The organism is Halobacillus sp. B23F22_5 (assembly GCF_043497085.1).
GTDB lineage: Bacteria > Bacillota > Bacilli > Bacillales > Halobacillaceae > Thalassobacillus.
This window is the reverse complement of sequence record NZ_JBIEKI010000004.1, coordinates 230,687-288,357: the sequence shown is the minus strand read 5'-3', so window position 1 is coordinate 288,357 and position 57,671 is coordinate 230,687. Positions and strand designations below refer to the sequence as shown.

Below are 57,671 nucleotides of genomic sequence, written 5' to 3'. Positions count from 1 at the left end.
GCTAAAATTTGCGAACCATTTTTAGAGCCGTTCCGACGTATCATTCCCCCGCTTGGAATGATTGATATTTCCCCAATTGTAGCTATTTTAGTGTTGAACTTTGCAAACATGGGGCTTCGTGAACTATACATCATGCTTATGTAACAGATATCATAATAATTTAAGAAGTAAAGCTGCCACTGGCGGCTTTATTTTTGCTTTTTATTGGCTCTGTTAAACAGCGGTATTGATTTTTCCTAAAAGACTTATTCAACAATAGGGCCGGATTATGGAAGACTCAGTTTCAAGGTAATTTTGGTCCGTTACCGAGACAGGGTAAAGAGTGGCGGGGAAACGGTTCGCTTTCCTGTGGGGGAGCTGGCAAGCCTCCTCAGACTTCGTCTTCCGGGGTCTTGCCTAGATCCTTCTCCCACGGGAGTCTCACCGTTTCCCCGCCACCCTACCCGTATTTTGGTGAACGAATCCTATGTTATAAGAAGATATCTTCCACATTTACTGCTTGAAAAGCCCAATGATACAGGAAATAAGCCCTCATTGTAGCTCTTACTATGTCTGAATGATTCTGTATACCGATGTTTCCGTTTCTCTCATAAGTGCAAGGAGGGCCGGGAAATTGCGAGACTCCTGTGGGATGAACATGATCGGTGAGATCCCGCAAGGCGAAGCCTGAGGAAGCTCACCACATGCCACGGAAAGCGAGTGATTTCCCGGACCTCTAAACGCTCACAACCGTAACGGAAACAGTTTCTCTCGAAACTGAGTCTTAAGCAAATGGGAGCTTAACTTGATAATCAACAATAAGATTTAACAGAGCCTTTTTTTAACGAATGATGATTTTTGTGGGAGGAAGAGATGGATATTTATCAGCATTTTCGAAAAGAAGAACAGCCATTTATCGATCAAGTACTCTCCTGGCAAGAGGAAGTTGGCCGCAGTTTCCAAAGTAAGCTGACTGATTTTCTCGATCCTCGGGAACAATTCATTTTTGAAAGCCTGCTTGGCAATCATCCCGACTTTACCTGGAAACTGTTCGGCGGCAGGGATGATTCTGAACGGAAGCGAGGTCTTTTGGCACCTTATTATGAACAAATCCAACCAGACCAATTCGACCTGACTCTTTTAGAGGCTACTTATCCAGAGAAGTTTGTCACCTTGACTCATCCAGATGTACTCGGTGCATTCATGAGTTTGGGCATCAAACGTAAGAAACTCGGTGATCTGATTGTCAGGGATGGTGTTGTTCAAATCATCGTTGCCAGTGAAATTGCTGATTATGTACGTATGAATCTTGATGGGATAAAAAAAGCCACTGTGCATTTTCAGGAGATACCTTTTGACCGACTGATTGAAGATAATGAACAATGGGAAGAGTTGGATACGACCGTTTCATCATTGCGGCTGGATACCCTCATCAAAGAAATTTACCGCATGTCCCGCCAGAAAGCTTCTTTATTTATTGAAAAAGGACAGGTAAAGGTAAACTTCCGAATCGTCGAAGACACCTCGTTCAAGCTGGAAGCAGGCGACATGATTTCCATCAGGGGGAAAGGACGCAGCAAACTCACAGAGGTTCTTGGCACCACTAAAAAGGACAAGTACAAAGTGATCATCTCCCGATTAAAATAAACCGCTGTGCAAGCAGGAATCGACCAACTTTTGTCGAAATGGAATATAATTCGAAATAATGTCCGATACTTTTGAGGAGGTGGCTGGTGTGCCATTAACACCACTGGATATTCATAATAAAGAATTCACACGCGGTTTTCGAGGTTATGATGAGGACGAGGTCAATGAATTTCTTGAGCAGGTCATCAAAGATTATGAACAGGTGAACCGTGATAAAAAAGCGCTGGAGGAGAAAGTGGAACAGTTGAATGAGCGTCTGGGCCATTTCAATAACATCGAAACAACACTCAATAAATCCATTCTGGTTGCTCAGGAAACGGCAGAAGAAGTAAAAAGCAATGCCAGCAAAGAATCTAAGCTGATTATAAAAGAAGCAGAAAAGAACGCCGATCGCATCATCAATGAAGCATTGCAGAAATCACACCGGATTGCTATCGAAGTGGAAGAACTGAAAAAACAGGCAAAGGTGTTCAGAACGCGTCTGCGTATGCTGGTGGAAGCACAACTGGATATGATTGAAACAGACGACTGGGATCATTTATTTGACACAGAATTAGATGATAAGTCAGAAGTGAAAAAAGAGATGGTGGAAAATAAATCTTGACGAAAAAAGCAATATTACATATAATTCATTAACATGATATAATTCCAGAAGAAAAGAATAGATAGAGTTGAACGATGACAGGGAGAGTACACAAGCCCGCATGCAGCATGAGCGATCCAGGGATGGTGAAAGCCTGGGGCAGCGCCTTGATGGAAAATCACCCTCGAGTTTTCCATTCGAAAAGCGATGAGTAGAAATGGACGCCTTATCCACGATACGGATCAACAGAGCGGAATCGGCATGTTGATGGCCGGTTCTACAAGGGTGGTACCGCGAGATCCTCTCGTCCCTTCCAGGGATGAGAGGGTCTTTTTTATACTTTAAGAAAGTTTAACTGTGTTAAAAGATTAAAGTATAAGAAAAACTAAGGCTTTCGCCATAAGGACTTGGCGACAAGCCAAGTTTTTCTAATATTATTTAGCAATACTTAGAAACTGAAGGAGGAAGCAGCAGTGAATTATAAAGATACATTACGGATGCCTAAGACCGAGTTTCCAATGCGAGGAAACCTTCCGAACCGTGAGCCGAAGATGCAGGAACGGTGGGAGGAATTGAACATTTATGAAAAAGTACAGGAACGGACAGAAGGGCGTCCATTGTTCGTCCTTCACGACGGCCCTCCGTACGCTAATGGTGACTTGCACATGGGGCATGCCCTCAATAAATCCTTGAAAGATTTCATCGTCAGGTATAAATCCATGTCCGGCTACCATGCACCATATGTCCCTGGCTGGGATACACACGGACTGCCGATTGAAACAGCACTGACAAAGAAAAAGAAAGTCGATCGTAAAAAGATGTCCATTGCTGAATTCCGTCAAAAGTGTGCGGATTATGCGATGGGGCAGTTGGATAACCAGCGAAAAGAATTCAAACGCATGGGTATCCGCGGGGATTGGAATAACCCATATGTGACATTGAATAAAGACTATGAAGCTGAACAGATCAAAGTATTTGGTGAAATGGCTAAAAAAGGCTATATCTACAAAGGGTTGAAGCCTGTCTACTGGTCTCCATCATCCGAATCAGCGCTTGCAGAGGCTGAAATCGAATATCAGGATAAGCGGTCACCATCCATCTATGTATCTTTCCAAGTGAAAGATGGAAAAGATCTGTTTGACGGAGATGAAAAGTTCATCATCTGGACGACAACTCCTTGGACGATTCCTTCTAATCTGGCAATCGCTTTGAATCCGGCTTATAACTATGTGGTAGTAAAAGCTGGAGACAATAAATTTGTCATTGCTGAAGATCTGCTTGAAGATGTTGCAGAAAAGCTGGAATGGGAATCTTACGAAATCGTAAAGACTTTTAAAGGAAAAGAAGCAGAACATGTTACGACCCAGCATCCATTCTATGCTCGTGAATCCCTAGTCATTATTGGTGATCATGTTACTGCAGATGGTGGTACCGGCTGTGTCCATACCGCTCCCGGTCACGGGGAAGATGACTTCTGGGTAGGGAAGCAATACGGCCTTGATGTACTTTGCCCGGTTGATGACAAAGGGGTATTTACCGAAGAAGCTCCTGGTTTTGAAGGGATGTTCTACGATAAAGCAAACAAACCGATTACAGAAAAATTGACCGAAGCAGGAGCATTGGAAAAATTAGAATTCATCACGCACTCCTACCCGCATGACTGGAGGACGAAGAAACCGACGATTTTCCGTGCTACAGACCAATGGTTCGCTTCCATCAAAGATTTCCGTGATACATTATTAGAGGAAATCAACAACGTCAAATGGGTTCCGCGATGGGGTGAAACTCGTCTTTACAACATGGTTCGCGACCGTGAAGATTGGTGTATTTCCCGCCAGCGGACCTGGGGCGTACCGATTCCAGTCTTCTATGGCGAAGATGGCACACCAATCATTACGGATGAAACGATCGACCATGTCGCAGGTTTGTTCCGGGAACACGGCTCCAATGTGTGGTTCGAACGCGAGGCGAAAGATTTGCTTCCGGAAGGCTTCACTTCCGAACACAGCCCGAACGGCGAATTCACCAAAGAAGAGGACATCATGGATGTCTGGTTTGATTCCGGTTCGTCACACCAGGCAGTATTGCACCAGCGTCCAGAGCTGCAACGTCCGGCAGACCTGTATTTAGAGGGTTCTGACCAATACCGCGGCTGGTTCAACTCTTCCTTATCTACTTCTGTAGCCGTGACAGGAAAAGCACCATTCAAAGGGATTTTAAGCCACGGGTTTGCTTTGGATGGCCATGGCCGTAAGATGAGTAAATCAATCGGTAACGTCATCCTGCCTGACAAGGTGACGAAACAGCTGGGAGCGGAAATCATCCGTCTATGGGTGGCAAGCTCTGATTACCAGGCAGACGTAAGAGTTTCCGATGATATCCTGAAACAAGTATCTGAGGTTTATCGTAAAATTCGTAACACGTTCCGCTTCCTGCTCGGAAATCTTCATGATTTCGATCCAGCTGCTGACCGTGTACCGGAGGAACAGTTGGAAGAAGTAGATCGTTATATGAAAATGCGATTGAACAGCCTGGTTAAAAACGTCCGTGAAGCTTATGACAACTATGAGTTCAATGTCATCTACCATCAGGTTCATAACTTCTGTACGATTGATTTGAGCTCGTTCTACCTGGATTTCGCCAAAGATATCCTGTATATCGAAGCACCTGATCATCCACGGAGAAGAAGCATCCAGACTGTTTACTATGAAACGCTGACTGCATTAGTTAAGCTGTTAGCACCAATTATTCCTCATACTACAGATGAAGTGTGGGAGTACCTGCCAGGCGTAAGCGAGGAAAGTGTCCAACTGACTGATATGCCGGATGAGGTAGCCGTCATCGACAGCCAGGAGCTTAAGGACAAATGGGATCATTTCATGAAAGTGAGAGATGATGTTCTTAAAGCCTTAGAAGATGCACGGAACGAAAAAGTCATTGGTAAGTCATTGGAAGCAAGAGTGACGATTGTACCGAAGGATGAGCAGACACAAAGTGTGTTGAAAAACATCGAGCATCTGCACCAGCTCCTGATTGTCTCAGAAGCAGAGGTAGCATTATCACATCCTGATGCCAAAGCATATGAGCATGTCGACGTTTATGTCGAGAAGCATGAAGGGGAAAAATGTGAACGCTGCTGGGTTGCTTCCGATGATGTCGGAGAAGATGATGAGCATCCGGAATTGTGTGTACGCTGTGCCACTGTCGTAAAAGAGCACTACCAAGATTAATTGATTCTACTAAGTCGTGTGCAAGACACCAGCTGCACACGGCTTTTTACTTGGTTAAATGGATGATAATAATGTTATGTAAACAAACGCCAGTAATTATCTTTTTCAGTGATAGATATGGTACAATGAAAAAATCGAATAATTATTTTGGAGGAAGACTATGGTTTGGTATTACATATTAGCAAGCTTTATCGTCGTCATTGATCAATGGACAAAATGGCTGGTCGTGAAAAATATGTATCTCGGGGAAAGTATCCCGGTCATTGCAAACTTTTTTTATCTGACTTCTCACCGGAACCGTGGGGCAGCCTGGGGAATATTACAAGGGCAGATGATCTTTTTTTACATTATCACCCTGATCGTCATTGGCGTAATCATTTACTACTTGCATCAATATGGAAAGCAATATAAATTAGGGGGCATCGCCCTTGCATTGTTATTGGCAGGAGCCATCGGGAATTTCATCGACCGGCTGCTAAGGAAGGAAGTCGTGGACTTTTTTGATTTTATTATTTTTACATACGATTATCCGATCTTCAATATCGCCGATTCCTCTCTGGTAATTGGTGTCATTTTAGTGATGATCGCATCCTTTTTGGATGAACGTAAGAAGAAGGAGAGTACCCAATCGTGAGTAATCATTATCAGGTAAGTGAAGAGGATACAGGCAAGCGAATTGATAAATTGGTAACAGAAATAGATCCTACCGCTTCAAGGACACAGGTGCAGAGCTGGATTAAGGACGGCCACCTTCTTGTGGGCGGAGAACAAGTGAAAAGCAATTATAAAGTCCAGGAAAATGATGAGATTACCTGGGAGGTACCAGAGCCGGAACCGTTAAAAATTGAAGCGGAAGATATCCCCCTTGATGTCGTGTATGAGGACAAGGATATTATTGTTGTCAACAAGCCTCGAGGAATGGTTGTACACCCTTCGTCCGGCCATCCCAATGGGACATTGGTCAATGCCCTTCTCCATCATTGTGATGACTTGTCCGGGATCAATGGTGTGACCAGACCAGGGATCGTCCATCGGATAGACAAAGATACCAGCGGTCTGTTGATGGCAGCTAAAAATGATCATGCTCATCAGTCACTGGCGGAACAATTAGCTAACAAAACGACCGACAGAAAATATGAAGCGATTGTCCATGGTGAAATCGCTCATGAATATGGCACGATTGAAGCACCTATCGGACGAGATCATAAAGACCGGCAATCGATGGCTGTGGTAGAAGAAGGCAAGCCGGCTGTCACGCATTTTAAGGTGCTCGAGCTATTCAAGGACTTCACCCATGTGGAATGTGTACTCGAGACAGGACGTACCCATCAAATCCGTGTCCATATGAAATATATCAACCATCCGCTTGCCGGGGATCCTAAGTATGGGCCGCGTAAATCGCTGCCTATTGACGGTCAGGCACTTCATGCCCGAACGCTTGGCTTCAATCATCCTGTAACGAATGAGCGTATGGATTTTCATGTCGAACCTCCAGAGGATTTCAAGAAAATGCTCGAACTTGTGAAAAAACGCAGTTGACAAATAGCACATCATTTGTGATAATCAATTAAAGAATTGAATAAGACCTTTAAAGACAGTCCCGTGAGGCTGAAAAGGAAACGGATGATATTTACGTATGTGTATTATACCCTTTTTCTGCCCTCACGCAGGAAAAGGGTTTTTTAGTTTCCAGAGAACCGGAGGTGGAGGAATGAAACCGAAAACGACCGTATTAGACGAAGCAGCTATCCGACGCGCACTCACTCGCATCTCACACGAAATTATAGAGAAAAACAAGGGAGTCGAAGACGTCATCCTTGTTGGAATAAAAACAAGAGGTGTTCCTTTGGCGGCCAGACTGCAAAAAAGGATCAATGATATCGAGGGAGTCATCCTGCCAAGCGGGGAACTGGATATCACGCTTTACCGCGATGATTTGACTACAAAAACAGATCAGAAAGAACCTGAACTGAAAGAAACGAATATTGAGGCCAACATAGACGGAAAAAAAGTAGTACTCGTTGATGATGTCCTTTATACAGGCCGGACGGTGCGTGCCGCAATGGACGCATTGATCGACCACGGAAGACCTTCACAAATACAATTGGCCGTCCTCGTAGACCGTGGACATCGTGAACTGCCAATCCGGGCTGACTATGTCGGAAAAAATGTTCCGACATCACTCGATGAAATCGTGACGGTGACTGTCTCAGAGACAGATAAACAAGATGAAGTAGTCATCTTCGAAAAAAACGAATAACAAAGCACCTTTAAGTAAGTCCAGTGAGGCTTAAAAGGTCGCAAACCAGTACGTATCAAGCTACACAAAGATACGTCCACCTCTTTGCGGTTTTTTAAGCAAAGAGGTTTTTTTATTGTAAAAAGCGCAAGCAACCTGCATGAAATAAAAGGAGGAAATGATAATGAAATCAAATAACGCCGCACTAGATGTCAGAGAGGTTCCTGCCCTTCATAAATGGCTCACCTTAAGCTTACAGCACTTATTCGCCATGTTCGGAGCAACCATTCTTGTCCCATTCTTAACAGGATTGTCACCATCAGTTGCCTTAGTTTCAAGCGGTACTGGAACACTGGCTTATCTGCTGATCACAAGAGGAAGAATCCCAGCCTATCTCGGTTCCAGTTTTGCTTTCATCGCCCCTGTAATAGCTGCAAGCTCTGTCAGTGGAGTACCCGGGGCCATGGTCGGAAGTTTCCTTGCCGGTCTTGTATACGGATTGGTAGCGCTCCTGATCACGCTGTTCGGGACCAATTGGCTGATCAACTTATTGCCTCCTGTAGTAGTGGGACCAGTCATTATCGTTATCGGGCTTGGACTTGCCACCACTGCCATCGACATGTCAATGTACGTACCAGGCATCGATGAGCAGGTGTATAGCTCTAAACACTTCAGTGTAGCGTTAGTGACTCTGGCAATCACCATCATCGCTTCCATCTTTTTCAAAGGTTTCTTCAGCCTGCTGCCGATCCTTGTCGGAATCGTCGGCGGTTATGTATTCGGACTGTTCCGTGGTATTGTCGACACTTCAGAGATCAAAGCCGAGTGGGAAGCGATCACTTCAGCGGATTCACTTGGTGGAGTTCTGGGAGCAATTTTCCAAAAACCGGATTTCATTGTCCCGTTCGTAGATTACGCACCGTTGGATGTTATCAGTGTAGAGATCATCTTTATCATGGTGCCCATCGCGCTGGTAACAATTGCTGAACATATTGGAGATCAGATGGTACTTTCAAAAGTCGTCGGACGTAACTTCTTAAAAGAACCTGGCTTGAACAGGTCGATCCTTGGAGATGGAACAGCGACCGTCATTGCTTCCTTCCTTGGAGGCCCGCCGAACACTACGTATGGTGAAAATATCGGTGTACTTGCCATCACGCGAGTCTTCAGTGTCTTTGTCATCGGTGGAGCGGCAGTCCTGGCTGTCCTGTTCGGATTCATCGGCATGAGTACCGCTGTAATCGGTTCGATTCCATCCGCGGTCATGGGCGGGGTTTCTATCCTGCTGTTCGGTATCATCGCATCCAGCGGACTTCGCATGCTGATTGACAATCAGGTTGATTTAGGAGAAAAGCGTAACCTGATCATCTCATCTGTCATACTTGTAATCGGAATCGGTGGAGCTTTCATCCAGGTTACCGATAATGTCCAAATCGCCGGTATGGCTCTTTCCGCCCTGATCGGTGTCGTATTGAACGTCATTCTTCCAGGAAAAGAAAAGGCTCATGGAAATGGCAAAATGTTTAAGGACACAACGTCCAATAATAAGAAATCAAATGATGATAATGCAGCATAAGCGAACCATCACACTTTTTAATAAAATCCCGTGAGATTTTAAAGGGTGTAGGGTTTAATTGATTCGTCATGCCTCGAAATGATGATGATTGAGCACCCCCGCACCCCGGGGGTGCTTTTTTATACTTTAGGAAAGTTTAACTTTGTTAAAGGGTTAAAGTATAAGAAAATACTAAGGCTTTCGCCATAAGTACTTGGCGACAAGCCAAGTTTTTCTAATACCCTGCGCTAAAAAAAGCCATCTTAAGGAGGTAATGACATGAAACATTTATTATCGATGGAAGACTTGACGGCCGAAGATATTTATCGTTTGATCCACCAGGCAGAAGCGATTGAACGAGGAGATATTCCGGTATTTTCCAAACAGTTATTTGCAGCAAATATTTTTTTAGAACCAAGCACCAGGACGAAAAATAGCTTTATCGTAGCAGAAAGACGGTTGGGACTTGAGGTTCTCGATGTTTCCGGGGAGAATTCGAGTTTGACAAAAGGGGAGTCTTTATATGATACTGTTAAAACATTATACAGTATTTCTGCAAATTTATGCATTGTACGTCACTCCCGAAATGGTATATTAAGAGAGATAGCAGATCAAGTGGATGTACCGATCATCAATGCTGGAGATGGGACCGGTCAGCACCCTACCCAATGTCTGCTGGACCTCTATACGATTTATCAGGAATTCAACACATTTCAAGGGTTGAAAGTTGCCATTATCGGTGACATCAAACATAGCAGGGTAGCCCGCTCCAATAGTGACGCCTTAAGGAAATTGGGAGCAGAAGTATATTATGTTTCCAGGCCGGAGTGGCAGGACGAGGATATATCGGAAAACTATGTATCTATCGATGAGGCGGTCGAACATGCAGATGTCGTCATGCTGCTTCGGATACAACGGGAAAGACACGAAACGGCAGCTAATGAAAATAACTATCTTCACACCTATGGGTTAACGAAAGACAGAGAAGCAAAAATGAATAAAAATTCAATCATTATGCATCCCGGCCCCTTTAATCGAGGGGTGGAAATCGATAGTGATGTGGTTGATTCGCCAAAATCACGGATTTTTAAACAAATGACAAACGGTGTAACAATGCGTATGGCGATCATCAGTGAATTGCTGAAGGAGGAATTTTAATGAAACTATTAATTAAAAATGTAAAACTCAGAAAAGGTGAGGAATGGTTGACCCAGGATATCCTGGTGGAGGGCAACAACATTAAAAAAATTGATTCATCCATTGATATAGAGGCTGACCAAGTCATTGATGGCCAGGGGAAAATAGCAGCTCCCGGGCTGGTTGATGTACATATTCATCTCCGTGAACCAGGCGGAGAAGCGAAAGAGACGATAGCTACCGGCACGCATGCCGCAGCTAAAGGCGGATTTACAACGGTATGCGCAATGCCGAATACCAGGCCGGTGCCAGATACGAAAGCAACCATGGATAGTTTAAAGGGAAAAATCGAGCAGGATGCTAAGGTTCGTGTCCTTCCGTATGCAGCAATAACAACCCGGCAGCTTGGAAAGGAAATAGTCGACATGCAGTCCTTGTATGAAGCAGGAGCATTCGCTTTTACTGATGATGGTGTCGGGGTGCAGGAAGCAGGAAAAATGTTAGAGGCCATGACCAGAGCTGCAGAGCAAGGGTATAGCATTGTTGCCCATTGTGAAGATAACAGCCTTATTCAGGGAGGAGTCATCCATAAAGGTACGACAAGTGAGAAATTGGATGTGCCTGGTATTCCATCGATATGCGAATCCGTCCACATCGCCAGGGACGTTCTTATCGCTGAAGCAACCGGCTGTCATTACCACGTCTGTCATGTAAGTACGAAAGAATCAGTCCGGGTCATCCGTGATGCGAAGCGAGCAGGAATACGTGTGACAGCAGAAGTGACGCCACATCACCTGTTATTGAATGAAAATGATATCAAAAATGATGACGCCATGTTCAAAATGAATCCTCCGCTACGAAGTGAAGAGGATCAGCAGGCATTGCTGGAAGGACTTTTGGATGGAACGATCGATTGTATTGCCACGGATCATGCGCCCCATACCGAGGAAGAAAAATCGCAAGGGCTGATAGGGTCGCCGTTCGGAATCGTAGGACTGGAAACCGCATTTCCGCTGTTGTACACCCACCTGGTTCAGAAAGGAAAAATCAGTCTGGAAGAGTTGCTTGATCGTCTGACCAGGAAACCTGCCGATATTTTCGGGCTCCCATATGGAAGGCTGGAAGAAGGAGCTGTGGCTGATATTACACTGATTGACCTTGAAAAACGAGCCACCATCGATCGGCATGACTTTGTATCAAAAGGGAAAAACACCCCATTTCATGAATGGGAAGCAACAGGATGGCCGGCATTGACGATAGCAGAAGGAAAAATTGTTTGGGAGGATGAGTGATATGACTTTAAAACAGCTAGTACTTGAAGATGGAAGCTACTTTGTCGGGGAAGGATTCGGCAGTGACAACGAATCAATAGGAGAAATCGTCTTCAATACAGGAATGACAGGATACCAGGAAATCATTTCAGACCCCTCTTATTGTGGGCAGATTGTAACTTTCACTTATCCATTGATAGGGAATTACGGCATCAACCGCGATGATTTTGAATCCGTCGACCCGGCTATTTTAGGGGTTGTAGTGAAAGAGCATTGCGAAACACCTTCAAATTTCCGCAGTGAAGAGACCTTGGATGAATTTCTTGAGGCAAAAAACATACCAGGAATCGCAGGGATCGATACACGGAAGCTGACGAAAATCATCCGTCGTCACGGAACGATGAAAGCGATGATCACTTCGATGGATCGGTCGGTATCAGAAGTGCTGGAAATCCTCGATCACACAACACTTCCTACAGATCAGGTTAGCCAGGTATCTACCATCAAGCCGTATGTAGTACCTGGAAGAGGCTGCCGCATCGTCCTGATGGATTTCGGGATGAAGCATGGGATCTTAAGAGAACTTACGAAGCGGGACTGCCATGTCACCGTAGTACCATACGATACGACAGCCCAGGAGATCGACCGACTTAAGCCTGATGGCATCATGCTGACAAATGGTCCGGGGGATCCGAAGAATGTGCCGGAAGCGATTGAAACTATCAAAGAATTGATCGGCCAGGTACCGGTCTTCGGTATATGTCTTGGTCATCAGCTGATCGCTTTAGCAAGCGGAGCTGATACAGCGAAGATGAAATTCGGTCACCGTGGATCCAACCAGCCTGTCAAAGATTTGAAAAATGGCAAGACCTATATCACTTCTCAGAACCACGGCTACTCCGTGAGCAGGGAGTCGTTGGAGGCGACCGATCTGGAACTTACCCAGATTTCCTTGAATGATGAATCGGTGGAGGGACTGGCGCACCGTTTACATCCGGTATTCTCGGTGCAATATCATCCGGAAAGCTCACCTGGACCAGAAGACACGGAAAACTTATTTGATATATTCCTGGAAAACATACAAGCCGATAAGAAGCAGCAGAAGGAGGAAGCCACATGCCTAAACGCACAGATTTAAACAAAATTCTTGTAATTGGTTCCGGGCCGATCATTATCGGTCAGGCAGCAGAGTTCGACTATTCAGGAACACAAGCATGTCAGGCTTTGAAAGAAGAAGGCTATGAAGTCATCCTGGCTAACTCGAATCCAGCTACCATCATGACGGATTATACCTTTGCGGATGAAGTATATATGGAGCCGCTCACAGTCGAATTCATGACGAAAATCATTCGGAAAGAGCAGCCGGACGCCATCCTTCCTACCCTGGGCGGGCAAACAGGGCTCAACCTGGCAATGGAACTGAGTAAAACGACGATTCTCGAAGACTACGGCGTTGAATTGCTGGGAACCCGGATGGAAGCAATCGAACAGGCAGAAGATCGGGCGATGTTTCGGGATTTAATGCATGAATTGAAGCAGCCGGTTCCGGAAAGCACGATTGTCAGCACGGTGGATGCCGCAGCAACTTTCGCGCAGGAAGTCGGCTACCCTGTCATTGTCCGACCTGCATATACTATGGGAGGCACTGGCGGCGGTATGTGTGACAATGAGAAAGAATTGCGGGAGATTACCCGCAATGGCTTGTCACTATCCCCTGTTGACCAATGTCTGATTGAAAAGAATATCGCTGGTTTCAAAGAAGTTGAGTATGAAGTGATGCGCGATAAAAGCGATCATGCCATTGTCGTTTGTAACATGGAAAACTTCGATCCCGTCGGCATCCATACCGGTGACTCGATCGTAGTCGCTCCTTCCCAGACATTGAGCGACCGGGAATACCAGATGCTGCGAAATGCTTCACTGAAAATCATCCGTGCCCTTGGAATTGAAGGCGGGTGTAATGTTCAACTGGCACTTGATCCAGACAGCTTCCAATATTATGTCATCGAGGTCAACCCAAGGGTCAGCCGCTCTTCTGCGCTGGCTTCGAAAGCGACAGGCTATCCGATTGCCAAGCTGGCGGCAAAAATTGCAGTCGGTCTCACCCTTGATGAAATTAAAAATCCAGTGACAGGCACTACTTATGCCTGCTTTGAACCAGCTCTTGATTATGTGGTTACCAAAATTCCACGCTGGCCATTTGATAAATTCGCCAAAGGAAATCGGACGCTCGGCACCCAGATGAAAGCAACGGGGGAAATCATGGCAATCGGCCGGAACTTCGAAGAGTCGTTGTTAAAAGGTGTACGGTCATTGGAAGGTAAAACAGAAGAGCTTTATCTTGCAACCTTAGCTGAATTGCCTGAGGAGGTGATCGACCAACGTCTAGTCAAAGCGGATGATGAACGTATCTTTGTTCTGGCGGAAGCGTTACGGCGTAACCGGACGCTTGATGAACTCCATGAGCTGACCGGGATCGATCTGTTCTTCCTTAATAAAATGAAGAAGTTGATGGATCTTGAGCAAGTGATCCAGACAGAAGGGCTCACCTATGAACCAATCAAAAAAGCGAAACAGCTCGGATTCTCCGATGCCCAATTGGCCAGGCTGATTGGAACAGATACGGATGAGGTATACAACTACCGTCTGGAGCATCAAATAACACCGGTATATAAAATGGTCGATACGTGTGCTGGGGAATTCGCTTCTGAAACACCTTATTACTACAGCAGTTACGAAGACGAAAACGAGTCAGTCGTTTCAGACCGTAAAAAAGTCCTTGTCATTGGATCGGGGCCGATCCGTATTGGGCAAGGGGTAGAGTTCGACTATGCTACTGTCCATTCTGTGCTTGCATTAAAAGAAATGGGCTACGAAGCGATCATCATGAATAATAACCCGGAAACGGTATCCACAGACTTCAGCGTTTCCGATAAATTGTATTTCGAACCGTTATCGCTGGAAGATGTTATGCATGTCATCGAATTAGAACAACCAGAAGGTGTGATCGTTCAGTTCGGCGGCCAGACAGCTATCAATCTCGTAGATGGTTTAAGCCGCCGCGGCGTAAAAATACTCGGCACCACTATGGAAGCGATCAACGAAACAGAAGACCGGGATTTATTTGAACAGTTGCTGAACCGCCTTGAAATAGCAAAACCTGGCGGGGAAAGCGTCACAAGTGTAGAAGAAGCCGTCCAAACTGCGCGCAATATAGGGTACCCCGTCGTTGTACGTCCATCCTACGTTCTCGGCGGTAGAGCGATGGAAATCGTATATGGAGAAGAAGAACTGCTTTCGTACATGGAAGAAACGGTAAGGGATTACAGCGACCATCCGATTTTGGTTGATAAATACCTAACGGGTATGGAAATCGAAGTCGATGCTATCAGTGACGGCGAGACAGTTGTCATCCCGGGCATTATGGAGCATATCGAGCGAGCTGGTGTCCATTCTGGTGACTCGATGGCGGTGTACCCTTCCCAGCGGATCAGCAGCGAGCTGAAACAGCAATGTGTCGATGCCACCGTAAAAATTGCCAGAGAACTGAATATGCAGGGCTTAATCAATATTCAGTTTGTCGTAAATGACGATACAGCTTATGTGATAGAGGTCAACCCAAGAGCGAGCAGAACCGTACCGTTTTTAAGTAAAATCACTGGAATAACGATGGCTAACCTGGCTACGAAAGCGATACTGGGTGAAAAATTGACGGATCTGGGTTATGACACCGGTGTCGCCGGCTGTCCTGACGGGGTCTATGTCAAAGTGCCGGTATTCTCATTTGAAAAGCTGCGTAGTGTTGACACCACCCTCGGACCAGAAATGAAATCAACCGGAGAAGTCATCGGCTACGATCGAACGCTGGAAAAGGCGTTATACAAAGGAATGACCGCAGCTGGATTGAAGATACCAGTGGAAGGCTCCGTCCTGCTTACGGTTGCCGATAAAGATAAACAGGAGATGCTGGGTATCGCTCGAACCTTCCATGAGCTCGGGTTCCAGCTGTATGCCACAATCGGCACCGCTGATGCCATTCAGTCGGCCGGGATCCCAGTCAAAACCGTCAGCAAGGTGGGAGCAACGGAAATGAATATCATCGATATTATCCAATCGGGCAAAGTCCAGTTTGTGGTCAACACACTTACCAAAGGACAGCAGTCACGCAGTGATGGCTTCCGTATCCGGCGCACCGCGGTCGAACACGGCATCGCCTGCCTTACCAGCCTGGATACTGCCAATGCAATCGTAGATGTCATCGATTCCATGTCATTCACAGCAAGAGCGATAGGTAATCGTGAGGTGACCCTGACATGATGATAAGGGAAGACATGGAAATCCTATCCCATGAGCTCGTAGCGGACCAAACGTATAAGATGACGCTGAAAGGTGACATGCCCTCCCATGTGATACAGCCGGGGCAATTTGTCCATATACTGATTGATTCCAGCGACTCATTGCGACGCCCCATTTCCATTGCTGATGTCGACCTTGCGTTAGGAACTCTGACGATTTTATATAAGGTCCTTGGAAAAGGGACCGCATCCATGGCCGAGAAGTCTGTCGGTGAATACCTCGACGTTCTTGGCCCCGGTGGAAATGGCTATCCGATCGAAGAAGTTTCTGCCAGCAGGGCGTTGCTTGTAGGTGGGGGGATCGGGGTCCCTCCCTTATACTACCTGGCCAGACAGCTGAAGGAAAAAGGGATCGATGTTACGACTGTGCTTGGTTTTCAGCATGCGGATGCCGTTTTTTTCGAGGAGGAGTTCCGCGAGTTAGGAGAAGTGATGGTGGCGACCAATGATGGCTCCCACGGGAGTAAAGGGTTCGTCACCGACATACTGCCGTCGCTGGATGGGCAGTTTGATACTTACTTTTCTTGTGGTCCGGCTGTGATGCTGAAAGCTGTCTCCGAAACACTTTGTGATTATGATGGTTACTTGTCCATTGAAGAACGGTTAGGGTGCGGCGTAGGTGCTTGTTTTGCCTGTGTCGTGCCTGCACCTGAAGGAGATACAAAAGGCTACCGGAAAATTTGCCGGGATGGGCCGGTATTCCGTACGGGAGAGGTGATATTATGACAGCGATGCAAGTCTCTCTTCCTGGTTTGGAATTGAAGAATCCGATCATGCCTGCCTCCGGATGTTTCGGGTTTGGGAAAGAATTCAGTGAATTTTATGATTTATCATTACTTGGGGCAATCATCATCAAGGCAGCGACCGGCAGTACACGCTATGGAAACCAGACCCCGCGTGTGGCTGAAACATCCTCCGGCATGCTCAATGCCATCGGCCTCCAAAATCCGGGCGTCGACCGAATCATTCAGGAAGAACTGCCATTTTTAAGTGAGTTTGATACGGCTGTGATTGCTAATGTGGCAGGCAGCACGGTAGAAGAATATGTAGAAGTGGCAGAAAAAATATCCCAGGTCAGCCACGTGAGAGCTTTGGAATTGAATATTTCATGCCCGAATGTGAAAGAGGGCGGGGTGCAGTTTGGCACAGATCCGGAACTGGCTGCAGAAGTGACCAGGCAGGTAAAACATGTGAGTACCGTACCGGTCTATGTAAAGCTTTCACCGAATATCACGGATATCGTGTCGATGGCAAAAGCGGTGGAGCAAGCAGGTGCTGACGGTTTGTCTATGATCAATACCTTGACCGGAATGCGTCTGGATCTTAACCGCAAACAGCCAATCATCGCCAATCAGACAGGTGGGTTGTCGGGGCCTGCCATCAAACCAATTGCTATCCGGATGATCTATCAAGTCTATCAGGAAGTGGACATTCCGATCATCGGTATGGGCGGTGTGGAAACAACGGACGATGTGGTTGAATACCTGCTGGCAGGTGCCAGTGCAGTAGCAATCGGCAGTGCCAATTTTAAAAATCCATTCATCTGCCAGGAACTCATTGAGGAGCTTCCTGCAGCAATGGACCGGTATGGATTCACAACTATCGAAGAAATGATAGGAGGGGCACACCGTTGAAAAATATCAGTTCCCTCTATTTAGCATTGGATATTGAAAATAAGGAGAAGGCATTACAGTTTTTAAAGCAGCAACAGTTGGAAGGCACAGCTGTCAAGGTGGGGATGGAACTCTTCTATCACGCAGGTCCATCTATCATTACCAGCTTAAAAGAACGCAATCATGATATATTTTTAGATTTGAAGCTGCATGACATCCCAGCGACTGTTAAGAACGCCATGCGTAACCTTGCACGCCTCGATATTGATATGGTCAACGTCCATGCGCAGGGAGGCCGGAGAATGATAGCCGCAGCGAAACAAGGGCTGGAAGAAGGCTGTCAGGGGAAAGAGCGGCCAGTTTTGCTGGCAGTAACGCAACTCACCTCGACCGATCAGACTATGATGACGGAAGAACTTCGTCAACCCGGTACTGTCGAAGAATCGGTCATTCATCTCGCCCAACTGGCAAAAGCAGGAGGGGCGGACGGGGTAGTCTGTTCGGTACATGAAGTAAAAGCTATAAAAGCGGCTTGCGGGTCTTCCTTTTTGACCGTTACTCCCGGTATTCGGCCAAAAGGTGCGCAGCAGAATGACCAAAAGCGATCAGCAACCCCATTGGAAGCTAAACAGCAGGGAACCGATGCGATCGTTGTTGGAAGAGCGATAACAGCAGCCTCAGACCCTTATACTAGTTATCAACAAATTACAGAGGAGTGGAATCATGGCTGAACATACTGCAATAATTAAGGATCTGTTGGATATTGGTGCGGTCCAGATCCGCCCGGAAGACCCCTTTACATGGACTTCAGGTATAAAATCCCCGATTTATTGTGATAATCGCCTGACCATGTCTTACCCGGAAGTCAGAAAGAAAATCAGGGATCTGTTTGTTGAACATATCAAGGAAGTGAAACCAGCTGTAGATGTGATTGCCGGCTGTGCTACCGCAGGCATTCCCCATGCAGCTTTTATTGCTGAAGCTATGGATGTGCCCATGGTTTATGTACGTTCTTCAGCTAAAAAGCACGGGAAAGGTAACCAGATTGAAGGAATGATTCATCCAGGAGATCGGGTTATAGTGATCGAAGATTTGATTTCCACTGGTCAGTCATCCATCCAGGCTGCTGAAGCTCTGCGTGAGGCTGGAGCAGATGTGATTGAGGTAATGGCCATATTCAGCTATGGGCTTCCTAAAGCAGAGGAGGCTTTTCAACAAGCAGGATTCCGCTATCAGACCTTGACTGGTTTTCATGAGCTTATCAGCTATATGAAGGCAAATGGTCAGCTCGATGAAAAAGCGGAAGCAAAACTTGAAAAGTGGCAAAAAGAACCAGCTGCTTACTAAAGAAAGAAGACTTGAATGCATATCCACAGTAAACCAGGACCATGGAGTCACATACTGTCTAGGAAACTATATTTTTAGAAACCGGTAAGTTGTCTCCTTGCTTATAACAAGGTACCATAGGTAGTATAAAGTAACCTGACTCGATAATGGTGGTGCATGATGAAATCACGAAAACATTCTTTTTTTATTCTATCGAATGCCATTCTTGGCTTAATTACTTGTTTTAGCTATCTCTATGTATGGTTTACCTTTGCTTTTATGGAAAGTATGCTTTCCTGGCAGCCTCTGGTAACATTGGGGTTCGCCATGGTCGTATTTTTTCTTTGGAATAAGTGGCTGCTCCGCAGAGAACGCAGGAAGTATTGGCTGCAGGCTGTATTTTCCTACGGAGCCACAATCGTCGTCTTTATTTATTTTTTAACCAAATAAAAGGATCTGTTAAATCTCAGTGTTGATTTCAAAGATAAGCTCCTTTTGTTGAACACTCCGTTTCGAGAGAAACTGTTTCCGTTACGGTGGTGAGCGTTTGGAGGTCCGGGAATATACTCGCTTTCCATGGGCGTACGGTGAGCTTCCTCAGGCTTCGCCTTGCTGGATCTCACCGATCATGTTCATCCCACTGGAGTCTCACCGTTTTCCCAACCACCATACGATTGTAAGAATCTCGAAACTCTTATCAAGAATAGCGTGCTTTTGAAGCAGAAAGTACCATTAAAACGGAATTGTAACTAACCCCCTTCACATATTAAGAAATGTTATATAAAGGCGATTTCGATAGCTTAAAATAGTAAGGGGAGTGGGGGAAGGGTGAGACTCCTCGAAAATGCTACGCATTTCCTTCGTGCGTGGGTAAAGTCAGGATGAAAATTCAAAGTCCTGCGGGAAAGGATAGACTGGCAAGACCCCACAGAGCTTTAGCTCGAGGAGGCTTGCCGGCTTCCCCGCGGAAAGCGAATCCTTCCCCAACGACCCTAAACTCTAACAATATCTCGAAATCAAGCCTTTGACTTTACGGCCCTATAATTGAACAGGTCTCTTATAAAAAATCATCAACGTTTAACAAAGCCAGATAAAAAGGATGGTTCTCCTTATTGGGAGGAACCATCCTTTTTTAGTTTCTTGATATAAGCTGGATCGGGTGTGACGAACAATGTTTGCTGGTTATCATAGATGACATAACCAGGTTTTGCACCGGAAGGCTTTTTCACATGCCGGATTAACGTGTAATCGACAGGCACGGAAGAAGACTGGGAGGATTTACTGAAATTAGCAGCAAGCTGTGCCGCTTCTAACAGTGTATCTTCTGATGGGTCATCCGACCGGATCACTACATGCGAACCGGGAATGTCTTTTGTATGAAGCCAGACATCATTTTTATTCGCCAAACGATTTGTCAAATATTCGTTTTGCTTATTATTTCTGCCTACATAGATGGTCGTTCCATCACTGGAGGAGAAGGTTTCCGGTTCTGGTGTCTTCGGTTTCTTTTTTCGCTTATGTGTCTGCGGCTTTTTCTTCAGATACCCTTCTTCGCGTAGTTCCTCTCTGATTTCTTCAATGTCCTGTTCCCTTGCTTTTTCTACCTGTTGGATCAGTTGATCGAAATATTCGATTTCCGTTTCTGCCTTTTTGATTTCTTCCTGGACAACTTGCTTGGACTTTTTCATTTTTTGATAGGTCTGGAACAGACTCTGGGCATTTTCACTAGGTGTCTTATTCGGATTCAGTTCGATCGTGATCGTCGGCTGCTCTGGATCATAATAGTCGACAACCTCCACTTGTTTATCCCCCTGTGTTACTAAATGCAGGTGAGCGGTCAACAGCTCGCCCTCTTTCTGATAGTCGTCGGCCTTTTCCGCTTTCTTTAATGTCTGTTGATGCTTTTTGATTTTACGAATATTTTTTTCGCGTTCATTTTTCAAAAAGCGGTACAAGTCTCCAGCCTGTTGTTTGACCCGGTCACGTTCTGCTTTACCAGAATAATAGGAGTCCAGCATCTTACTGACCTGTTCGAATTCCTCTGCTTCTCCTTCGACTGTGGAAAGCGGCAGGACGTAAAATTGTTCTTTCTTCCCATGATAAATTCGCGGCTGATAATCATGTTCCTTCAATTTTTGCTGGAACTGAAGGAAAGCTTCCTGATATGCGTTGGATGAGCCTAAATGTGCCTGGTGGGCGAGTTCCTTTGTAATCAGTGGGGAACATCCCATCAAAACATCCAGCATCTGCCGGTCCATTTTTCCAGAGTTGAAATCAAGTTTTCGGACGAAGGAGTCTCCATCAAGCTCTAATGGATTGATTTTCCCTTGATCTGGGGGAAACTTATAAGGCTGGCCGGGCATAACTGTCCGGTGCCTATTCTGTGATGGCGGAAGATGTTTGATGCCATCCAGGATATGTCCCTTTTCTTCGTCTACTAAAATGATGTTGCTGTGTTTTCCCATCACTTCAATAATTAAAATCTTCGTTGTTTCATCTCCAAGTTCATTCCTTGTTTTCACATGAAAACGTACAATCCGTTCCATATCGACCTGCTCGATTTTTTCAATGAACCCACCGGTTAAATGCTTTCGTAGAAGCATACAAAACATCGGTGGTTCTTTCGGATTATAGTAATTATCATCCGTCAGATGAAAACGGGCATAGCTCGGATGTACAGATAAAAGTAACGAATGGTTTTTCCGATGGGATCTCACGGTGAAAACCAGTTCGGTTTCTGTTGGTTGATAGATTTTCATAATTCTTCCTGTGGTAATAGTCTGTTCAAGTTCGTGGGTTGCAGCTCGAGTTACTATTCCATCAAATGACATAGGGATTCACCTCTCAATGTTGCTAGTATAGCATGTTTCCCCGAACCGTCTCTATCATCAGGCGTGTTTTTCATAGCCATTAAGAAGGTCTTTTTGTTAAAATGGTAACCAGCATGGAAACATATTGAGTTGACGGGTGTGATTTTATGGTAACAAGTATGACAGGTTATGGAAGAAAAACGATGGAGTTCGGAGAAGCGCGGTTAAGCCTGGAAGTAAGATCCGTAAATCATCGTTTTTTGGATATCTCGACAAAGATGCCACGTACATTTTTATTTTTAGAAGATAAAATGAAAAAAGTGATCCAGCAATCGATCCATAGAGGAAAGGTTGATGTTTTCGTAACCATTGAAGGCGAAGGGCTGGGTAAGCGTGAATTGAAGCTTGACTGGGATTTAGCAGATCAATATTTCAGCCGTTTAAAAGAGCTGAAGTCCCATTATGAATTGACTGGTGACCTTACGGTTGATATGGTAACTAAATTGGAAGACGTATTTCTTGTCCAGGAACAGGAGCACGATGAAAAGCAATGGGAGCAACATGTGCTGACCACACTGGAAGCTGCTGTCTTAAAGCTGATGGAGATGAGAAAGCGCGAAGGTGATGCCTTGAAGCGTGATATGCTGAATCGGCTTTCGAATATCAAGCACGTGGTCGATGGTCTTGGTGAGCGCAGAGAAGTGGTCATTGAGACCTACCGGGAAAGGATCAAGCAGCGAATCGAGGAGTATACTCAGGAAGAACTGCAGGTCGAAGACTCCCGCATTCTCCAGGAAGTTGCTTTGCTGGCTGAAAAAGGGGACATCACGGAAGAGATCACTCGCTTATTTTCGCATATTGAACAATTTGTTGATACTTTAGAGAAGCCGAATGCCATCGGACGCCGCTTGGATTTCATCGTCCAGGAAATGCACCGGGAAGTAAATACCATCGGTTCGAAATCAAATGATGCCAAAATCAGTGAATGGGTGGTATTATTAAAAAGTGAGATTGAAAAAATAAAAGAGCAAGTTCAAAATGTAGAATAAGGTAAAAAGCTTTCGATGATACTGCCTGCGTACCAGTATTGCATTGTTTTTCATCAGCGGTCCGATGGAGCCACCTCCTTCACCAGCTTGAAAAACACAGCCAGGAATCATACAATTTACACTGCTTGCATTTTTTCCTTATAATATAAGTAATGCAAAGAGAACGTGTCATGGAGGAGGAACTGTTTTGAGTCTAAAGTTAATTAATATAGGTTTTGGAAATGTCGTCTCTGCCAACCGGGTAATTTCTATCGTTTCTCCGGAGTCCGCTCCGATTAAACGTATTATTACTGTTGCAAGGGACAATAATAAATTAGTAGATGCTACATATGGCCGCCGTACACGTGCGGTCATCATCACCGACAGTGATCACGTCGTCCTCTCCGCTGTTCAACCGGAAACAGTAGGACAACGGGTGATCAGTCATGACGATATATCTGATGAAAACTAGGAGGACATAAAGTGATTGAAGAGAAAGGTATTTTATTTATTCTCTCAGGTCCGTCCGGCGTTGGAAAAGGTACTGTCAGGAAGTCCTTATTCGAGCAGTCGACAGATTTGAGATATTCCATATCAATGACCACCCGGGGAGCCCGGGAAGGGGAAACCGACGGCGTCGATTATTTTTTCAAGAGCAGGGAAGAATTTGAAAGATTGATAGCTGAAGGCAAATTACTCGAACACGCGGAGTATGTCGGCAATTATTACGGCACACCGAGGGAGTATGTGGAAGAAACACTGGAAAATGGAAAAGATGTATTTCTGGAAATCGAGGTCCAGGGAGCCTTACAGGTCAAGCAAAACTTCCCCCAGGGAGTATTCATTTTCCTGATTCCACCAAGCCTTGAAGAACTGAAAGACCGCATCGTCAGCCGCGGCACAGAAACCGAAGAAAAAGTAAAAAACCGGCTGCATACAGCAAGAGAAGAAATTGAGATGATGGATGCTTATGACTATGTTGTCGTCAATGACGAAGTAGACAATGCAGTCAAAAAAGTCCAATCGATCGTTTTGAGTGAGCATTGCAAACGGGAGCGCGTCGCAAAACAATATAAAAAAGCATTGGAGGCTGGTCAATCATGATGTTAGAACCATCAATCGATTCATTGCAAAAACAGATTAAGTCAAAGTATACGCTAGTTACGTTGTCTGCCCGCAGAGCACGTGACCTGCAGCAGGAAGGCGAGCCGATGATCGAAAAACCACAGTCCCATAAATTCGTTGGCGTCGCGCTGGAGGAAATCCGCGAAGGCAAGCTGACTTATTCCTTCGCCGACGAAATCCAGGAACGCCAATTTTAATTTTGACTCTGTAAAAAGTTGATTTTTCATAAACGCCTAATTCAATAATATAAAGTCGAAGACTTTATTTCGAAATAATGTTTGGGGAGCTTAGGGCCGTTGGGGAAGGATTCGCTTTCCACGGGGAAGCCGGCAAGCCTCCTCGAGCTAAAGCTCTGCGGGGTCTTGCCAGTCTATCCTTTCCCGCAGGAGTCTCACCCTTCCCCAACGCCCCTGCCCACATAAGGTAATCAAAATCGCCTTGAATGTACTATTTAATTTCAAGGAAAATCCTCTCATAATGCATAATTGATTGTATTTTCTGCTTCAAAAACACACCACTCTTGAGAGGAGTTTCGAGATTCTAATCCTTGTGTGGTGGCTGGGAAAACGGTGAGACTCCTGTGGGGTGAACATGATCGGTGAGATCCCGGAAGGCGAAGCCTGAGGAAGCTCACCACATGCCCACGGAAAGCGATCCGTTTTCCCAGCCACCATAACCGCAACCTAAAGCCTCGAAACTGAGTCTTCAGCAAAAGGGAGCTTTAACTGTAAAATCAACACTGAGAGTTAACAGAGCATTAGTTTTAAAAGCGAAAGCGCACGTTTAACAAGGATACGTGACAGTGAAAATTTTTAGTAGGAAGAAAAGCCGCGCTAAGCACCAGCATTGAGCGCGGCTTTCCTTATAGTTAATATCGACAAAGTAGTAAAGGGAGAAGATGGTTATGCTCAAGGGAAAGCGGATTGTACTCGGTGTTTCCGGAGGAATCGCCGTTTATAAAGCGAGCGCATTGACAAGCAAGCTGGTCCAGGCGGGCGCCGAGGTCAAAGTAATCATGACAGAAAGTGCAAGGGAATTCGTTACGCCGCTGACGTTCCAGGCCTTGTCGCGCAATCCAGTCTATACAGATACTTTCGATGAAAAAGACCCCCGCTACATTGCGCATATAGACCTCGCGGATTGGGCGGATTTATTTTTGATTGCACCAGCTACAGCCAATATTATCGGTAAGCTTGCTAATGGAATCGCGGATGATATGCTTTCTACGACACTGCTTGCGACAGAAGCGCCTGTCTATGTAGCACCAGCGATGAATGTACATATGTATGCACACCCTGCTGTCATTAAAAACATGAACACACTGGAGCAATGGGGCTACAAATTCATTGAACCTGGAGAAGGGTACCTCGCATGCGGCTATGTTGGCAAAGGACGGCTGGAAGAGCCGGAATCGATTGTACAGGTATTAGAAAATATTGATTCCCCTGGCTGGCTGCACGGTAAGCGCGTATTGATCACGGCTGGACCAACCCGGGAAAAGATCGATCCGGTCCGTTATTTCACAAACCCGTCTTCCGGTAAAATGGGCTTTGCTTTAGCAGAGGAAGCAGCAAGGCTAGGTGCAACGGTGACTCTTGTTGCAGGACCAGTGCAGCTGGAAACGCCTGCAGGGGTGAACCGGGTTGATGTGACAACAGCAGAGGAAATGTATCAGGCAGTCATTGCTAATTACAAGGGTCAGGATATTGTCATTAAATCGGCTGCTGTCGCTGATTACCGTCCGGCAGTCACTTATGATAAAAAAATGAAAAAACAACCTGGCGATTACGTCGTTGAAATGGAACGGACCAAAGATATACTGAAGAAGCTGGGTGAAGAAAAGGACCGGCAGTACCTCGTAGGTTTTGCAGCGGAAACGGACAATCCCGTCCGTTATGGGAAAGAAAAGCTCGAAAAGAAAAACCTGGATGCCATCGTAATTAATAATGTGGCTGCTGAAGGGGCAGGGTTCGGACATGATACGAATAGAGCGGTATACATCAATCATAAGTTCGAAGAAACAGAACTGCCGATGATGAGTAAAAAACAATTGGCACAAACCATATTCAACCAGATTAAGTTGGATTGGCCTCATGAGTAGTTTAGACATTGCCCGTGTCGTCGTGGATGTCCCATCTTCACAGACCAATCGCCCCTTTGATTATCGAATTCCGTCTAAATATCAAGGTATCGTCCAGCCAGGTGTCCGGGTCATTGTTCCATTCGGACCAAGGAAAGTCATGGGGTACGTTGTAGCCCTCACCGATGAAAGTGAGTTCGATAAACTGAAGCCTGTTTCCGATGTACTTGATCTTACTCCGATTTTAACCAAAGAACTGATCGGACTCGGAAAATGGCTGACAGAACAGACGTTGAGCTTCTATATTTCATCATTCCAGGTCATGCTCCCACAGGTCCTTAAGGCTAAATATAGAAAAGAGTTATGGCGCCAGGATGAAGAACTGCTCCCTGAAGCTTTAGAGCAGCTTTTTGCCGGCCGTGACGTGATTGATTTTGAAGAGTTCGAGCAGACAGGCATCAGTTATCGCCAGCTGCAAAAAACGATTCATGATGGTCTGATTGATGTCCATTACGAGGTCAAAAGCAAGGAAACGAAGAAAACGACCAGAATGATACAGCCAGGAAAAGAACCAATGGAATTAGAAGAAGCGACGATTGATTTGCCGAAGCAGGCAGTGAAGCAAAAAGAAATCGTCCAATTTTTTATTGATAATCCAGAACCTGTATCTCAGAAGCATTTGCTGCAACAGTTATCGACTACCCGTGCGTCATTAAAGCCATTAATAGAAAAAGGGCTTCTTGAAGAATTCAAACAGGAAGTATACAGGGACCCTTATCAAAATAGACAATTCGAACGTACCGAGCCGTTTGCCCTGACAGAAGAACAGCAGGAAGCGATTGCTCCGGTTCTCGCCAGCATTGAAGATGACCGTCATGAAGTAATGCTGCTGCACGGCGTTACCGGTAGTGGTAAAACGGAAGTTTACTTACAGTCGATACAACAGGTGATCGATAAAGGAATGGAAGCGGTCATGCTCGTTCCTGAGATAGCTCTGACCCCACAGATGGTAGAGCGTTTTAAAGGGAGGTTCGGCTCCCGGGTTGCTGTCATGCATAGTGCGTTATCAGCAGGCGAGAAATATGATGAATGGCGGAAAATCCAACGAAAAGAAGTTCAGGTGGTTGTGGGCGCCCGCTCGGCCATATTCGCACCCTTTACGAATCTTGGCATTATCATTATTGATGAAGAGCACGAAACAAGCTATAAACAAGAAGATCACCCCCGGTACCATGCAAGGGACGTTGCCATTTACCGCGGAGAACGCCATCAGTGTCCAGTCATACTCGGGAGCGCGACGCCTACACTGGAAACCTTTGCCCGTGCTAAAAAAGGAAACTACCAGCTGTTGACACTATCCAAACGGATGAACGATGCCACGATGCCGGAAGTAGAATTAGTCGACATGCGGGAGGAATTGCATGCCGGCAACCGCTCGATGTTTTCCAGGGCGTTGATGGAAAGTATGGAGGAACGACTCAGGCGAAAAGAACAGGTGGTTCTGTTTTTGAACCGGCGCGGTTATTCAACATTCGTGATGTGCCGGGATTGCGGTTATGTCAGCGAGTGTCCACACTGTGATATCGCGCTCACGTATCATCGCAGACAGGAACGGTTAAAATGCCACTATTGTGGCTATGATGAACCCCTGCCAAGCAGGTGTCCGGAATGTGAAAGTGATTCGATTCGCTATTTCGGCACCGGAACACAAAAAGTGGAGGAAAATCTGCAGCAATTGCTGCCGGAAGCAAGAGTAGTACGGATGGATGTCGATACGACCAGAAGGAAAGGCGCCCATGAAAAACTTCTGTCCCAATTCGGCCGGGGTGAAGCAGATATTCTATTGGGCACACAAATGATTGCCAAAGGTCTGGACTTCCAAAACGTGACACTGGTAGGGGTTCTGACAGCAGATTCTCTATTGAATCTCCCTGATTTCCGTTCAGCCGAAAAAACATTTCAACTATTGACGCAGGTCAGTGGACGAGCCGGGCGGCATTTGAAGCCGGGCGAAGTGATCGTTCAGACATATACACCGGAACATTACAGCATTGAGCTTGCCAGTCAGTATGATTACACGCAATTTTTCAATCATGAAATGAAACTCCGAAAGGCATTTCAATATCCGCCTTTTTATTTTTTGACGTTGATTACCGTTTCCCACCCTAATCAGTTGAAAGCCCAGGAGGTCACCCAGAAAATATGCAAGTTCCTGAAAGGTAAGCTGTCGGATGGAGCCACCATTCTCGGCCCCACCCCTTCTGCCCTTGCGCGGATCAAAGATAGATATCGGTTTCAATGCATGATAAAATACAAGCAAGAACCAGAGCAGCGGAAATTATTGAAAAAAGTACTGCATTATTATGATGAAGAAATTAGAAAGAATGAGCTGCAGATTTCGATTGATTTTCAACCATATCAGCTCATGTAAGAAGGGAGCCGCCAAATATGACAAAAATCGCATTTATGGGAACGCCTGATTTTGCCGTTCCCGTATTGGAACAATTAATCGACGACGGATATGAAATCGTACTGGCCGTCACACAGCCGGACAGGCCAAAAGGAAGAAAAAAGGTCATGACGCCGCCGCCTGTAAAAACGGCCGCCGAAAAACATGGCATCCCTGTCTTTCAGCCGGAAAAAATCCGTGATGAATTTGAAAAAGTCCTTGCCTATGAGCCTGAATTGATTGTTACTGCGGCCTTTGGCCAAATTTTGCCGAAATCGTTACTGGAAGCACCTAAACATGGTTGTATCAATGTACATGCTTCCTTACTTCCTGAACTGCGTGGAGGCGCGCCGATTCATTACGCTATTCTGCAAGGAAAAAAAGAAACTGGGATCACCATTATGTATATGGTGGAAAAGCTGGATGCCGGCGATATCCTTTCTCAGGTCAGGGTAGCGATCCAGGAAGAAGACCATGTCGGTACGTTACATGACAAACTTGCTCAAGCAGGAGCAGCGTTATTACATGAGACACTTCCACCATTGCTGGCCGGTGAAATCGAACCGGAGAAGCAGGATGAATCATCAGCCACCTTCGCGTCCAATATTAAACGAGGGCAAGAGGAAATCGATTGGAGCAGTGACCATGTCACCGTCTATAATCAGATTCGAGGGTTGCACCCATGGCCGGTTGCCTACACTTATTGGAGAGGCAGGCCGATGAAAATTTGGTGGGGCGAAAAAACGAGTGTCCCTGGAAACGGCGAGCCAGGTGAAATCGTGGACATTCAGGAAGACGGCTTTGTCGTTACCACCGGTGATGGAAAAGGCCTCAAGATCACGGAATTACAGCCTTCAGGAAAAAAACGAATGTCAGCGGTCGATTTCCTGAATGGGGCAGGAAGTCAGCTGGAACAAGGCGAAAAGTTAGGAGAAGCCAATGAGTAAATATGCGTTACGAGAAACAGCCCTCGATCTGCTGACAAGAATCGGCGATCAAGGAGGCTTCAGTCATGTTTTGATTGACCGGGCCATGAAAGAAGAAAAGTTGTCAGAGCGTGATGGCGCCCTGTTGACGGAAATCGTATATGGAACACTGCAGCGCCGTAACCTGCTCGCTTATTATGTCGATGACAGAATCAAAGGGAAGAAAAAGGTGAAATCCTGGGTGAAATGGCTGCTTTATATGTCTGTCTACCAAATGCAGTTTCTAGATAAAGTACCGGATCACGCCATTATCCATGAAGCTGTCGAGATTTCAAAAAAACGGGGACATAAAGGGATCGCTTCTCTGGTAAATGGAGTATTACGTAATATTCAGCGTGAAGGGGTGCCGGATACCAGTAAGATCCACGACCCGGTCCAAAGACTTGCTATCGAAACCAGTCATCCTGAATGGCTCGTTGCCAGTTGGGTGGATATGTATGGGCTGGAAACAACACGGGAAATGTGTAACACCAACCTGACACACAAGGTTGTCAGCGTCCGGGTACAGCCGATGAAAGCCGACAGGGAAGAGGTCATCGACCAGTTGACTAATGATGGGTTTGAGGTAGAAGCTTCCAAACTTTCCCCGCAGGGAATTTTAATTCATAAAGGCAATATACTAAAACATGGTTTATTCCAAAATGGTATCGTGACGATCCAGGATCAAAGTTCCATGTTAGTCGGCGAGATGATGGACGTCCAACCGGGAATGGAAGTGCTGGATGCCTGTAGTGCTCCTGGTGGAAAGACCACGCATATTGCTGAGAAAATGCAAAATGAAGGCAAGATCATCGCTTACGACCTCCATGCCAAGAAGGCAAAATTGGTTTCCGAAAAAGCGAAGCAGCTCGACCTTCACATCATTGAAGCAGTGCAGGCGGACAGCCGCGAGCTTGGTGAGAAACACCAAGTGGAAAGTTTCGACAGAATCCTGCTCGACGCACCTTGTTCAGGGCTTGGCGTTCTTCGCAGCAAGCCTGATATCAAGTATCATAAGCAGGAAAAGGATATATTGGTACTGTCATCGATACAGGACGAATTGCTGGAAAGCATGGCTCCACTTTTGAAAAAGGGAGGCAAGCTGGTATATAGTACATGTACAGTTGACCAACGCGAGAACGAACACGTCATCCAACGGTTTCTAAACAACCATCCTGAATATACGATTGACCCATCTTTCACCAGGGACCTTCCAGATGAGTTGCGGGAGGCACCAGGACTAAGCGAATATGGTTTGCAGCTATTTCCACAGCATTATGATACCGATGGGTTCTTTTTGACAAGGCTGATCAAGCTTGATTAAATCAGAATGAAATAGTAACTTAGCGTAACAGAAGACGAGGTGAAATGATGAACGGTTATTTTTTGACAGACAGGGGCCAGGTAAGAAATCATAACGAAGATGCGGGAGGCCTTTTTGTTAATGGCCGGCACCAGACACTTGCCGTTGTAGCGGATGGAATGGGCGGTCATCTAGCCGGGGATGTGGCTAGTGAAATGGCTACATCCTACTTACATAATCATTGGCAGAGTGCTGATAAAATTACATCACCAGACCAGGCAGAAGAGTGGCTGGAGCAAGCCATCCATTCCATTAACCAAACGATTCTGGAGCATTCGAGGGCGAATGAGGAATGCAAAGGGATGGGCACGACCATAGTTGCTGCCATTTGTACGACTGAGTTCATTACAATCGCACATATTGGAGACAGCAGATGTTATTTAGCGAATCATTATGGGTTCAAACAGGTAACAGAAGATCATTCTTTAGTAAATGAGCTGGTGCGTTCCGGGCAAATAACCAAAGAAGATGCAGAGCAGCATCCGCGTAAGAATGTTTTATTGAAGGCGCTTGGCACGGAGCCGGATCTTACTATTGATGTAAAGACTTTAGGGTGGGAACAGAATGATGTATTGCTGCTTTGCAGTGATGGGTTGACGAACAAACTGAATGACGAGGAATTGTTTGAACTGGTGAAAAATCCCCTGGAGCTGGAAGAAGCAGCTAACAAACTGGTCCAAATCGCAAATGAGCGTGGCGGAGAAGATAATATCACCCTTGCTCTCGTACATTATGACCACTCGACTGAGAAAGAGGGTGGCTCCTAATGCTGAACAACCGCCTGTTGAACGAACGATATTTGATCAAGGAAATGATCGGCGGCGGGGGTATGGCAAATGTCTACCTGGGAAAAGATACGATTCTGGAACGTGAGGTAGCGATTAAGGTATTGCGGTTGGAGTATGGCAATGACGAAGAATTCATCGCCCGTTTCCACCGGGAAGCCCAATCGGCGACCAGCCTCTCCCATCCGAATATCGTCAATATCTACGATGTGGGTGAAGAGGACGATATCTATTATATGGTGATGGAACACATTGACGGAATGACGTTGAAAAAATACATACAGCTTCATAGTCCCGTTGATGTTACTGCTGCTATTGATATTATGCAGCAAGTTACTTCTGCCATCGCTCATGCGCATGATAACGAAATCGTTCATCGGGATATCAAACCAGAAAATATTCTGATCGATCATTACGGTCAAGTGAAAGTCACCGATTTTGGGATTGCCATGGCTTTAAGCGCAACAGCATTAACCCAGACCAACTCTATTCTGGGTTCCGTCCACTATCTCTCACCAGAACAGGCAAGAGGCGGGGTCGCTACTAAAAAATCCGATATTTATTCCATGGGAATCGTCATGTTCGAGCTGTTGACAGGACGTCTTCCATTCTCAGGAGAGTCTGCTGTATCCGTGGCATTGAAACATTTACAGAATGATACACCATCCTTGAAAAGATGGAATCCGGATCTTCCACAAAGCGTTGAGAATGTCGTATTGAAAGCGACAGCTAAAGATCCGCTCCAACGTTATGCAAATGTGCATGAGATGGAAGATGACATGGAGACCGCATTGGATCCGGCACGAATGGATGAAGCCCCTTTTGTGATCGAAGATGATTTGGATGAGAAAACTAAGGCGATTCCAGTCATTACAAAAGAGGCATTTGAAAATAACCATAATGATGAAACCATTGTCCATACCAACGGCAAAAGCCATGCCACAAAGCCAGTCGAAGTCGTGGCTGATAAAAAACAGAGCCAGCCGGTAAAGAAAAAAGAAAAAAAGAAAAAGAAGGTCTGGCCATGGGTATTGACAATATTTTTAATTCTTTTAGCTGCCGGGGCAGCGGCCTTATTTGTGCCAGGGTTATTAGAGCCGAAAGACGTTGAAATGATTGATGTCAAAGGTATGGAATATGAAGAAGCATATAGTGAACTTAGAAATTTGAACCTTCAGGTAGAAAGAGAAACCGAATTTTCTGATAGTGTGGAAGAAGGAGATGTAGTCAGAACGGATCCTGAAGCGGGCGAAACGATCAAAGAGGGGTCCACCGTCACTGTTTACTCCAGCGAAGGGAAAGAAACCACTACGCTCGGAGATTACGTCGGTGATGATTATGAGCAAACGAAAACCATATTAGAAGATAATGGTTTTAGCGAAATAGAGGCTTTTTATAAAGAGTCACCAGAATATGAAGAAGGGAAGATTATAGCGCAGATTCCACAGGCTGATCAAGAGGTAGTGCCTGAAGATACAACGATCATACTTACTGTCAGCTCAGGACCACCTCCTATAGAAATAGAATCATTAATTGGAAAAAGCCAATCAGAAGCGGAGTCCTATTTAGAGGAAAATAATTTAAAAGTGAATGTCCAACAAGTATACTCGGATGATACAGGGAAAGGGAAGGTCATGGAGCAAAAACCTTCCCCTGGTTCGGAAGTAGAGCAAGGATCGACCGTTACGATTGAGGTCTCTATGGGACCTGAAGCCAAACCACGTACCCACACAGAGACGGTAACGGTTAAATATGAACCTCCTGAAGATGAAACACAAAATGAGGACAATCCGGAACAGGATGATGAGAATCCAGATGGTGAGAACCAGGATGGTGAAAACCAGGATGGTGAAAATAAAGACAACCCTCCAGAAGAAGAACCACCTGGACAGGAAGTGATCATTTATGTGCAGGATAATGATTCAAATGGGGATGAAGTATACAAAAATGCGACCATAACGGAAGATACGGAATTCGAGATTGAATTGAGCATAGCTCCTGGTTCACAGGCCAGTTATCAAGTCCTCCGGGACGGGGAAGTTTATAAGGAACAAACGATTGAGTATTAGGATGGTGAAATAATGCCGGTAGGAAAAATCACGAAAGCATTAAGTGGCTTTTATTATGTCTATTCAGAGGGGAAAGTGTATCAATGTAAAGGCAGAGGGGTGTTCCGTAAACAAAAAATCACCCCTTTGGTGGGAGATGAAGTCACCTTTGAAGCGGAAAACCAGAAAGAAGGGTACGTCCTTTCGATCGAAAAACGCAAAAATGAGTTAGTACGGCCACCCGTTGCGAATGTCGACCAGGCATTGATCATGACCTCTGCGAAAGACCCGGCATTCAATCCTTTACTCCTGGATCGTTTTCTTGTGCTGGTGGAAGCTATTCGGATTGAGCCATTAATTGTCATATCAAAAGTAGATGGGGCAAAGGAAGAAGCAGACATACGTGCTTACCAGGAGCTCTATCAGCAGGCGGGTTATACTGTCATATTAACATCGAAGGAAAAAGACATAGCGCTTGAGGAGATCCAATCACACTTCACAGGTAAAATCACGGTCGTTGCCGGTCAGTCGGGAGTCGGCAAGTCCACCTTATTGAATCACCTGGACCCGGAATTGGATATCGAAACAAATGAGATTTCTGAAAGTCTTGGCCGAGGTAAACACACTACCCGGCATGTGGAATTATTTGAAATTAACGGTGGGTTAGTAGCAGACACACCTGGTTTCAGTTCACTGGAATTCCAGGAGCTTGAAGAGGATCAGCTGCCGGAATGCTTTCCGGAGTTCAGGGAAGTTCAACACTTATGCAAATTCCGGGGATGTCTCCATAAAAAAGAGCCGAAATGTGCGGTGAAGGCAGCTGTTGATAACGGCGAAATAGCCAGTAAGCGCTACGAACATTACCTGCAATTTTTAGAAGAAATACAAACGAGAAAGCCGAGGTATTGAAACAATGACAAAAATAGCACCTTCTATATTATCCGCAGATTTTGCAAAACTGGGACATGAAATTCAGGAAGTGGTAGATGGGGGAGCGGACTATATCCATATTGATGTCATGGACGGTCATTTTGTTCCTAACATCACGATTGGTCCTTTAATTGTCGATGCTGTACGTCCAGTTACTGACCTGCCTCTCGATGTCCACCTGATGATTGAGAATGCCGAACAATATATCGAAGCTTTTGCTAAAGCGGGAGCTGATATTATAACTGTACACCAGGAAGCTAATGTGCACCTGCACCGGACGATCCAGTTAATAAAAAGCCATGGAGTAAAAGCCGGGGTCGTCATCAATCCTGCTACACCAGCGGAAGCAATTAAACCAATTCTAGCGGATGTCGATCTTGTTTTACTTATGACGGTCAATCCTGGCTTCGGCGGTCAGTCATTCATTGAATCGGTAGTACCGAAAATTCAGCAGATTGCTGACTGGAGAAAAGAAATGGACCTCTCGTTTGAAATTGAAATTGATGGAGGGGTTAATTCAGAGACGGCTAAGACTTGTGTCGAGGCTGGCGCTGATGTGCTTGTTGCCGGAAGTGCTGTTTTTAATAAAGAAGACAGAAAAGCAGCCATTGAAGCAATAAAGAATGCTTATTAAACTATGCCAGCCGCACATTGTGCGGCTGTTTTCCGTTAGGAGTGGTGCAGATGAAACGAATTGCCATAGTCGGAGGAGGGCCGAAGCGGTATATCCCTCAGTTAAATGCATACCATGAAGAAAGCATGGTTTGGATAGGTGCCGATCAGGGAGCTGAAGTACTTTACGAACAAGGAATTCCGATGCAGTTGGCGATTGGAGACTTTGACTCAGTGACAGATAATCGCCTCGATGAAATAAGAGGGTATGCAGGGGTTACGGAGGTTTATCCAGAGGAAAAAGATGATACAGATTTAGAACTTGCACTCAAAGCAGCAATCCAGGAACAGCCTGACGAAATCTATTTATTTGGAGTGACCGGCGGGCGGATCGACCACACCCTCGCCAATGTCCATTTGCTTCATCAGACGGACCGGGCTGGAATCAAGGCAATCATCATCGATAAGCAGAACCATATCGAACTGACTACTCCGGGGGAACATCAGGTACAAAAAAATGACAGCTACCCTTATTTATCATTCATTCCTATGTCCTTGACAGTAGAACAACTGACGCTTCACGGTTTTTATTACCCGCTTGAAAATAAAACTCTCCCTATCGGGTCGACTCTTTGCATGTCAAACAAGCTAGTTAAAGAATATGGTACTTTTTCATACAGCCAAGGCATACTATTGTTAATAAGGAGTCGAGATAGTTGAGCGCGCGCACCATACAGCTTGTCTGCAAGTAGTGATTTGGGAAAGAGGAGGGGGACTCATTGAAATTTTATACCATTAAACTCCCAAAATTCATTGGTGGCTTCGTAAGAGCTGTCATAGGAACCTTTAAAAAAGGGTAACAAAAAAAGCACCCCAGCGCAGGGTGCTTTTTTTGTACTTTAAAAGTGTAAATGATATCCCGTGTTAAAGTAAATGATATGCGCCCGGGTATGCAGGCGCAGTCCTGCGTAATTATACGCGCGTTACTTTACCAGATTTAAGTGCACGGGCAGATACATAAACTTTTTTAGGCTTGCCATCAACCAGAATGCGTACTTTTTGTACGTTAGCCTTGAAATTACGTTTATTAGCGTTCATTGCGTGTGAACGATTGTTACCTGAAGTAGTTTTGCGTCCTGTTACAACACATTTACGTCCCATGGTAATCCCTCCTAGTGCTTACAAGTATATCTTGAAATACTTATACAATGTATCATAATGGACAGTGGATTGCAATAATTGCTGTTAAATTATATCAAGAATTTTCACTTGACAGAACGGGGTAATTAATCCAAAGTATTATAGGGGCAATCTTTAATCTACGGATGCCTGTACCAGATGAGGAGTTAAGTGATAATCCTTGCATACTTGAGAATGTGTTATAATATAGGGAATAAACTTATAGGGACGAAGGAGGATCATCATGTCTGTTGATATGAATACCAAATATGGTCAAGTAACAATCAGTAACGAAGTTATTTCTACTATTGCAGGTGGAGCCGCAGTCGAATGCTACGGAATCGTAGGGATGGCTTCCAAAAGCCAGCTGCGTGATGGTATCGCGGAGATTCTCAGAAAAGAGAATTTTTCCAAAGGCGTGGTGGTCAGACAGGAAGAAGACACGCTGCATATCGATATGTACATTATTGTCAGCTACGGGACAAAGATTTCCGAAGTTGCGCATAACGTCCAATCTCAAGTGAAATATACATTGAATAAGACAGTAGGATTATCCGTAAACTCTGTGAACATCTATATTCAGGGTGTTCGCGTTTCCGCTGAATAATCCAATCAATCAAACAGACAAACTAGCAGATATAGAGGAGGAAGCAGGTGTGACGGTTAAAATGTTGGACGGCAAAACGTTCGGAGAAATGGTGTTGGCAGGCGCGCAGCATCTGACTAACAACGCTGATACGATCGATGCATTGAACGTCTTTCCCGTTCCTGATGGTGATACAGGTACGAATATGAATTTATCAATGACCTCAGGTGCCAATGAGGTAAGAAATGTGGAGAATAACCATACCGGGGATGTAGCCCAGGCGCTGGCGAAAGGTTTATTGATGGGGGCACGTGGGAACTCAGGTGTCATCCTGTCTCAATTATTCCGTGGCTTCGGAAAAGAACTTGCTCAAAAAGAATCGTGTAATACAAAGGAGTTCGCCCAGGCATTGCAGTCTGGAGTTGAAACTGCATATAAGGCAGTGATGAAGCCGGTGGAAGGGACAATTTTGACAGTAGCAAAAGAATCAGCAGAAGCGGCAGTCAAAGCAGCTAAAAAAGAAGAAGATATGATCGCTTTTCTGGAGGAAGTCGTTAAAGAGGCCAAGGCATCTTTAAAACGAACTCCGGATCTTCTTCCTGTCCTGAAGGAAGTAGGCGTTGTAGACAGCGGCGGACAAGGCCTGGTGACGATCTATGAAGGGTTCCTTGCCAACCTGAAAGGTGAAACGTTACCAGAACCGGTAAGTTCTTCTTCCATGGACGAAATGGTAAATGCCGAGCATCATAAACTTGCCCAGGATTTTATGAATACCGAAGATATCGAATTCGGCTACTGCACAGAATTCATGGTCAAATTCGAAGAAGACAAGCTTCAGGAAAATCCCTATGACGAAGATAAATTCCGTAATGAGTTGAGCGAAATGGGAGATTCTCTGCTCGTGGTATCCGATGATGAACTGATTAAAGTACATGTCCATGTAGAATATCCGGGTGAAGCGATGACGCTTGGTCAGCGCTACGGAAGCCTCGTGAACATGAAAATCGAAAATATGCGCGAACAGCATACTTCTATCGTTGGCGACAAAAAAGGGAATAAAAAGCAACAACCGAAAGAGAAAGCGGAATACGGTATTATTACCGTATCCATGGGTGACGGACTCAAAAAAATGTTCGAAAGCCTCGGAGCTACGGTTGTCATCCAGGGCGGGCAGACGATGAATCCAAGCACGCAGGATATTTCTGAAGCTGTCAGCCAGGCTCATGCGAAAAACGTATTGATTTTGCCAAACAACAAAAATATCGTTATGGCTGCAGAGCAGGCGGCTGATCTTGCCGAAGATAACGTTGCTGTCATTCCGAGCAAGTCCATTCCTCAAGGGATGAGCGCTTTATTGGCATTCAATCCGGAAGCTGATCTTGAAACAAATCAGCAGGAAATGTCCGGTATGATGGAGCATGTAAAAACAGGACAGATCACCTACGCGGTACGTGATACACAAATAGATGGCTTGACTATCGAAAAGGATCATTTTATGGGAATTTTAGACGGCGATATCAAAGCTACGGATAAAGATAAAATCAAAACAGTCGAGAAATTACTCAAAGAAATGATCGACGAAGATGAAGATGAAATTCTGACTGTCCTTACCGGAGAAGATGCAACCCAGGAAGAAATCGATAAAATTGAATCCTTTATGGAAGAGGAATTCGAAGATATTGAAGTGGAGGTCCATCAAGGGGGACAGCCGATTTATTCTTTCATTTTTTCAGTTGAATAATAAATGGTATGAAAACCAAAAAAGGTCTAAATCAAATGAGATTTAGACCTTTTTTCATGATAATTGAAAGAACATCTATGATTTATACGTTTTTGTAGAAGAATATACGTGAATAGTTAATAACAAACTGGTTCAGACAAAGGAGATATAATGACACACATTAATAACAAGATGGGATGGAATTTTGCTAATAGTTATGCACGTTTGCCGGAGGCATTTTACGAAAAGGCCGAACCTTCCGCGGTTCATTCGCCGGAGTTGGTCATCTTCAATCAGTCATTGGCAGCATCATTAGGATTGAATAGTGATTTGTTGCAAACAAAAGAAGGAGTGGAAATTCTTGCAGGCAATCAGGTGCCCGCTGATGCAGTGCCAATCGCCCAAGCCTATGCCGGTCATCAATTCGGGAATTTTACCATGCTGGGAGATGGGCGCGCTGTACTACTCGGTGAGCAGATTACCCCATCAGGGGAACGGTTCGATATTCAGCTAAAGGGATCAGGGCGGACACCATTTTCCCGAAGAGGTGATGGCCGGGCAACACTTGGACCGATGCTTCGGGAATATATCATCAGTGAATCGATGCACGCCCTTGGAATTCCTACTAACAGAAGTCTTGCTGTCGTTACCACTGGAGAGACGGTCATGCGGGAGACCCCGCTTTCTGGAGCTGTATTAACCCGTATGGCCGCAAGCCATCTTCGGGTCGGCACATTTGAGTATGCTGTGAGACTGGATGATAGAGAAAAACTCCAGGCCCTCGCTGACTATGCTATTGAGCGTCATTTTCCTGAAATTGAACAAAACGAAGAGCGATATCTTACGTTATTTGAAGAAGTGGTCAAACGTCAGGCAGAACTGATAGCCAAATGGCAGCTGGTAGGATTTATTCATGGAGTAATGAACACCGACAATATGACTATCAGTGGTGAAACGATTGATTATGGACCGTGCGCTTTTATGGATGAATACAATCCGGCTACCGTATTCAGTTCGATCGATGTTCAAGGCCGTTATGCATATCAGAATCAACCCGCAATCGGCCAATGGAACCTGGCACGGTTTGCTGAATCTCTTGTACCTTTGTTTCATGAAAATCCTGATCAGGCGGTTGAATTAGCTCAGGAGATTCTTGGCAAATATGAGCAGTGGTATCAACACCATTGGCTTACAGGCATGCGAAAGAAACTGGGAATTCAAAATGAAGAAGAGCATGATGAGAAGCTGGTGGAAGATCTTCTCGGCTTAATGAAGGAACATCGTGCCGACTATACCAATACCTTCCGTGCTTTAACCTTAAATAAACCAGATGATACTGCGATGGCTGGTGCAGCCGAATTCAAGCAATGGTATGAACGTTGGCAGAAGAGGTTAGAACAGCAGGAGATATCAAAAGCTTCTGCTTATCAGTTGATGAAGGAAGTAAACCCTTCCATTATTCCTCGTAACCATCGGGTAGAAGAGGCGCTTGAGGCTGCTGTAGATAAAGGTGACTATAGCGTGATGGAAAAGCTTTTAGATGTTCTTTCTGATCCTTATGCGTATTCTTCTGATCAGGAGGAATATACCAAACTGCCGGAGCCATCAAAGATCCCCTACCGCACCTATTGCGGCACATGATGACTCACTTATGCAAAGACAGTGGAGATGCCGCTGTCTTTTTATTTTTGGATCTGATAGCACACGCCCACGGAAAGCGAATCGTTTCACGTAGCCCCTTAACTCCAACAATATCTCGAAATTAAGTCTTCGACTTTTCGGATCTATTGTGGAATAATGCGGTTAGGAAAATCAACAATATCGTTTACAGTTCATACCTTTCGGTAAAATAGTTGAAAAGGAGGAATGATGATGGAAGAAAGAAAAATTGCTATCGTAACCGGAGGAGCTAATGGGATCGGAGAAGCTATCGTTACTGCTTTTGTTGAGAAAGATTATACAGTCATACTTATTGATAAAGATGAAAGAAAGGGCAGGGAAGTTTGTAAAGGATGGAAAGAAAACGGATATCAGGCAGAATTTAAATGGTGCGATGTAGGCAATTACGAAGCAGTACAGAAGTTATTCAAGGAAATTGAAAATGAATATGAACGTATCGATATTTTAGTGAATAATGCAGGAATTTCAAAATTCAAAGACTTTTGGGAGATGAGCGAGCAAGACTGGAATGAAGTCATTTCTACAAATCTAAGTAGTGTATTTTACTTAACCAAACAAGCTGCTTTACTAATGAAGGAACAGGGAGGCAGCATTATCAATATTGCATCTACGAGAGCCTCGATGGCCGAACCGCATACAGAAGCCTACTCAGCAAGCAAGGGTGGAATCGTGGCACTTACTCATTCCTGGCAATGACGTTAAGTGATTATTATATCCGGGTGAACAGTATCAGTCCAGGCTGGATAGCAACAGAGAATTATCAGGATTTAAGAGAAATCGACCATTTACAGCACCCTTCCAAAAGAGTAGGAAGACCGGAGGACATTGCAAGAGCCTGTGTTTTTCTAAGCCAGGAAGAAAATGATTTCATTAACGGAGAAAACATCGTCATTGACGGAGGAATGACCAGGAAAATGATTTATGAACATTAAATGAGGCAGGAGCGGTTATATTGTCAGGTTTATGTAAAAAGGCCCAGAGCATGTATACTCTGGGCCTCTCGATTTTTAATATTCTAATGTCCAACTGATCGCATGACAAATTCGAATAGGAACATCATGGCGATGAATACGACTGGGAAAGATAGCTCCCTTTGTTTGCCGATCGCCAGCTTGACCAGTGGATAGGCGATGAATCCAAATGCCATCCCATCAGCAATCGAATAGGTGAATGGTATCATGACAATGATCAAAAATGCAGGCATTGCTTCTGATAACTGATCCAATTCGATGTGTTTAATATTCTGTACCATCAGAGCTCCGACGATAATCAATATCGGGCTGATGGCTGTGGATGGTACCATTGTAATCCAGGGAATCAACAGTAAAGTTGCTAGGAATAGAATCGCCATCGTGATAGCGGCACGTCCGGTTTTTCCTTTGGATGCTATGACGGCTGCACTTTCAGCGGAAGATACGGTCGGCGAAGTGCCTAGAAAGCCGCTTGCCAGTGCAGAAAAAGCTGTCGCCTGGTAGGCTCGTTTGAATTTGCCTTCGTTTTTAAGCATGGCTAACTGACCATGGATTAAACCCATATTTTCAAATATCAGCACAATACTTAATGGGAAGACAGCCATCCAGAAGGTCAACGACCCGATACCGGCAAAAGATGGCATCCACACAAAACCATCCATTTCCATTGAAATCCCTTTTCCGGGCTCACCGAGCAATCCAAAAAAGTAGGCAATAACGGTACCGATGATCATCGTCACCAGGAAGTTGCCAGGTACATTTCTCGTAAAGAGAAAAATAGCGATGAATAAAGTCAACAGACTGGTGATCACCATTTCAGAAGATGGATTGCCTAGTGCAATCAAGGAATGCTCCCCTCTGACGACCAATCCGCCTTTTTCCAGACCGATCAATGTCAAAAACAACCCAAGACCCACGGTGATTGCATGCTTCAGCGAGTCGGGAATCGCTTCTTTCAGCCACTCGCCAAGCTTCGTGAATGCTGTCAAAAGAAATATCAAGGATGATACAATAACAACAGCCAGTCCTTCCTGGAAGCTCATGCCAGTGCCTTCGACGATTGTATAAGCGAACAGGGCATTGACCCCCATTCCAGGTATCAGTACCATCGGGGCATTTGCAAGCAATCCCATCAGCAACGTACCGACAAAGCTGGCAAGAATCGTAGCGACCATGGCATTTTCCACACCAATTCCGGCATCATTCAAAATCGAACTATTGACCGCTACAATGTAGACGGTCGTGAAGTAGCCGATGAAACCAGCCAGAACGTCATTTTTCCACTGGGAAGCATCGATGTCATGTTTATGCTTGTTAAACATGGTGTACTCCTCTATAATATTGTAGCCCTCTCCCACCCGGTTGTTCATGCAACCCACAAAATTTAATTATAATACGTAATAGGCATTCTGGCAAACTTATTATCTTTCAGGAAAAAATAGTATAGAAAACACCTGTTCAAGTAAACGGTTTCTCGCTAAAATAGAATAGGGCATAAGCTTATGTGAACGCTATCCATAACTGCTTATCTCATGGAAGGGAAAGGTGAAATATGAAATTCAAATCAGTTTTCGATATTATGGGTCCTGTCATGATTGGACCATCTAGTTCGCATACAGCAGGAGCAGCTCGAATCGGACGGGCTGCCCGAAATCTCTTTGGCCGGGAACCGAAATGGGCGGAAATCCATTTATATGGTTCTTTTGCCAAAACATATAAGGGACACGGTACAGACGTGGCTATCGTGGGCGGGCTGCTGGACTATGATACGCACGACACGAGAATTAGAGAGGCTTTAGAAACTGCTAAACAAAAAGGAATTAAAATAAGGTTCCATGAAGAAGATTCTCATACCGACCACCCTAACACTGCAAAGATCCGCATCGGCGACGATGATGGAGACCTGGAGCTTGTAGGTATTTCGATCGGTGGAGGGATGGCGGAAATCACTGAGTTGAACGGTTTTGAATTACGCTTGTCTGGTGGCCACCCGGCAGTATTGCTCATCCATAACGACAGGTACGGAGCGATCGCTTCTGTAACTGCAATTCTTGCACGCCATGAAATCAATATCGGCCATATGGAAGTTTCCAGGAAACAAGAAGGACAGCAGGCATTAATGGTCATCGAAGTCGATCAAAATATAGATGAAAATATTTTGAAAGAGCTGGAAAGGGCCGACCATATCCTCCAAGTGGCTAAGATAGTCGATTAATAGAAAGGGGCATGTTTAATGTTTCGTAATGTAGCTGAACTCGTCGAAATGGCGGAAAGTGAAGGCATTCAAATATCAGAAGTGATGATTCGTCAGGAGATGGAAGTAAAAGAAAGAACCCGGGAAGAGGTTTTCGGGCAGATGGAACGTAACCTGGATGTCATGGAAAAAGCTGTCGAGGATGGTCTCAAAGGAGTAAAATCCCATAGTGGTCTAACAGGCGGCGATGCTGTACTTATCCAGGAATATATGAAAAACCATGAACCATTATCAGGTACTATCCTGCTTGATGCGGTCAGTAAGGCGGTAGCGACGAATGAAGTGAATGCTGCCATGGGTACTATTTGCGCGACTCCGACAGCCGGTAGTGCCGGATGTGTTCCCGGTACACTGTTTGCGGTGAAAAATAAATTAAATCCGACGAGAGAACAAATGGTGCGTTACCTGTTTACTTCTGGGGCGTTCGGGTTCGTCGTAGCTAATAATGCTTCGATCTCCGGTGCTGCAGGAGGATGTCAGGCAGAAGTCGGATCGGCGGCTGGAATGGCAGCTGCTGCAATTGTCGAGATGGCAGGTGGTACGCCATCACAATCGGCTGAAGCAATGGCAATTACATTAAAGAATATGCTTGGCCTCGTCTGTGATCCGGTTGCCGGCCTCGTGGAAGTACCATGTGTCAAACGTAATGCGATGGGAGCTTCTAATGCCGTTACAGCTGCTGATATGGCATTAGCCGGCGTAACAAGCCGCATCCCTTGCGATGAAGTGATCGATGCGATGTACAAAATCGGGCAGACCATGCCAGTAGCATTGCGTGAGACAGCACAGGGAGGCCTGGCTGCAACACCGACAGGAAGAGAACTAGAAGCGAAAGTGTACGGAATTTCTTTGAAGAAAGAGTGATTATGTGTTGACGCAACCAGTTTCCGAGGTGAACGGAGTAGGGGAAAAAGTAACGGAAACCCTGAATGAACTAGGTATATATACCATTGAAGACCTCATGTTCTATTTTCCCTATCGTTATGACACATATGAGGTCAAACCGTTGACGGAACTAGTTCATGATGAAAAAGCGACCATCGAAGGGGAGGTCATTGGAGAACCTTCCCTTACTTTTTATGGCCGTAAGAAATCCAGGTTGACGATGACATTGCAGGTAGAACAATTCGCTGTCAAAGCAGTCATGTTCAACCGCGCGTTTGCAAAGAAACAAATCAACCCCGGTGATATAATTACCGTAACGGGCAAATGGGATCAGCATCGACTGCAAATAACAGTCAGTCAGTATAAGAAGGGTCGTGCTGAAGCTCAAAACCCGATCCAGCCGGTCTATTCCTTGAAAGAAAGCATCACCATGAAAAAAATGAGGAAGCTGATTCTCCAGGCACTGGAAGACTATGGGGAAGAGGTTACGGAAATTTTACCCGAGCATTTGATGGAGAGCTATAAGCTGCCGGAACGGTCGGCTGCTTTATGGCAAATGCACTATCCTGAAAGCAGGGAGTTATTAAAGCACGCCCGGAGAAGATTCACTTATGAAGAGTTTCTGGTTTTCCAGCTTAAGATGCAGCTTTTACGTAAATTGAAACGAGAAGCCACTGAAGGGAATAGGCAGGCTTATGACAATGATAAGCTGACAACTTTTGTGGATTCGTTCCCATTTGAATTAACGAAAGCTCAAAAGAAGTCACTGGCAGAAATTTTAAAAGATATGAAATCGCCCCATCGTATGAACAGGCTGCTGCAGGGAGATGTCGGTTCAGGGAAGACGGCTGTCGCTGCCATCGCCTTATATGCAACGATTACAGCAGGTAACCAGGGCGCATTAATGGTGCCTACTGAAATTCTGGCTGAACAGCATTACGAATCGTTGCAGCAGATGTTCGGGGACCGGGTGAATATAGTATTATTGACAGGCTCAATTAAAGGGAAACAGCGAAAAGCAGTACTGGAAGAAATAAGCACCCAGGAGGCAGACATCATTGTTGGAACCCACGCCCTGATCCAGGACGAAGTGATGTTTTCCAAGCTGGGATTAGTGATAGTCGATGAGCAGCACCGTTTTGGTGTCAATCAGCGGCGGACATTAAGGGATAAAGGTTTGCATCCGGATGTATTATTCATGACCGCCACCCCTATTCCACGAACGCTTGCGATCACAGCCTTTGGCGATATGGATGTGTCTGTCATTGATGAAATGCCAGCAGGCCGCAAACCGGTTGAGACATACTGGGTAAAAGGGGATATGATGGACCGGGTCCTGCAGTTCATTAACAAAGAAGTAACGCAAGGCCATCAGGCTTATGTCATATCTCCATTGATAGAGGAGTCCGATAAACTGGATATCCAGAATGCTGTCGATCTCCATCACCAGCTACAGACCTACTATGAACCGGATATTTCTGTCGGCTTGATGCATGGTCGTCTCCATCAGGATGAAAAAGAAGAAGTCATGCAGCAGTTTGTCGATAATGACATCCAGGTTCTCGTTTCGACGACCGTAGTAGAAGTAGGCGTCAATGTACCCAACGCCACAGTAATGGTGATTTACGACGCGGAACGATTCGGCCTCAGTCAGTTGCATCAGCTCAGGGGACGTGTCGGTCGTGGGGATGCCCAAAGCTATTGTATTCTTTTGGCTGAACCCAAAGGTGATATTGGCAAAGAACGGATGCGGATCATGACCGAAACGACAGATGGTTTTGAATTGTCTGAGCAGGATCTTCAACTGCGTGGCCCTGGTGACTTTTTTGGAAAGAAACAAAGTGGAATTCCAGAGTTCAAGGTCGGTGATATGGTCCATGATTACCGTGCTCTGGAAACAGCCCGCAAGGACGCGGCGGATATCATAGAGACGAACCAATTGGATACCGAGGAAGCATGGAGCTCTTTACGGGAATTGTTATTTCGAGACGAAGCATTGCAAGGAGAAATACTAGATTGATAAAGAGGATAGGGTTGTTTCAGCGCAAAAGCTGATCCACCAATTTAATTAGCTTTATTTTGGCTTGGGTCAGACTTTGTCCCTGAAGCAGCCCTTTTTATTTTTTTCGTGCTTTTGGAACAGGGTGTAAATTTCTACATATTTTTGAACTGCATTGCTAATTTAGGAAAAATTTGATAGAATTTTAAGAAAATTCCCCAAAAAACTTAATGATTTAAACAGCCAAAGGAGTGTTGCATCTATGAAACTATTTCTTTCAGTAGACATGGAAGGAATAACCGGTCTCCCTGATTACACGTACGTGGATTCATCGGAACTTAATTATGACCGGGCCCGTCGCATCATGACAGAGGAAACGAATTACGTCATCGAGGCGGCTGGAAAATTCGGCTGCGAAGATATTTTAGTGAACGACAGCCATTCGAAAATGAACAACCTGCTGATCGACGAGCTCCATCCGGAAGCTCATCTGATTACAGGGGATGTGAAACCGTTATCAATGGTTCAGAGCCTCGATGATAGCTTTGCGGGGGCGATGTTCATCGGGTATCATGCCAGAGCAGGGCAGCGCGGGGTAATGTCCCATTCGATGATTTTTGGAGTAAGAAATTTTTACATAAACGATGTCGAGGTAGGGGAACTTGGCTTTAACGCATACGTTGCCGGATATTATGGCGTCCCTGTTTTATTAGTCGCCGGTGATGATTGCGCCGGACAGGAAGCTGAATCACTAATTCCAAACATAACGACAGCGGTTGTAAAAGAAACCATTTCCCGCTCAGCAGTCAAAAGTCTGACACCAGTCAAAGCAGGAGAACTTTTGCAGGAAAAAGTGACAGAGGCACTGAAAAAACGTCACCTGGTCAAACCCTTGACCCCGCCTGACAATCCCGTATTACGAATAGAATTTACCAATTACGGACAAGCGGAATGGGCGAACCTGATGCCGAATACTGAAATTGAACCAGGCACCACAATTGTGAAATACCAGGCAAAAGATATCATAGAAGCTTATCAGGCGATGATCGTCATGACCGAATTGGCGATGCAAACGTCTTTCAGCTAGGGAGGGTGCCTGTATGACGAAATACATAATGAAGCGATTTCTAATTATGATCGCAACGGTATTGATCATTGCGACACTTACATTCTTTTTGATGCATGCGATTCCTGGTTCTCCACTCAACCAGGAAAGAGGCACCAACGCAGCAGTTCAGGCAAACCTGGAAGCCCACTACCATTTGGATGAGCCGTTATTTATCCAGTACCTTATTTACTTGAAATCTATTGCGACCCTGGACTTCGGCCCTTCGATCAAACACCCTACAGAAACAGTCAATGACTTATTGGGACGAGGATTTCCAATTTCTTTTGAGTTAGGAATAGTTACGGTCCTGGTGGCCCTTATATCCGGAATTATTCTCGGCGTGCTGGCAGCGCTCAGACATAACGGCATTATCGATTATTTAGCGATGACCTTAGCGGTGCTGGGAATTTCAATCCCGAACTTTGTACTGGCAACACTGTTGATTCAAAAGCTCGCTGTCGATTGGGGGATTTTCCCTGCTGCGACATGGTCCAGCCCGACTCATATGGTGCTGCCTACACTGGCACTGGCTACAGGTCCGATGGCAATTATCGCAAGGCTTACGCGATCCAGCATGTTGGAAGTGTTGACCCAGGATTATATTAAGACGGCAAAAGCAAAAGGCTTGAAACCATATAAAATCATTTTCAAACACGCGTTGAAAAATGCCTTGATGCCTGTGGTTACCATACTTGGTACCCTGTTGGCCGGTATCCTGACAGGGACGTTTGTCATCGAAAAAATATTCGCTATTCCTGGAATGGGAAGATACTTCATCGAAGGCATTAACCAGCGGGATTATCCTTTGATTATGGGGACGACCGTATTTTACAGCTTTTTCTTAGTCTTTATGCTGTTCTTAGTCGATATCGCATACGGACTCTTGGATCCTAGAATCAAAATGCATAAGAAGGAAGGGGAATGAGCATGAATCACCTTGCGGAAGAACAAAAAACAAAGCATTCTCCTGCAGTCCATGATATTCCTGATGAATGGTTTAAACCCAAAGAAAAAAGCCAGAAAGATTCAGAAAAGGTAGTACGTCCATCGCTTTCCTACTGGCAGGATGCCTGGAGGAGGCTGGTCAAAAATAAGCTGGCCATGGGCGGTTTGGTATTTTTGATATTTCTAGCTTTGCTGGCTATCTTTGGGCCAATTTTATCTCCATATACCGTTCAAAACGGTCCGTTGGCTAACCAGAATCAGCCGCCTTCCGCCAGCCACTGGTTTGGCACCGATAACCTGGGAAGGGATGTATTTACGAGGACCTGGTACGGGGCACGGATTTCCTTGTTTGTCGGTTTGATGGCAGCACTGATCGATTTCTTCATCGGGGTCGTGTACGGCGGCATTGCCGGCTATAAAGGCGGACGTACCGACAGCACCATGATGCGTATCATTGAAATCCTTTACGGCTTGCCATACTTGCTGGTAGTAATTCTGCTTTTGGTTGTCATGGGCCCAAGCCTCTTGACCATCATCATTGCTCTCACGGTGACAGGATGGGTTGGAATGGCGCGGATTGTACGCGGACAGGTACTACAGATTAAGAATTATGAATTTGTGTTAGCTTCCCAGTCATTTGGGACAAAAACCTGGCGGATCATCCGGAAGAATCTGCTTCCTAATACGATGGGGCCAATCATTGTCCAAATGACATTGACAGTACCGACAGCTATTTTCGCAGAAGCATTTTTGAGCTTTCTGGGGTTGGGAATCCAATCCCCTTATGCCAGCTGGGGAGTAATGGCTAATGATGCTTTAGGCACCATATTATCCGGCCACTGGTGGCGACTGTTTTTCCCTGCATTTTTCATATCTGCAACTATGTTTGCATTCAACGTACTTGGAGACGGGCTTCAGGATGCACTGGATCCTAAGCTCAGGAGGTGACAACATTGGAAAAATTACTGGAAGTGAAAGACCTTGAAGTTTCCTTTTTGACTTATGGCGGGGAAGTACAGGCCGTAAGAGGAGTCAGCTTTGACTTATATAAAGGTGAGACGCTTGCGATAGTCGGGGAATCCGGCTGCGGGAAAAGCGTGACTGCCAACTCGATAATGCGGTTGATTCCTCAGCCGCCAGGAAGGATTACGAATGGAACGATACAATTCAAAGAAAAAGAGTTGCGCAATCTTCCTGAAAAACAAATGCGAAAGATCAGAGGAGTGGATATTTCCATGATCTTTCAGGATCCGATGACCGCATTGAATCCTACGTTGACGGTAGGCAACCAGCTGACCGAGGGACTGAAACAGCATACATCCGTCTCTAACCAGGAAGCGACACAAAAAGCTGTAGAAATGCTGGAATTAGTCGGTATTCCTAATCCGGAAGAAAGACTTGGTTTATATCCCCATCAGTTCAGTGGAGGAATGAGGCAGCGGATTGTCATTGCGATGGCATTGATCTGTGAACCAGAACTCTTGATTGCTGACGAACCGACTACGGCGCTTGATGTAACGATTCAGGCGCAAATCCTGGAACTATTCGAGCGTATCCAGGAACAGACCGGGGTAGCTATCATACTGATTACCCACGATTTAGGTGTTGTCGCTAAAATAGCCGACCGGATCGCTGTTATGTATGCTGGTAAGATTATCGAGGTTGGGACGAAAAAAGAAATATTCTATCGTCCCCAACACCCCTATACAAATGGTTTATTGACTTCTGTGCCGCGGTTGGACCGTAGGGAAGGGAAACTGATACCAATTGACGGAACACCTCCGGATTTATTTTCCCCACCGATCGGATGTCCATTTACAGCGAGATGTCCGAAAGCGATGGAAGTGTGTGAGCGGGTTTACCCTATGCAAACAGACCTCAGTGAAACGCACCAGGTCGAGTGCTGGCTCCAGGACGAGCGGGCGATCAAATTGTTGGCTTCCAAGTGAAGCCTCAAGATAAATACATACCTAGAAGGGAGAACGTAACATGAAAAAATGGCTGATGATGTTTTTAGCCGTAATGGTGGCAGTAGTTTTGTCCGCCTGTACGACAAGTGGCAGCTCTGGGAGTGACGAGCAAAAAGAAGGAGAGGGCAATGGTGAAGCTTCAAGTGAAGAGAAAGTACTAAAGCTGAATAATGGTACGGAACCTACTTCCCTGGATCCTCCGATTGGTTTTGATTCGTATTCCTGGAATGTGTTGAACAACTTAATGGAAGGGATGACCCGGCTGGATGAGTCCCATGAGCCTGCAGCAGCGACTGCGGAAAAATGGGAAGTTTCAGAAGATGGAAAAGTATATACATTCCATATTCGTGAAGATGCCAACTGGTCAAATGGTGACCCGGTTACAGCTGGAGACTTCGAGTTTGCCTGGAAACGTCTGCTTGATCCTGAGACCGCCTCTCCGGCAGCCTTCCTAGGCTACTTCATTGAAGGGGCAGAAGCTTATAACACGGGAGAAGGCTCCAAGGAAGATGTGATGGTAGAAGCTGTGGATGAGAAAACGTTGAAAGTGACATTAAAAGCCCCTACAGGCTATTTCCTGAATGTCATTTCCAATCCTGCTTTCTTCCCAATCAACGAAAAGGTTCAAAGCGAAAATGAAGAGTGGTACGCAGAAGCTGATTCCTTTGTAGGAAACGGACCGTTCAAAATAGCAGAGTGGAAGCATGACAGCAAGCTGGTCATGGAAAAGAACGACGAGTACTGGGATGCAGAAACCGTCAATCTGGATAAGGTAGAGTGGGCAATGGTCAACGATACCAACACAGAATATCAAATGTATGAAAGCGGTGACCTGGATACCTCTGGCATTCCGAGCGAGATGGCAGAACAACTGCTGGATAATGAAAATGTAGTGATTGAAGATCAGGCAGGAACATATTTCTACCGCTTCAATGTCAACGAAGAACCGTTTACTAATGAAAAAATCCGCAAAGCGTTCGCAATGGCTGTCAACCAGCAGGACATCGTGGAATATGTAACCAAAAACAAGGAAGAGCCGGCTTATGGCTTTGTATCCTATGGCTTTACCGATCCAGCGGGCAATGATTTCCGTGAACAAAATGGCAAACTTGTCGAGCATGATCCGGAAAAAGCAAAACAGCTGTTAGAAGAAGGAATGGAAGAAGAAGGATATGAAGAACTTCCTCCAGTCACGTTAACTTATAATACCAGTGACTCCCATAAAGCAATCGCAGAAACAATCCAGAACATGTACAAGGAAAATCTGGGTGTCGATATCACACTGGAAAATACCGAGTGGAATGTGTTCTTGCAGGATCAAAAAGATTTGAAGCATCAGTTATCCAGAAGCTCCTTCCTTGCTGACTATGCTGACCCGATCAACTTCCTGGAAAGCTTTACAACGGATTCTTCTATGAACCGTACTGGCTGGTCCAATGAGGAATATGACAAATTGATCGCGAATGCGAAGAACGAAGCAGATGAAGAGAAGCGTTTCGAATATATGTATGAAGCAGAGAAGATTTTATTTGAAGAAATGCCAATCTTCCCGATCCATTTCTACAACCAGGTTGTGTTGCAGAAGGATAAAGTGAGCAATATCGTCCGTCATCCAGTCGGATACTTGGAATTAAAATGGGCAGATATCAAGTAATAGGTGAAAGAAAATAGTTTTCTAATGTGTTAGATATAAAGAGGGACGGGGGCAGGCGCCGATGGAAGCACGGTCTGGGAACAGATCAATGGCTGATCCTTGCTCCCGTTCCCTTTTTACATACGGAAGGCAGGAATGAAAATGTTATTACCAAACCGTTTACATAAAGGGGATAAAATAGGTGTCATTGCACCGGCAAGTCCTCCGAACATCGACCAGATGTATAAGGCTTTCCCGTATATAGAATCGCTTGGTCTGGAGGTCGTACCGGGAAATCATGTGAAAGATGTCCATGGCTACCTGGCAGGAAAAGATGAAGACCGATTGGCTGATTTTCATGCCATGTTCCGGAATCCGGAGATCAAAGGGATATTTTGTGCTGGTGGAGGTTATGGTACAGGCCGAATTGCCGGGAAGATTGATTACAAGCTGATAAAAGAAAACCCTAAGCCTTTCTGGGGCTACAGCGATATCACTTATTTACATACAGCGATACGTCAGCAGACAGGGCTAGTCACCTTCCACGGTCCGATGCTCAGCTCTGATATCGGCAAAGATGATTTTCATGAGAAATCACAGGAGATGTTCCGTCAGCTGTTCGCTCCTACTGAATTGAACTATTCCACCGCTTACTCCGAATTAATGATCATTTCTGAAGGAACAGTTTCCGGAGAGCTGGTGGGCGGCAATTTATCTTTGTTGGTGAGCACCCTTGGTACCCATTATGAATTGGAAGATGAGGGGAAATTATTGTTGATCGAAGATATTGACGAAGAACCCTACCGGGTCGACGGTATGCTGAATCAACTGAAGTTAAGCGGAAAGCTTGATGAGGCAGCGGGTATTCTTGTGGGTGACTTCAAGAATGCTGAACCATCCAAGCGCAAAGAATCTCTCAGTCTTTCACAAGTTTTACATGATTACTTGAGCGATCTGAATAAGCCTGTAATAGCGGGCTTCAAAATTGGCCATTGCCAGCCGCATTTTGCTGTTCCACTCGGCGTACAGGCTGAAATGTCCACAGAAAAATTATCCCTTACTATCGCTCCAGGAGTAAAATAACAAAAAGAGGAGTGCTCCCATGAAACTGCAATCAATAGAAACTTTTCGGATATCCGCTCCCCTGCATACGCCATTTAAAACTGCACTTCGGACGGTTACGGTTGCGGAAACCGTCGTTGTCAAAATCACCTGTGACGATGGCACTATAGGATTCGGAGAAGCACCGCCAACCCATGTCATTACCGGAGAAAGCCTGGGAAGTATAGAGACGGCGGTGGAAACTATTATCGCTCCTAATCTGCTGGGAATGTCTCTGTTAGAGAGGGAGAGAGTTTTTGAGATGCTTCACCGGGTGATGGTCGGTAATACGAGTGCCAAAGCAGCCATCGATATGGCTCTTTATGACTGTCTTTCCCAGCACGCTGGCATGCCGCTTTATCAGTTTCTCGGAGGTTACCGGGACCGTCTGGAAACAGACTACACCGTCAGTGTCAATACGGTTGAAGAAATGGCGGAAGACGCAGTGCGGTACATACAGAATGGTTTCGATGTACTGAAAGTAAAAGTGGGAAAAGATGATATTCATACGGATATAAAGCGAATTGAATCGATTCGTAATGCAGCGGGAAAAGACATCTTGATCAGGCTTGATGCCAACCAGGGCTGGAAGCCGAAAGAAGCAATATATGCAATCAGAAAAATGGAAGATGCAGGTTTGAATATCGAATTGGTTGAACAGCCAGTCAAAGCTCATGATCTAGCAGGTTTAAAGCAAGTGAAGGATCAAGTAGATACACCGATTATGGCAGATGAGAGTGTGTTTTCCCTGTATGATGCAAGGCAGGTATTAGAGACCGATAGTGCAGACTTGATAAATATAAAGCTGATGAAGAGCGGCGGAATCTACCAGGCGCTGAAAATAGCGACCATAGCAGAGAGTTATGGGGTGGAATGCATGGTAGGAAGCATGATTGAAACTAAGATCGGCATAACAGCCGCCTGCCACTTTGCAGCGAGCCAAAAGAATGTGACACGCTACGACTTTGATGCACCTCTGATGCTGGCCGATGATGTACTGGACGGCGGCGTCCAGTATCAAGGAAAATATATTCATCTATCCACGGATACAGGGCTGGGCATTAAGGAAATAAAAAAGCAATTCATTAACAATTAAAAAAGGAGGGAACCTGATGCCTGAAGAAACATATGAAAATTATATCGTGAGTGTAACGGTGGCCACGGTTTGGACAGCTCCGGCATCACCAAGGGAACTGGATGAACCCGGTTTAACCAACCCCGTTAAACTAGACGAATGGCTGAATCGCCTGACTAAAGAGAAACGATTGGAACTGTGCGATGATAATCTGGTCCAGTCCCAGCTTTTATACGGAGAAGAAGTAATGGTAACTGATAAAAATAATGGCTGGGCCCATGTGATCATCCCCACTCAGCCTTCTAAGAAAGATGAACGAGGCTACCCGGGCTGGGTTCCGCTGGCCCAGCTTCAGCCTATTACTACACAGCTATGGGAGACGGACAAAACGGCAGTAGTGACAAGCAAAAAAACTGTGTTGAAAGAGGAATCAGGGGACGAATTGCTTGAATTAAGCTATATGACAATGCTTCCAGTCCAGGAGGTCCTAGAAACTTCTGTCAGGGTGAATTCTCCTCATGGCCCGGCTTATATATCAAGAGAAGATTCGACCATATTTTCTGAATCACTTGGAATGAATAAAGAAAATGGAGTCAATATCGTCCGCCTCGGTGAAGCTTTTATCGGCCTTCCTTATTTTTGGGGAGGGATGAGTGCCTATGGCTATGACTGTTCCGGTTTTGCCTATAATATGCATAAAGCGGCAGGCTATCAAATCCCGCGTGATGCTTCAGACCAGGCTAAAGCAGGGGAGGAGATCTCATTTGACCACCTCATGCCCGGAGATCTTTTGTTTTTCGCTTATGAAGAAGGGCAAGGGAACATCCATCACGTCGGTATCTATTATGGGGACGGAAAAATGCTTCATTCTCCAAGTACAGGAAAGGGGATTGAAGTCAGGACGTTGGCAGGAACTATATATGAAAAAGAACTATGTGCAGCCAGACGCTACTGGCAGGAGACGGAGGAACCAGCATGAGCAGCAAAGTCATACTACAAGTGAATGAATTGAAAAAGCATTTCAACCTCGGCAAAGGTCGTAACCTCAAGGCTGTGGATGATGTCAGTTTTGACGTCTACCAGGGAGAGACTTTTGGTCTTGTCGGTGAGTCTGGCTGTGGCAAATCCACCATCGGAAGAACGATTATGGGATTGTACAACCGGACGGACGGCCAGGTTATCTATGATGGTAAAAATGTTCATGAACTCGACGAACAAGAGAAATTCAAATTCTACCGGAATATGCAAATGATTTTCCAGGACCCATACGCCTCCTTAAATCCGCGTTCTACCGTAGGAGAGATCATATCAGAGCCAATGATTGTGCATGATTTGTATTCTGGTAAAAAGCAGCGGATGGAGCGGGTCTATCAATTGCTGGAAGAGGTAGGGTTGAACCGTGATCATGCTACCAGGTATCCCCATGAATTCAGCGGAGGGCAGAGGCAGCGGATCGGGATTGCTCGTGCTCTGGCACTGGACCCTGACTTTATTATCGCAGACGAACCGATTTCTGCCCTGGATGTTTCTGTCCAGGCCCAAGTGGTGAATCTATTAGAGAGATTACAAGAAGAAAAAGGATTGACCTACTTATTCATTGCCCATGATTTATCGATGGTACGTCACATTTCCGACCGGATCGGAGTCATGTATCTTGGTCATTTAGTAGAATTGACCGACAGCGACAGTCTTTATGAAAACCCGAAACATCCTTATACGCAGGCGTTATTATCAGCGATTCCGATACCTGATCCAGATGTTGAAGAAAGCAGGGAACGTGTCATTTTGGAAGGAGAACTACCCAGCCCAATCGATCCGCCGAGCGGATGTGTGTTCCGGACCCGCTGTCCAATGGCGATGGAAGCATGCGCCACAACTACGCCTGTCTGGCAGGCAGTGGATGACAACCATTTCGTTGCGTGCCATCTTTATAATGATGACATCAAAGACAAAACACCAATAAATCATAAACCCAAACAAATGAATTAAGCTGAAAGGCTACTATCGACAATACCTAAGCTTGTAGATAACCACACGGTTTATCTGCAAGCTTTTGCTTTTTTATATTAATGTATCTATGAGGCAGAAGGTTAACTTCCTTTACGACTTACCGTCAATAGAGCGTTTTTACTTATCTTATACCCTTACTCTTGCATTCGCCTAGTTGGTATTATATATTACTATTAGTACCTAGTCATAATTCGGACGGTGGATGGCAAATATGAAAAGAGATAAACGAACACGTCAAAAAGAATTAAGAGAAACAATCGAATCCACTCCATTCATTACAGATGATGATCTGGCGAAAAAGTTCGGTGTCAGTATCCAGACGATCAGGCTTGACCGTATGGAGCTTTCCATTCCAGAGCTGAGAGAAAGAATTAAATCTGTAGCGAGAAATGAATGGAATGAAACGGTAAAGGCGTTACCGATTGAAGAAGTAATCGGTGAAATAGTAGATTTAGAGTTGGATCAACGGGCGATTTCTATTTTGGATATCGACCGGGAACATGTGTTTTCCCGGAATGATATTGCACGGGGACATCATTTATTCGCCCAGGCTAATTCATTGGCGGTCGCTGTCATCAATGATGAACTGGCACTTACGGCCAAAGCGGAGATCCGTTTTACCCGCCAGGTGACAAAAGGAGAACGTGTGGTAGCAAAAGCCTCTGTCACTGGTGTCGATGAAAAGGGAAGGACCGTCGTCGAAGTGTATAGCTATGTAGAAAATGAACCAGTGTTTTCCGGAGTATTTGAAATGTATCGCTCGAATGAACAGAGGGGGCAGGAACAGTCATGAGAATCGCAATAGACGCAATGGGCGGGGATCATGCACCTGGCGAGATTGTAAAAGGTGCGATAGAAGCGGTGAAAGCTGATACTAACCTTCAAATCACGTTAGTAGGTGATGAAGAACAAATCAAGCCTTTGGTGAAAGATACTAATAATATTACGATCATACATACAAAAGAAAAAATAACCAGTGAGGATGAACCGGTTAGAGCGGTTCGCCGGAAAAAGCAGGCTTCCATGGTGCTGATGGCTCAGGAAGTGAAAGAAGGAAGAGCCGATGCCTGCATCTCCGCCGGCAACACCGGAGCCTTAATGAGTGCCGGGCTCTTTATTGTCGGAAGGATCAAAGGCATCGAACGGCCAGCGTTGAGCCCTACACTTCCGACAGTAGACGGTAAGGGGTTCCTGTTACTCGATGTTGGTGCCAATGTTGATGCTAAAGCGCAGCATCTGGTACAGTATGCCATCATGGGATCCATTTACTCAGAGAAAGTCAGAGGAATCAAGCAGCCGAGAGTCGGCTTGTTGAATGTCGGAACGGAAGATGGAAAAGGCAGTGAGCTTGCCAAAAAAGCTTTTGCCGAATTGCAAGAAGCACCAGTGGATTTTATCGGAAACGTCGAAGCACGAGACCTTCTC

General features: G+C 45.3%; 51 protein-coding genes, 1 pseudogene and 1 other annotated feature (2 of these 53 running past the window's edge). Of the genes and pseudogenes, 49 read left to right on the top strand and 3 right to left on the bottom strand.

Annotated elements, in window-relative coordinates; translation table 11 throughout:
* The 17 genes from ACGTN9_RS08445 to ACGTN9_RS08365 all read left to right on the top strand — a co-directional run.
* Nucleotides 1–144, top strand: partial view of a YggT family protein gene (locus ACGTN9_RS08445; RefSeq protein WP_499591894.1) — the 3' portion only. Its footprint begins 120 nt before the window's first position; 144 of the gene's 264 nt are visible here — the last part of the coding sequence; the start codon falls outside the window, past its left edge; it ends in the stop codon at nt 142–144.
* Nucleotides 145–852: 708 nt separating this feature from the next.
* Entirely contained in the window at nt 853–1,626 is a 774-nt protein-coding gene (locus ACGTN9_RS08440) for a YlmH family RNA-binding protein (protein WP_499591893.1), read from the top strand.
* 88 nt (nt 1,627–1,714) lie between these two features.
* Entirely contained in the window at nt 1,715–2,230 is a 516-nt protein-coding gene (locus ACGTN9_RS08435; protein WP_499591892.1) for a DivIVA domain-containing protein, read from the top strand.
* A 65-nt stretch (nt 2,231–2,295) separates the two neighbouring features.
* Nucleotides 2,296–2,524, top strand: a binding site (T-box leader).
* A gap of 158 nt (nt 2,525–2,682) precedes the next feature.
* Nucleotides 2,683–5,439 (top strand): isoleucine--tRNA ligase, encoded by a 2,757-nt coding sequence (gene ileS / locus ACGTN9_RS08430; RefSeq protein WP_499591891.1) that lies wholly within the window; start codon nt 2,683–2,685, stop codon nt 5,437–5,439.
* A gap of 160 nt (nt 5,440–5,599) precedes the next feature.
* On the top strand, nt 5,600–6,073 hold the full coding sequence (gene lspA / locus ACGTN9_RS08425; protein ID WP_499591890.1) for a signal peptidase II: 474 nt from the start codon (nt 5,600–5,602) through the stop codon (nt 6,071–6,073).
* Nucleotides 6,070–6,978 (top strand): RluA family pseudouridine synthase, encoded by a 909-nt coding sequence (locus ACGTN9_RS08420; RefSeq protein WP_499591889.1) that lies wholly within the window; start codon nt 6,070–6,072, stop codon nt 6,976–6,978. The genes lspA and ACGTN9_RS08420 overlap by 4 nt, the downstream gene beginning before the upstream one ends.
* A gap of 172 nt (nt 6,979–7,150) precedes the next feature.
* Complete coding sequence (pyrR, locus tag ACGTN9_RS08415) at nt 7,151–7,699, top strand: bifunctional pyr operon transcriptional regulator/uracil phosphoribosyltransferase PyrR (protein ID WP_499591888.1); 549 nt, start codon at nt 7,151–7,153, stop codon at nt 7,697–7,699.
* Nucleotides 7,700–7,862: 163 nt separating this feature from the next.
* The gene (locus ACGTN9_RS08410) at nt 7,863–9,254 is read left to right on the top strand and encodes a solute carrier family 23 protein (protein WP_499591887.1); all 1,392 of its coding nucleotides are present in this window, start codon (nt 7,863–7,865) and stop codon (nt 9,252–9,254) included.
* A gap of 258 nt (nt 9,255–9,512) precedes the next feature.
* Nucleotides 9,513–10,391, top strand: coding sequence for an aspartate carbamoyltransferase catalytic subunit (locus ACGTN9_RS08405; RefSeq protein WP_499591886.1), 879 nt, complete (start codon nt 9,513–9,515; stop codon nt 10,389–10,391).
* A complete protein-coding gene (gene pyrC / locus ACGTN9_RS08400; RefSeq protein WP_499591885.1) occupies nt 10,391–11,662 on the top strand; it encodes a dihydroorotase in 1,272 nt (423 codons plus the stop codon). The genes ACGTN9_RS08405 and pyrC overlap by 1 nt, the downstream gene beginning before the upstream one ends.
* Nucleotide 11,663: 1 nt before the next feature.
* Entirely contained in the window at nt 11,664–12,779 is a 1,116-nt protein-coding gene (locus ACGTN9_RS08395; RefSeq protein WP_499591884.1) for a carbamoyl phosphate synthase small subunit, read from the top strand.
* Complete coding sequence (gene carB / locus ACGTN9_RS08390; RefSeq protein ID WP_499591883.1) at nt 12,758–15,958, top strand: carbamoyl-phosphate synthase large subunit; 3,201 nt, start codon at nt 12,758–12,760, stop codon at nt 15,956–15,958. Before ACGTN9_RS08395 ends, carB begins: the two co-directional genes overlap by 22 nt.
* Nucleotides 15,955–16,722, top strand: coding sequence for a dihydroorotate dehydrogenase electron transfer subunit (locus tag ACGTN9_RS08385; protein ID WP_499591882.1), 768 nt, complete (start codon nt 15,955–15,957; stop codon nt 16,720–16,722). The genes carB and ACGTN9_RS08385 overlap by 4 nt, the downstream gene beginning before the upstream one ends.
* Entirely contained in the window at nt 16,719–17,630 is a 912-nt protein-coding gene (locus tag ACGTN9_RS08380) for a dihydroorotate dehydrogenase (protein ID WP_499591881.1), read from the top strand. The genes ACGTN9_RS08385 and ACGTN9_RS08380 overlap by 4 nt, the downstream gene beginning before the upstream one ends.
* Nucleotides 17,631–17,635: 5 nt before the next feature.
* The gene (gene pyrF / locus ACGTN9_RS08375) at nt 17,636–18,340 is read left to right on the top strand and encodes an orotidine-5'-phosphate decarboxylase (RefSeq protein WP_499591940.1); all 705 of its coding nucleotides are present in this window, start codon (nt 17,636–17,638) and stop codon (nt 18,338–18,340) included.
* The gene (gene pyrE / locus ACGTN9_RS08370; protein WP_499591880.1) at nt 18,333–18,956 is read left to right on the top strand and encodes an orotate phosphoribosyltransferase; all 624 of its coding nucleotides are present in this window, start codon (nt 18,333–18,335) and stop codon (nt 18,954–18,956) included. The genes pyrF and pyrE overlap by 8 nt, the downstream gene beginning before the upstream one ends.
* A gap of 159 nt (nt 18,957–19,115) precedes the next feature.
* Nucleotides 19,116–19,385, top strand: a complete 270-nt coding sequence (locus ACGTN9_RS08365; RefSeq protein WP_499591879.1) for a hypothetical protein — start codon at nt 19,116–19,118, stop codon at nt 19,383–19,385.
* A 659-nt stretch (nt 19,386–20,044) separates the two neighbouring features.
* Here ACGTN9_RS08365 and ACGTN9_RS08360 read toward each other — a convergent pair.
* Nucleotides 20,045–21,766 carry an Rqc2 family fibronectin-binding protein gene (locus ACGTN9_RS08360; RefSeq protein WP_499591878.1) on the bottom strand — a complete coding sequence of 574 codons (1,722 nt, stop codon included), beginning with the start codon at nt 21,764–21,766 and terminating at the stop codon, nt 20,045–20,047.
* Between the two features lie 146 nt (nt 21,767–21,912).
* Between ACGTN9_RS08360 and ACGTN9_RS08355 the strand changes: the two genes are divergently transcribed.
* From ACGTN9_RS08355 to spoVM, 14 genes are all read left to right on the top strand, one after another.
* Nucleotides 21,913–22,794: a YicC/YloC family endoribonuclease gene (locus ACGTN9_RS08355; protein WP_499591877.1), complete on the top strand. Its 882-nt coding sequence runs from the start codon at nt 21,913–21,915 to the stop codon at nt 22,792–22,794.
* 187 nt (nt 22,795–22,981) lie between these two features.
* Nucleotides 22,982–23,245 carry an extracellular matrix/biofilm regulator RemA gene (gene remA, locus ACGTN9_RS08350; protein ID WP_028782721.1) on the top strand — a complete coding sequence of 88 codons (264 nt, stop codon included), beginning with the start codon at nt 22,982–22,984 and terminating at the stop codon, nt 23,243–23,245.
* 11 nt (nt 23,246–23,256) lie between these two features.
* Nucleotides 23,257–23,877: a guanylate kinase gene (gene gmk, locus ACGTN9_RS08345; RefSeq protein ID WP_499591876.1), complete on the top strand. Its 621-nt coding sequence runs from the start codon at nt 23,257–23,259 to the stop codon at nt 23,875–23,877.
* Nucleotides 23,874–24,095 carry a DNA-directed RNA polymerase subunit omega gene (gene rpoZ, locus ACGTN9_RS08340; protein ID WP_499591875.1) on the top strand — a complete coding sequence of 74 codons (222 nt, stop codon included), beginning with the start codon at nt 23,874–23,876 and terminating at the stop codon, nt 24,093–24,095. Before gmk ends, rpoZ begins: the two co-directional genes overlap by 4 nt.
* A 707-nt stretch (nt 24,096–24,802) precedes the next feature.
* Nucleotides 24,803–25,999 (top strand): bifunctional phosphopantothenoylcysteine decarboxylase/phosphopantothenate--cysteine ligase CoaBC, encoded by a 1,197-nt coding sequence (gene coaBC / locus ACGTN9_RS08335; protein WP_499591874.1) that lies wholly within the window; start codon nt 24,803–24,805, stop codon nt 25,997–25,999.
* Nucleotides 25,992–28,409 (top strand): primosomal protein N', encoded by a 2,418-nt coding sequence (gene priA, locus ACGTN9_RS08330; protein WP_499591873.1) that lies wholly within the window; start codon nt 25,992–25,994, stop codon nt 28,407–28,409. Before coaBC ends, priA begins: the two co-directional genes overlap by 8 nt.
* A 17-nt stretch (nt 28,410–28,426) precedes the next feature.
* A complete protein-coding gene (gene fmt / locus ACGTN9_RS08325; RefSeq protein ID WP_499591872.1) occupies nt 28,427–29,374 on the top strand; it encodes a methionyl-tRNA formyltransferase in 948 nt (315 codons plus the stop codon).
* The gene (gene rsmB / locus ACGTN9_RS08320) at nt 29,367–30,716 is read left to right on the top strand and encodes a 16S rRNA (cytosine(967)-C(5))-methyltransferase RsmB (protein WP_499591871.1); all 1,350 of its coding nucleotides are present in this window, start codon (nt 29,367–29,369) and stop codon (nt 30,714–30,716) included. The genes fmt and rsmB overlap by 8 nt, the downstream gene beginning before the upstream one ends.
* Before the next feature lie 47 nt (nt 30,717–30,763).
* Nucleotides 30,764–31,522, top strand: a complete 759-nt coding sequence (locus tag ACGTN9_RS08315) for a Stp1/IreP family PP2C-type Ser/Thr phosphatase (protein WP_499591870.1) — start codon at nt 30,764–30,766, stop codon at nt 31,520–31,522.
* Nucleotides 31,522–33,609 (top strand): Stk1 family PASTA domain-containing Ser/Thr kinase, encoded by a 2,088-nt coding sequence (gene pknB, locus ACGTN9_RS08310; RefSeq protein ID WP_499591869.1) that lies wholly within the window; start codon nt 31,522–31,524, stop codon nt 33,607–33,609. The genes ACGTN9_RS08315 and pknB overlap by 1 nt, the downstream gene beginning before the upstream one ends.
* Before the next feature lie 12 nt (nt 33,610–33,621).
* Nucleotides 33,622–34,497, top strand: a complete 876-nt coding sequence (gene rsgA / locus ACGTN9_RS08305; protein WP_499591868.1) for a ribosome small subunit-dependent GTPase A — start codon at nt 33,622–33,624, stop codon at nt 34,495–34,497.
* 4 nt (nt 34,498–34,501) lie between these two features.
* Entirely contained in the window at nt 34,502–35,152 is a 651-nt protein-coding gene (rpe, locus tag ACGTN9_RS08300; protein ID WP_499591867.1) for a ribulose-phosphate 3-epimerase, read from the top strand.
* A gap of 50 nt (nt 35,153–35,202) precedes the next feature.
* A complete protein-coding gene (locus ACGTN9_RS08295) occupies nt 35,203–35,850 on the top strand; it encodes a thiamine diphosphokinase (protein ID WP_499591866.1) in 648 nt (215 codons plus the stop codon).
* A 59-nt stretch (nt 35,851–35,909) separates the two neighbouring features.
* A complete protein-coding gene (spoVM, locus tag ACGTN9_RS08290) occupies nt 35,910–35,990 on the top strand; it encodes a stage V sporulation protein SpoVM (protein WP_037985670.1) in 81 nt (26 codons plus the stop codon).
* Between the two features lie 112 nt (nt 35,991–36,102).
* Here spoVM and rpmB read toward each other — a convergent pair whose 3' ends face one another.
* Nucleotides 36,103–36,291 carry a 50S ribosomal protein L28 gene (rpmB, locus tag ACGTN9_RS08285; protein WP_028782733.1) on the bottom strand — a complete coding sequence of 63 codons (189 nt, stop codon included), beginning with the start codon at nt 36,289–36,291 and terminating at the stop codon, nt 36,103–36,105.
* A gap of 262 nt (nt 36,292–36,553) precedes the next feature.
* Here rpmB and ACGTN9_RS08280 point away from each other — a divergent pair, with 262 nt between their 5' ends.
* From ACGTN9_RS08280 to ACGTN9_RS08265, 4 genes and pseudogenes are all read left to right on the top strand, one after another.
* Entirely contained in the window at nt 36,554–36,916 is a 363-nt protein-coding gene (locus ACGTN9_RS08280) for an Asp23/Gls24 family envelope stress response protein (RefSeq protein WP_028782734.1), read from the top strand.
* Between the two features lie 49 nt (nt 36,917–36,965).
* Nucleotides 36,966–38,636, top strand: coding sequence for a DAK2 domain-containing protein (locus ACGTN9_RS08275; protein WP_499591865.1), 1,671 nt, complete (start codon nt 36,966–36,968; stop codon nt 38,634–38,636).
* A 150-nt stretch (nt 38,637–38,786) separates the two neighbouring features.
* Nucleotides 38,787–40,256 carry a protein adenylyltransferase SelO gene (locus tag ACGTN9_RS08270; RefSeq protein ID WP_499591864.1) on the top strand — a complete coding sequence of 490 codons (1,470 nt, stop codon included), beginning with the start codon at nt 38,787–38,789 and terminating at the stop codon, nt 40,254–40,256.
* A 228-nt stretch (nt 40,257–40,484) separates the two neighbouring features.
* A pseudogene (locus ACGTN9_RS08265) lies at nt 40,485–41,227 on the top strand (SDR family NAD(P)-dependent oxidoreductase).
* Between the two features lie 83 nt (nt 41,228–41,310).
* Here the strand turns inward: ACGTN9_RS08265 and ACGTN9_RS08260 are convergent.
* The gene (locus tag ACGTN9_RS08260) at nt 41,311–42,588 is read right to left on the bottom strand and encodes an NCS2 family permease (protein WP_499591863.1); all 1,278 of its coding nucleotides are present in this window, start codon (nt 42,586–42,588) and stop codon (nt 41,311–41,313) included.
* A gap of 230 nt (nt 42,589–42,818) precedes the next feature.
* Between ACGTN9_RS08260 and sdaAB the strand changes: the two genes are divergently transcribed.
* The 14 genes from sdaAB to plsX all read left to right on the top strand — a co-directional run.
* Nucleotides 42,819–43,481: an L-serine ammonia-lyase, iron-sulfur-dependent subunit beta gene (sdaAB, locus tag ACGTN9_RS08255; protein WP_499591862.1), complete on the top strand. Its 663-nt coding sequence runs from the start codon at nt 42,819–42,821 to the stop codon at nt 43,479–43,481.
* Nucleotides 43,482–43,499: 18 nt separating this feature from the next.
* The gene (sdaAA, locus tag ACGTN9_RS08250; protein ID WP_028782740.1) at nt 43,500–44,384 is read left to right on the top strand and encodes an L-serine ammonia-lyase, iron-sulfur-dependent, subunit alpha; all 885 of its coding nucleotides are present in this window, start codon (nt 43,500–43,502) and stop codon (nt 44,382–44,384) included.
* A 4-nt stretch (nt 44,385–44,388) separates the two neighbouring features.
* Nucleotides 44,389–46,425, top strand: coding sequence for an ATP-dependent DNA helicase RecG (gene recG, locus ACGTN9_RS08245; RefSeq protein ID WP_499591861.1), 2,037 nt, complete (start codon nt 44,389–44,391; stop codon nt 46,423–46,425).
* Nucleotides 46,426–46,666: 241 nt separating this feature from the next.
* On the top strand, nt 46,667–47,491 hold the full coding sequence (gene dppA / locus ACGTN9_RS08240; RefSeq protein WP_499591860.1) for a D-aminopeptidase DppA: 825 nt from the start codon (nt 46,667–46,669) through the stop codon (nt 47,489–47,491).
* Nucleotides 47,492–47,504: 13 nt separating this feature from the next.
* Complete coding sequence (locus tag ACGTN9_RS08235; RefSeq protein WP_499591859.1) at nt 47,505–48,437, top strand: ABC transporter permease; 933 nt, start codon at nt 47,505–47,507, stop codon at nt 48,435–48,437.
* Nucleotides 48,434–49,405: an ABC transporter permease gene (locus tag ACGTN9_RS08230; protein ID WP_499591858.1), complete on the top strand. Its 972-nt coding sequence runs from the start codon at nt 48,434–48,436 to the stop codon at nt 49,403–49,405. The genes ACGTN9_RS08235 and ACGTN9_RS08230 overlap by 4 nt, the downstream gene beginning before the upstream one ends.
* A gap of 5 nt (nt 49,406–49,410) precedes the next feature.
* Nucleotides 49,411–50,406, top strand: a complete 996-nt coding sequence (locus tag ACGTN9_RS08225; protein WP_499591857.1) for an ABC transporter ATP-binding protein — start codon at nt 49,411–49,413, stop codon at nt 50,404–50,406.
* A 40-nt stretch (nt 50,407–50,446) separates the two neighbouring features.
* The gene (locus ACGTN9_RS08220; protein ID WP_499591856.1) at nt 50,447–52,081 is read left to right on the top strand and encodes a peptide ABC transporter substrate-binding protein; all 1,635 of its coding nucleotides are present in this window, start codon (nt 50,447–50,449) and stop codon (nt 52,079–52,081) included.
* Between the two features lie 141 nt (nt 52,082–52,222).
* The gene (locus ACGTN9_RS08215; RefSeq protein WP_499591939.1) at nt 52,223–53,143 is read left to right on the top strand and encodes a S66 peptidase family protein; all 921 of its coding nucleotides are present in this window, start codon (nt 52,223–52,225) and stop codon (nt 53,141–53,143) included.
* Between the two features lie 19 nt (nt 53,144–53,162).
* Nucleotides 53,163–54,257 carry a mandelate racemase/muconate lactonizing enzyme family protein gene (locus tag ACGTN9_RS08210; protein ID WP_499591855.1) on the top strand — a complete coding sequence of 365 codons (1,095 nt, stop codon included), beginning with the start codon at nt 53,163–53,165 and terminating at the stop codon, nt 54,255–54,257.
* Nucleotides 54,258–54,273: 16 nt separating this feature from the next.
* Nucleotides 54,274–55,215, top strand: coding sequence for a C40 family peptidase (locus ACGTN9_RS08205; RefSeq protein WP_499591854.1), 942 nt, complete (start codon nt 54,274–54,276; stop codon nt 55,213–55,215).
* Nucleotides 55,212–56,225: an ABC transporter ATP-binding protein gene (locus tag ACGTN9_RS08200; protein ID WP_499591853.1), complete on the top strand. Its 1,014-nt coding sequence runs from the start codon at nt 55,212–55,214 to the stop codon at nt 56,223–56,225. The genes ACGTN9_RS08205 and ACGTN9_RS08200 overlap by 4 nt, the downstream gene beginning before the upstream one ends.
* Nucleotides 56,226–56,457: 232 nt before the next feature.
* Nucleotides 56,458–57,039, top strand: coding sequence for a transcription factor FapR (gene fapR, locus ACGTN9_RS08195; protein WP_499591852.1), 582 nt, complete (start codon nt 56,458–56,460; stop codon nt 57,037–57,039).
* Nucleotides 57,036–57,671, top strand: the 5' portion of a protein-coding gene (plsX, locus tag ACGTN9_RS08190; RefSeq protein WP_499591851.1) for a phosphate acyltransferase PlsX. The gene runs 372 nt beyond the window's last position; 636 of the gene's 1,008 nt are visible here — the first part of the coding sequence; its start codon is at nt 57,036–57,038; the stop codon falls past the right edge of the window. Before fapR ends, plsX begins: the two co-directional genes overlap by 4 nt.

What these genes read in the sequence shown, in the direction of transcription:
- fmt (WP_499591872.1), top strand. Translation starts at nt 28,427, where the DNA reads ATGACAAAAATCGCATTTATGGGAACGCCTGATTTTGCCGTTCCCGTA.
- ACGTN9_RS08270 (WP_499591864.1), top strand. Translation starts at nt 38,787, where the DNA reads ATGACACACATTAATAACAAGATGGGATGGAATTTTGCTAATAGTTAT.
- ACGTN9_RS08365 (WP_499591879.1), top strand. Translation starts at nt 19,116, where the DNA reads ATGAAATCACGAAAACATTCTTTTTTTATTCTATCGAATGCCATTCTT.
- rpe (WP_499591867.1), top strand. Translation starts at nt 34,502, where the DNA reads ATGACAAAAATAGCACCTTCTATATTATCCGCAGATTTTGCAAAACTG.
- dppA (WP_499591860.1), top strand. Translation starts at nt 46,667, where the DNA reads ATGAAACTATTTCTTTCAGTAGACATGGAAGGAATAACCGGTCTCCCT.
- ACGTN9_RS08410 (WP_499591887.1), top strand. Translation starts at nt 7,863, where the DNA reads ATGAAATCAAATAACGCCGCACTAGATGTCAGAGAGGTTCCTGCCCTT.
- fapR (WP_499591852.1), top strand. Translation starts at nt 56,458, where the DNA reads ATGAAAAGAGATAAACGAACACGTCAAAAAGAATTAAGAGAAACAATC.
- ACGTN9_RS08380 (WP_499591881.1), top strand. Translation starts at nt 16,719, where the DNA reads ATGACAGCGATGCAAGTCTCTCTTCCTGGTTTGGAATTGAAGAATCCG.
- ACGTN9_RS08395 (WP_499591884.1), top strand. Translation starts at nt 11,664, where the DNA reads ATGACTTTAAAACAGCTAGTACTTGAAGATGGAAGCTACTTTGTCGGG.
- rpoZ (WP_499591875.1), top strand. Translation starts at nt 23,874, where the DNA reads ATGATGTTAGAACCATCAATCGATTCATTGCAAAAACAGATTAAGTCA.
- pyrE (WP_499591880.1), top strand. Translation starts at nt 18,333, where the DNA reads ATGGCTGAACATACTGCAATAATTAAGGATCTGTTGGATATTGGTGCG.
- priA (WP_499591873.1), top strand. Translation starts at nt 25,992, where the DNA reads ATGAGTAGTTTAGACATTGCCCGTGTCGTCGTGGATGTCCCATCTTCA.
- ACGTN9_RS08200 (WP_499591853.1), top strand. Translation starts at nt 55,212, where the DNA reads ATGAGCAGCAAAGTCATACTACAAGTGAATGAATTGAAAAAGCATTTC.
- ACGTN9_RS08385 (WP_499591882.1), top strand. Translation starts at nt 15,955, where the DNA reads ATGATGATAAGGGAAGACATGGAAATCCTATCCCATGAGCTCGTAGCG.
- ACGTN9_RS08405 (WP_499591886.1), top strand. Translation starts at nt 9,513, where the DNA reads ATGAAACATTTATTATCGATGGAAGACTTGACGGCCGAAGATATTTAT.
- ACGTN9_RS08295 (WP_499591866.1), top strand. Translation starts at nt 35,203, where the DNA reads ATGAAACGAATTGCCATAGTCGGAGGAGGGCCGAAGCGGTATATCCCT.
- ACGTN9_RS08360 (WP_499591878.1), bottom strand. Translation starts at nt 21,766, where the DNA reads ATGTCATTTGATGGAATAGTAACTCGAGCTGCAACCCACGAACTTGAA.
- ACGTN9_RS08440 (WP_499591893.1), top strand. Translation starts at nt 853, where the DNA reads ATGGATATTTATCAGCATTTTCGAAAAGAAGAACAGCCATTTATCGAT.
- ACGTN9_RS08280 (WP_028782734.1), top strand. Translation starts at nt 36,554, where the DNA reads ATGTCTGTTGATATGAATACCAAATATGGTCAAGTAACAATCAGTAAC.
- ACGTN9_RS08315 (WP_499591870.1), top strand. Translation starts at nt 30,764, where the DNA reads ATGAACGGTTATTTTTTGACAGACAGGGGCCAGGTAAGAAATCATAAC.
- ACGTN9_RS08260 (WP_499591863.1), bottom strand. Translation starts at nt 42,588, where the DNA reads ATGTTTAACAAGCATAAACATGACATCGATGCTTCCCAGTGGAAAAAT.
- rpmB (WP_028782733.1), bottom strand. Translation starts at nt 36,291, where the DNA reads ATGGGACGTAAATGTGTTGTAACAGGACGCAAAACTACTTCAGGTAAC.
- ACGTN9_RS08230 (WP_499591858.1), top strand. Translation starts at nt 48,434, where the DNA reads ATGAGCATGAATCACCTTGCGGAAGAACAAAAAACAAAGCATTCTCCT.
- pknB (WP_499591869.1), top strand. Translation starts at nt 31,522, where the DNA reads ATGCTGAACAACCGCCTGTTGAACGAACGATATTTGATCAAGGAAATG.
- rsmB (WP_499591871.1), top strand. Translation starts at nt 29,367, where the DNA reads ATGAGTAAATATGCGTTACGAGAAACAGCCCTCGATCTGCTGACAAGA.
- ACGTN9_RS08355 (WP_499591877.1), top strand. Translation starts at nt 21,913, where the DNA reads ATGGTAACAAGTATGACAGGTTATGGAAGAAAAACGATGGAGTTCGGA.
- coaBC (WP_499591874.1), top strand. Translation starts at nt 24,803, where the DNA reads ATGCTCAAGGGAAAGCGGATTGTACTCGGTGTTTCCGGAGGAATCGCC.
- lspA (WP_499591890.1), top strand. Translation starts at nt 5,600, where the DNA reads ATGGTTTGGTATTACATATTAGCAAGCTTTATCGTCGTCATTGATCAA.
- pyrR (WP_499591888.1), top strand. Translation starts at nt 7,151, where the DNA reads ATGAAACCGAAAACGACCGTATTAGACGAAGCAGCTATCCGACGCGCA.
- carB (WP_499591883.1), top strand. Translation starts at nt 12,758, where the DNA reads ATGCCTAAACGCACAGATTTAAACAAAATTCTTGTAATTGGTTCCGGG.
- ACGTN9_RS08210 (WP_499591855.1), top strand. Translation starts at nt 53,163, where the DNA reads ATGAAACTGCAATCAATAGAAACTTTTCGGATATCCGCTCCCCTGCAT.
- rsgA (WP_499591868.1), top strand. Translation starts at nt 33,622, where the DNA reads ATGCCGGTAGGAAAAATCACGAAAGCATTAAGTGGCTTTTATTATGTC.
- ACGTN9_RS08215 (WP_499591939.1), top strand. Translation starts at nt 52,223, where the DNA reads ATGTTATTACCAAACCGTTTACATAAAGGGGATAAAATAGGTGTCATT.
- sdaAA (WP_028782740.1), top strand. Translation starts at nt 43,500, where the DNA reads ATGTTTCGTAATGTAGCTGAACTCGTCGAAATGGCGGAAAGTGAAGGC.
- pyrC (WP_499591885.1), top strand. Translation starts at nt 10,391, where the DNA reads ATGAAACTATTAATTAAAAATGTAAAACTCAGAAAAGGTGAGGAATGG.
- ACGTN9_RS08220 (WP_499591856.1), top strand. Translation starts at nt 50,447, where the DNA reads ATGAAAAAATGGCTGATGATGTTTTTAGCCGTAATGGTGGCAGTAGTT.
- ACGTN9_RS08235 (WP_499591859.1), top strand. Translation starts at nt 47,505, where the DNA reads ATGACGAAATACATAATGAAGCGATTTCTAATTATGATCGCAACGGTA.
- sdaAB (WP_499591862.1), top strand. Translation starts at nt 42,819, where the DNA reads ATGAAATTCAAATCAGTTTTCGATATTATGGGTCCTGTCATGATTGGA.
- ACGTN9_RS08205 (WP_499591854.1), top strand. Translation starts at nt 54,274, where the DNA reads ATGCCTGAAGAAACATATGAAAATTATATCGTGAGTGTAACGGTGGCC.